Source organism: Streptomyces sp. G-G2, from assembly GCF_030063135.1.
Lineage (GTDB): Bacteria > Actinomycetota > Actinomycetes > Streptomycetales > Streptomycetaceae > Streptomyces.
This window is the reverse complement of sequence record NZ_JASISO010000003.1, coordinates 1-55663: the sequence shown is the minus strand read 5'-3', so window position 1 is coordinate 55663 and position 55663 is coordinate 1. Positions and strand designations below refer to the sequence as shown.

Sequence of the window (55663 nt, the reverse complement as noted above, 5' to 3'; positions counted from 1 at the left end):
ATGACGCGGGCGAGAGCGCCGCGGTACGGATCGAGCGCGACGGCCCGGTCTTCACCGTGATCCTCGCCCGGCCCGAGGTGCGCAACGCCGTGGACGGACCGACGGCCCGTCAGCTGGCCCGCGCCTTCCGCGAGTTCGAGGCGGACGTGGAGGCCTCGGTCGCGGTCCTGTGGGGCGAGGGCGGTACGTTCTGCGCGGGCGCGGACCTCAAGGCAGTCGCCGCCGGGCGCGGCAACCGGGTGGCGGCCGAGGGCGACGGCCCGATGGGCCCCACCCGGATGCGGCTGACCAAGCCCGCGATCGCGGCGGTCGCCGGGCACGCCGTCGCGGGCGGGCTGGAGCTGGCCCTCTGGTGCGATCTGCGGGTGGCCGAGGAGGACGCGGTCTTCGGGGTGTACTGCCGCCGCTGGGGCGTGCCGCTGATCGACGGCGGTACGGTCCGCCTCCCCCGGCTGATCGGCGAGAGCCGGGCCATGGACCTGATCCTCACCGGGCGGGCCGTCCCGGCGGCCGAGGCGCACGGCATCGGGCTGGTCAACCGACTGGTTCCGAAGGGCCGTTCGCGCGCGGCGGCCGAGGACCTCGCCCGGGAGATCGCGGGCTTCCCGCAGCTCTGCCTGCGCCACGACCGGCTGTCGGTGCTGGAACAGCACGGGCTGGGCAAGCCCGAGGCGCTGGCCGCCGAGTACCGGCACGGTCTGGTCCCGCTCGCGGCCGGGGAGACGGAGTCCGGGGCGGCCCGCTTCGCCTCGGGGGCGGGCCGCCACGGCTCCTTCACCGACTGAGCCCGCCCACGGGGGGGGGCGGGCCGGTGCTACGGCGCCCTGACGTGCGCCGAGGCCCAGGACGTGGTCGAAGGAGGAGTTGTCGTTGGCGTCCGCCACGACCAGCCGCAGGACGCGGACCCCGCGCACGTCCAGGTCGACCGCGACCGGCCCGGTCATGCACAGGGCATGAAGAACATGTGACAGGGCCCGGGCCGCTGTTCTCCCGGGGCCCGGAGCGGGTGACAGTGGGCGGGTCGGCCGGACCGCGACCAGGAAGGCAGCCCGCCATGTCCGCATCCTCCGAGGCACCCGGCCCCGCCGGTACGCCCCCCGGAACACCCCCCGGTACGTTCCACCTCGCCGTCGCGCTCGACGGCGCGGGCGCCCATCCGGCGGCCTGGCGCGAACCGGGCCCCGCGGCGGACCGGCTGACCACCGCCGGGTACTGGGTGGCGCTGGTCGCGGAGGCCGAGCGGGGGCTGCTGGACTTCGTCACCTTCGAGGAAGGCCCCGGCCCGTGGCCGCCCTCCCCCAGCGGCCCGGACGGCCGCACCGACCGGGTGCGCGGACGCCTGGACGCGGTACTCACGGCCGCCCGGGTGGCGCCGCTGACCCGGCACGTCGGGCTGGTGCCGACCGTGATCGCGACCCACACCGAGCCGTTCCACGTCTCGAAGGCGATCGCCACCCTGGACTACGTCAGCGAAGGTCGGGCGGGGCTGCGGATCACGGTGTCGGGGAGCCCCGAGGAGGCCCGGCACTTCGGCCGCCGCACCTTCCCCCCGGGGGCCCGCCGACAGCCCCGACGCTCTGGGCGCGGCGCTGCGCGCCGAGTTGCTGGAGGAGGCCGCGGACCATGTCGAGGTGGTGCGGCGGCTGTGGGACAGCTGGGAGGACGACGCGGAGATCCGCGATGTCGCGAGCGGCCGGTTCATCGACCGCGACAAGCTGCACCACATCGGCTTCGAGGGGCGCCACTTCAGCGTCAAGGGGCCGTCGATCACCCCGCGCCCGCCGCAGGGGCAGCCGCTGGTCACCGTGTCGGCGCCGGCGGGCGGGCCGCCTCGGCTGGTGGCCGACTCCGCGGACCTGGTCCACATCGCCCCGCGCGACGCGCGGGAGGCACGGGCGCTCACCCGGGCGGTCCTGGACGCCCGGTCGGCCGCCGGGCACCCGGAGGGGTCCGGGCGGGTCTTCGCCGACCTGGTGGTGTTCCTCGACGACGGCCCGGGTGCGGCCGCCGCGCGCCTCGGCAGGCTGGACGACCTCGCGGGGGAACCGCTCGCGGCCGGCGCGCACGTCTTCGCGGGGACGCCCGGAGAGCTGGCGGACCTGCTCGCGGACTGGCACCGGGCGGGCGGGCCGGGCGGGTTCCGGCTGCTGCCCGGCGTACTCGCCCACGACCTCCCCGCCCTCACCCGCGCACTGGTCCCCGCACTCCAGCGGCGCGGGCTGTTCCGGCGTGCGTACGGGCCCCCGGCCACCTTGCGCGGCCTGCTCGGGCTCCCCCGCCCGGCCGGCCGGTACGCCACCACCTGACCCGGAAGGAAGCCGACTCACATGACCAGTCCGAGCAGGGCGGGACGCAAGCGGATCCATCTCGCCGCGCACTTCCCCGGCGTCAACAACACCACCGTGTGGAGCGATCCGGCGGCGGGCAGCCACATCGAGTTCGGCTCGTTCGCGCACTTCGCGCGGACCGCCGAACGCGCGAAGTTCGACTTCATCTTCCTCGCCGAGGGACTCCGGCTGCGCGAACAGGGCGGCGAGATCTACGACTTGGACGTGGTGGGCCGACCCGACACCTTCACGGTGCTGGCCGCGCTGGCCGCCGTCACCGAGCGGATCGGGCTGACCGGGACCATCAACTCCACCTTCAACGAGCCCTATGAGGTGGCCCGCCAGTTCGCCTCCCTCGACCACCTGTCGGCGGGGCGGGCCGCGTGGAACGTGGTCACCTCCTGGGACGCCTTCACCGGAGAGAACTTCCGGCGCGGCGGCTTCCTGCCGCGCGAGGACCGCTACTCGCGGGCGCGGGAGTTCCTGGCGGCCGCGCACACCCTCTTCGACTCGTGGTCCGGGGACGAGATCCTCGCCGACCGGGAGTCCGGGGCGTTCCTGCGGGATCCGGGCGCGGGCGCGTTCGCGCACCGGGGCCGGCACTTCGACATCGCGGGGCACTTCGACGTGCCGCGCGGGCCACAGGGCCGTCCGGTGATCTTCCAGGCGGGTGATTCGGAGGAGGGCCGGGAGTTCGCCGCATCCGACGCGGACGCCATCTTCAGCAGGCACAGCACCCTGGCGGCGGGCCGGGAGTTCTATGCCGACGTCAAGGACCGTCTCGCCCGCTACGGGCGGACGCCGGAGCAGCTGCTGATCCTGCCCGCGGCGACCTTCGTCCTGGGCGACACCGACGCCGACGCCCGGGAGCTGGCGCACGAGGTGCGTCTCGCGCAGGTCAGCGGGCAGACCGCGATCAAGTACCTGGAACACGTGTGGAACCGCGACCTGTCGGGCTATGACCCGGACGGGCCGCTGCCGGACGTCGATCCGGAGCCCGGCGAGAACACCATCGCGCTCGGGCGGGCCAGCGTACGGATGCACCGTGATCCGCTCGCCGTCGCCAAGGAGTGGCGGGAGCGGGCGGCGGCGCGCGGGCTCTCGATCCGGGAGCTGGTCATCGAGACCACTGGGCGCCAGTCCTTCGTGGGCAGCGCCGCGACCGTCGCCGCGGAGATCGACTCGCTGGTCCAGCGGGACGCCGCGGACGGGTTCATCCTCGTGCCGCACCTGACACCGACCGGGCTGGACGCCTTCGCCGACACCGTCGTACCGCTGCTCCAGGAACGCGGGGTGTTCCGGACCGAGTATGAGGGCGCCACGCTGCGGGACCACCTCGGCCTGGCCACCCCGGCCCCGGCGCGTACGCCCGCCCGCCCCGCGCCCGGCCGCCCCACGGGCGCCGCCCCGGCTCCCGTCACCGTCAGCTAGCCGACCCGAGGAGAGAACGACCATGCCCGGTATCCCCCTCGGGGTCCTGGACCTCGTACCGGTCCCGTCCGGGGCCACGGCCGCCGGGGCCCTGCGCTCCAGCATCGACCTGGCCCGGCAGGCGGAGCGGTTCGGTTACGCCCGCCACTGGTTCGCCGAACACCACCTCAACCCGGGAGTGGCCGGGACCTCGCCCGCCGTGGTCCTGGCCCTCACCGCGGCCGCCACCTCCACCATCCGGCTCGGCTCCGGCGCGGTACAGCTGGGCCACCGCACCGCGCTGTCCACGGTCGAGGAGTTCGGGCTGATCGACGCCCTGCACCCCGGGCGCCTGGACCTGGGCCTGGGGCGTTCGGGCGGACGCCCGCCCGGCCCGCCCGGCACAGTGAGCCCGCCCGGCCCGCCCGCCGCCGGGTCCGCGGCGCGGACCCCGGCGCCGGTCACGGGCCACCGCACGGCGGGCGGGCTGCTGATCCCGCCGGGCTTCTCCTTCGCCGCGCTGGCCGGACACCCGCGCGTGGCCCTCGCGCAGAAGCTGCTGATGCTCCCCGGCGCGCGGCCCCAGGACTACGAGGAGCAGGTCGAGGACGTCCTCGCGCTGCTGCGGGGCGACTACCGCGCGCCCGACGGCACCGAGGCGCACGTGGTGCCGGGCGAGGGGGCCGACGTACAGGTGTGGATCCTGGGCAGCAGTGCCGGGCAGAGCGCGGAGGCGGCGGGCCGGAACGGGCTGCGCTTCACCTCGAACTACCACGTCAGCCCGGCCACCGTCCTGGAGGCCTCCGACGCCTACCGGGCAGCGTTCAAGCCCTCCGACGAGCTGGAGCGCCCGTACCTGAGCGTCTCCGCGGACGTGGTCGTCGCCGAGGACGACGCGAGCGCCCGGGAGCTGGCCACCGGGTACGCGCCCTGGGTGCGGAGCATCCGGACCGCCGAGGGTGCCATCCCCTACCCCACTCCCGACGAGGCCCGCGCGCTCACCGCCGACTGGACCGCGGCCGATCACGCGCTGGTCGCCGACCGGGTCGACACCCGCTTCGTCGGCTCCGCGCGGACCGTCGCGGACCAGCTGGAGCGGCTCCAGGAGGCCACCGGGGCCGACGAATTGCTCATCACCACCATCACCCACGGCCACGCCGACCGGGTGCGCTCCTACCGGCTGCTCGCCGAGGAGTGGCACCGCCGGGCACCGGCGCGGCCCGCAGCCCGAACGGGAACCACCACATGAGCCCCACCAGCGCCACCGCCCCCGCCACCGCCGGAGCCCTCACCGCCGAACAGGCCGCACCGCGCCTGGACGGGCTGACCGTCATCGACGTCCGCACCCCCGCCGAGTACGCCTCGGGGCACCTGCCCGGCGCGCACAACGTCCCCCTCGACCAGCTGCCCCGGGCCCTGCCCGCACTGTCCGCCGCGGCGGGCAGGCGGGAGCTGCTGGTGGTGTGCGCGAGCGGCGTACGGTCGGCGCAGGCCGTCCGGGACCTCGCCGGGCACGGCATCGCGGCGGCCACCCTCACGGGCGGCACGGCGGGCTGGCTGCGGGCCGGTCACGCCCTGGAGCGCTCGCCCGGCGAGCGGACCGCCTGGTCGATGGAGCGCCAGGTACGGTTCACCGCCGGGTCCCTGGTGCTCGCCGGGCTCGCGGCGGGGCAGCTGCGCCCGGCGGCCCGGCTGCTCTCGGCCGGTGTCGCGGGCGGACTGGTCCTCTCCGCCGTCACGGACACCTGCACGCTGGCGAAGCTGCTGGCCCGGCTCCCGCACAACCGGGCCCGGCCCGGCCGCCTGGCCGCCACCCTGGACACCCTGTCCCGGCACGCGGGCTGATCGCGGCCCCGGCCGGGGCCGCTCGCAGCCAGCCCTGGCGCCGGGCCGCCCGGACGGCCTCCATCCGGTTGCGCGTCCCGGTCTTGCCGATGGCCGCGGACAGGTAGTCGCGTACGGTCGGCTCGGAGAGGTGGAGCCGCGCCGCGATGTCGGAGACGGTCGCCCCGTCCACGGCCGCGTTCAGGACATCGCGTTCGCGGGTGGTCAGCGGTTCGGGCCCGCGCTCAGGGCGGCCGCCGCGAGCGCGGGGTCGATGGCGGTCTCCCCGGCCGGCACCCGCCGGATCGCGGCGGCCAGTTCCTCCACCGGCCCGTCCTTGACGAGGAACCCCGCGGCCCCGGCCTCCATGGCGCGGCGCAGATAGCCGGGCCGGCCGAAGGTGGTCAGGATCATCACCCGGGTGCCGGGACAGCGCACCCTCGGTTCGGAGGCGGCGTCGAGGCCGCTGCCGCCGGGCAGTTCGATGTCGAGGAGGGCCACGTCGGGCCGGGCCGCCAGGGGACCGGGTCCGGCCCCGCGGCAGAGCCGCGCGTACGGACCCGGACGGTACGAATGTCACGGGTCACCGCCGCCGGGCCGCTCCGGCGGGGTCACCGCTCAGCAGCGCCGGAGGTCCTGGGTCAGCGCGCCCTGGGCACTGGCGACCGTACGGTCGTAGCAGCCGTCGGAGCCGGTACGGCGGTAGCGCTCGGAGCTGGTGCCCACCGCGTGCCGCTGGTCGCGCGGCACGTTGGCCGTGTACGAGGCGTCGCCGGTGTAGTGGTCGTCCAGCCGCGACCAGGACGGCCGGGAACCGTTCTCGCGCAGGGAGACCGTGTCGGCGCGGTCGCCGAGGGAGATCACGGTGCGCAGCCGGCCGTCGGTGGCGAGGGTGGTCTCGCCGTTGATGGTGTAGGAGCGCTGGGTGCGGGTGGTGGTGCGTCCGCTGGTGACGCTCTCGTCGTCGGCCCAGTCCGCGGTCAACGCGTCCTGGTTCTCGCCCTCGGTCCAGCGGTGGACGGAGATGTTGGCCAGGGTGCGGGTCACGGTGGTCGCGACGCGGCCGTGGGAGGTGTCGAGGTATCCGGCGACGGTGAGCCGGTGGCCGCCCTTGGTGTCGACGCGGTTCTGCGCGCCGGGCGTGAAGACGGCGGAGTTGGCCGGTTCGCTCTGTTCGGCGCGGGTCAGGGCGCCGGTGACCACGGCGCGGCCCTGGTCCTGCCAGAGCAGCACGTTGGCGGGGGTGCTCCAGCCGTCCTGACCGGCGGGCACTCCGGCGACGGAGACCTCGACGCGGTGCGGGCGGCCGTCGTTGAGGAGCGCGGCGAAGGGGGTCAGGTCGTAGACGACGGGCTGGACGTCGAAGGCGCGGGGCGCCGGAGTGACGTACCAGAGGAAGGGGTTGGACCAGCCGCCGGTCCAGATCGTGGGGAACGGGGCCGCGATCCCGGCGAGTTGGCCGTCCACCGCGATCCGGACCTCGCGGTAGGGGCCATCGGCCGCCTTGCAGGAGTAGGGGGCGGCGTCCGGGGTGCTCAGGTACCAGAACTCCTCGCAGCCGCCGCCCGATCCGGTGGCGTACACCTCGGCGAGAATCCGCTCGGTGTTGCGCGGGGTGGTCAGCGTCGCAGAGGTGAGGGGGAGGACCTGGTCGGGGACCTCGGCGGGGCGGGTCCGACCGCGTTCGGCGGCGTAGAAGGTGAGGGTCACCTTGACGTCGATCACCCCGGTGTAGGTGTCGTCGACGACGTTGCCGATGAGCATCTCGACCGGCTGCGGGCCGCGCAGGGTCGGGGTGTAGCGCGTGACGTCCTTCTCGACGGACCAGGCGATGCCGTCGGGCGAGGGCTCGGGGGTGGAGGTGCGCAGCACCTCGACACCGCCGACGGAGAGGTGGCCCAGGCGGTCGTACTGGCGGCCCTTGACCTTGCCGTCGAGGCGGAGCACGACCTTGCTCCAGGAGCTGCCGCAGCCGGTGGGGGGCGTGTAGGTGCCCCGGTACGGGGTGAAGTCGCGGAACTGCGCCTCGGCGAGGGTGACGTCGCAGGAGCGGGTGGCGGGTCTGGCGACGGGTGGGGCCGCGGTGAGCGGGTCGTGCCAGTCGGTCCCGAACTCGGCGGGCGGAGCGGGGGCGGTGGGCGCGGGGAGCGGGGCGGGGGCCGTGGACGCGGCGGCGGCGGTCCGCGTGGCCGGGGTCGGCGCGGCGGTGGCCGGGCCCGCGCCGGTCAGGGCGGCCGCCGCGAGGGCGAGGGCGCCGAGCGCTGCCATGATCCTGTGTCGTCTCATGGCGCCGCAGTGAAGCGCGGGGCCGCCCGCTCGCGCCAGGGCCGGACGGACGCCCTGGCGCGTTTGCGCCCGTCAGCCCTCCTCGCCGCGGACGACCACCACCACGCCGTCGTCGTCGCAGTGGACGGTGTCGCCGGGCCGGAAGGTGGCGTCGCCGAAGGTGAGGGGCTCGTCCACGGTGCCCGCGCCGGTCTTGCCGCTCTTGCGCGGGACGGTGCCGAGCGCCTTGACCCCGAGGTCGAGGCCGCCGAGGGCCACGCTGTCGCGGATCGCGCCGCGGAGCACCAGTCCGGCCCAGCCGTTGCGGGCGGCCGCGCCCGCGATCAGGTCGCCGACCAGGGCCGTGCGCAGGGAGCCCGCGCCGTCGACGACGAGGACGGCGCCGTCGCCCGGGCTGTTCACCAGCTCGCGCAGCAGCGCGTTGTCCTCGCGGCAGGCCAGGGTGCGGACCGGTCCGGCGAAGGCCCGGCGGCCCCCGAACTGGCGGAAGGGGGCGCCGCAGATCTCCAGGCGCTCGCCGTGCTCGTCGTACAGGTCTGCGGTGGGCACGGGGGTGACGGTCATGGCGCTCGCTGCTCCTCGGTGTGGCCCGGCGTCGGTCATCGCCAGCCTAAGGCCGTCGTGGCAGGCCGCGTCCAAGGAGCCGCATTGCGAGGTGAATGACGTTCACCTACAGTGGTGAACGTCATTCACCTTCAAGAGGGTTTCGCAGTGCCCACTGATTCGCCGTCTCCGTCCCCGTCCCCGTCCCCGTCTCTGAACACCATGCCCGGCCCGAGCTCCGCCTCCCCCCGCAGCGGCCGCCCGCGAACGACGTCCAGGAACCCGCCGGCACCGGCGCCGCCGACGCCCGGCCCGGCACCGGACCGGGCGGCACGACCGCGTGACGCCGACGCGCGGCGCGCGGAGATCCTCGCCGCCGCCCGGCGTGCGTTCGCGCGCCATGCCTACGCCGACACGACCATCGCCGCCATCGCCGATGACGCGGGCGTCAGCCCGGCGCTCGTGATGAAGTACTACGGCTCCAAGGAGGACCTGTTCAACCAGGTCTTCACCTTCGACACCGACGCCACCGCCCTGTTCGACGCCCCTTTGGACGGCCTCGCCCGGCACATGGTCCTGCACCTGCTCGCCACCCAGCGCGGCCAGACCCGCGACCCGATCCTGCGCATCGCCTTCTCCCGTCACCACCTGGAACTCGGCGGACAGGCCCGGGCCAGCTTCCGCACGCAGGTCATCGACGCCCTCGCCGCCCGACTCCCCGGGCCGGACGCCGCGCTGCGAGCGGAACTGGCCATCGGCGTGCTGCTCGGCCTCGGGGCCCTGTACGCGACCGTCCAGGCCGACCAGCTGACGAGCCTGGCCCCCGACGAAGTCGCCGATCTGTACATCCCACTCCTGCAACCCCTGCTCGACGGCGAGGCTCCGGCGCGTCGCTGACCAGTACGTTCCCTGAACCACCCCGGTGATCTTCCGCCGGGTACGCTCGCTCACAGCAGTGAATCCACGTCAGAGGTGCACTTTCCGACGTGCATTCTCGGACGCGCACTTTCCGAACACTGGAGGTTCTCGTGGCCAAGGGCTACTGGGTCAGCGCCTACCGCACCATTTCCGACCCCGAGAAGCTGGCTGCCTACAACAAGCTGGCCGGTCCGGCCGTCGAGGCCGGAGGCGGACGGGTGCTCGCCCGCGGCGGGCGGGTCGTCGCCCACGACGACGGCGTCGCCGAGCGCGTCGTCTGATCGAGTTCGACAGCTTCGAACAGGCCGTCGCAGCTCACGCGAGTGAGGCCTACCAGCAGGCGCTGCTCGCCCTGTCCGACGGCGTCGAGCGCGACTTCCGCATCATCGAAGGCGTTTAGGACTCAGATCAAAAGTGAGGTCTTCAGTCGGCGCCGGCAGATGATGGCGCAGCCCAGGGTGAGGACCGCCTGGTGGATGTCGTCGCGGATCTCCCGGCGGATGCGCAGTCGGCGGAACCAGTACAGCAGGGCGAACGCGGCTTCGGCGACCTAGTGCCGCCGGTCGGCGTCGCGGCCAGCGGGATCCCGTGCGCCTCGACGATCACATGGTGCTTGCTGCCGGTCTTGCCTCGGTCCACCGGCGACGGTCCGGTCGCCGGCCCGCAACTCGGCCAGCAACACCTCATGCGGCCGCTGTCAGACCCCGGCCTCGTTCCAGTCGCGCAGCCGCCGCCAGCACGTCATGCCCGAGCCGAAGCCCAGCTCCTGCGGCAGGAACTCCCACCGGATCCCGGTGTACAGCACGAACAGGATGCCGTTCAGCGCCTTGCGGTCGTCCACACGCGGCCGGCCCGGATACCTCGGATTATGTTTCACCTGCGGCAACAGCGGCTCGATCCGCTCCCACAGGCCGTCATCGACCTCCCAGGGCCGACGTGTGCTCCTCTTCGTCTCGGCTGCCTCACCTCCGGCAGCATCAACGATGCCTGACACACACCACATTCCCGCAGGTCAGACAGCCCAATTTTGTTACGAGTCCTAAGTCCTGTCCGGGAGGTCTTCGCGGGTCGGTCCGCGGGCTCGGGTGCGGTGCGTCGCACGGCGGAGCACCGCTGCCCGTACTCGCCCGTGCTCGCGCGGTGCGACAACACGGCGAGGCGCCCTCCCGCGCCGCGCGGGCCCGCGAAGGCCGCCCGGACGGGGCCCGGTTGACGGACTCCGCCGGGCCGCGCCGGGCTACGGGTAGCGCACCACCGCGCGGCCCGAGCCGGTCGCGATGTCCAGAAGTCCGGGCCCGGCGGGGTCGCGCAGGGCGGGGTCCACGTCGAGGCGCCCCGCGCCCACCCGGGCCGTGACCCGGAAGCGGGTGGCGACGGGCACGGTGACCTCCACCTGGCCCGATTCCGCACGGGCGGTGAGCCTCGCGGGAGGGGCGACGAAGCGGGCGGTGGCCGAACCCGAGCCGGTACGGATGTCGGCCTCCGGGGACGTGAGGTCGGTGGCGCCGAGGGAGCCGGAGTCCACGGCGGCCCGCAGGGGTCCGCGCAGCGCGGTGAGGCGCAGCGGGCCCGAACCCATCCGTACGTCGACGGCTCCGCCGAGGCCGCTGAGGCCGACCTTCCCGGAGGCCGCGACGACCGTGACCGGGAGGTCGACGGGGACGCTGACCCCAAGGTCGATCATGCAACCGGGGCCCGCGTCGAGCCCGGGGCCGATCCCGGGGCAGCGGGGCGCCAGCCGCAGGGTTCCGCCGGCCCAGCTCTCCTCGATGACGGGCTTGTCGAGGGACCAGCGGACGTGGGCCCGGTAGACCACGTCGCGGTCGGCGCGCGGGGTGACCGTCACGGTCGCGTCACCCGCGTCGATCTCCAGGGCGGTGACCGGCCGGCCGCCGCTCCCCCCGTTCAGGGATCCGCTCCCGGTGGCCCGCTGGCTCCAGGCCTGCCAGCTCGCGGGCACCACGACGAGTACGGCGCTCAGGGCGGCGGCCACGGTCCACGCCGTCCGGTGGCTGGGGCGCGGGTGCGGACCGGGCTGCGGGTGCGGGTGCGGGCCAGGCTGCGGGTGCGGGCCGGGCTTCGGCTGTGCACCCGGCTGGGGGCGCTCCGCGTCGCTCACGAGGATCCGTCCAGGAAGCGCAGTACCGCCAGCACCCGCCGGTGGTCGCCGTCGGCCTGCGGGAGGTCGAGCTTGGCGAGGATGTTGTTGATGTGCTTGGCCACCGCGCTCTCGCTGACGACCAGTTGGGCCGCGATGCCCGCGTTGGAGCGGCCCTCGGCCATCAGCGCGAGCACCTCGCGCTCGCGCGGGGTCAGCCGCTCCAGCGGGTCGGGTCCGCCGCCCCGGCGCAGCAGCAGCTGGGCGACGACCTGCGGGTCGAGGGCCGTGCCACCGGCCGCCACCCGCTTGAGGGCGTCGACGAACTCCTCCACGTCGGCCACCCGTTGCTTGAGCAGGTAGCCGATGCCCGCGCCCTGACCGGCGAGCAGGTCCGCCGCGTAACGCTCCTCGACGTACTGCGACAGCAGCAGTACCGAGGTCCTCGGCCACTGACGGCGGATCACCAGGGCGGCCCGGACGCCCTCGTCGGTGAATCCGGGCGGCATGCGGACGTCGACGAGTGCGAGGTCGGGCTCGTGCTCCTCGACGGCCGCGAGCAGCCCTTCGGCGTCCCCGGTCTCGGCGGCCACCTCGAACCCGGCCATTTCGAGGACTTTGACCAGCCCTATTCGCAGCAGCACCGAGTCCTCGGCGATCACAGCGCGCACGGCAGCTCCACAGTCACTACGGTCGGTCCCCCGAGGGGGCTGTTGATCACGATGTTTCCGTCGACGGATCCCACGCGCTTGCGCAGGCCCACCAGTCCGGTGCCGCGCGCCGGGTCGGCGCCGCCCACCCCGTCGTCGGTGACGGTGATGCGCAGCCGGTCGGCGTGGCGCCGGGCCTCGACCCGGCAGCGGCCGGCCCGGGCGTGTTTGGCGACGTTGGCGAGGGCCTCGGAGACGACGAAGTAGGCGACGGCCTCGACGGTGGGACCGGGCCGCTCGGCGAGTTCCACCGTCAGCTCGACGGGCAGCGGGGCCCGGGCGGCGATCCCGGAGAGGGCCGCGTCGAGGCCGCGGTCCTCCAGGACCGCCGGATGCAGGCCGCGGACCAGGCCGTTGAGTTCCTCGATGGCTTCCTTGGCCTCGCGGTGCGCCTCGTCGATGACGGCCCTCGCCTCGGGCGGCAGACCGGTGAGGGTGGCGCGGGCGATGCCCAGGTTCATGGCGAGGGAGACCAGCCGCTGCTGGGCGCCGTCGTGCAAGTCCCGTTCGATGCGGCGGCGTTCGAGGTCGGCGGCGTCGAGGACGCCGGCCCGGCTCTCGGCGAGGTCCTCGACCCGGCGTTCCAGTTCCCGGGCCCGGTTGGGTCCGAGGAGCGTGCGGGCGAGGGAGGTGTCGAGGCGGGCGACGGCGGCCGCCACCCAGGGCGCGGTGAGCAGGAGCAGCCCGCCCAGGACGGTGAGCAGCACCTCGTCGCCGGTCCAGCCGGTGTCACGGGCGTCGAAGGGCAGCATCCAGGACCAGGCGAACACGCTGGCCCAGGCGGCTCCGGCGGCCCAGCCGAGGACGACGACTCCCCCGGCCAGGCCCGCCAGCGGGTTGACCAGGAGGTGGTACCCGTACTGCCGCCAGGTCGATTCGGCGCGCAGCCGTTCCAGCACGCCGCGCGGGGTCCACCAGGGCCGCGCGTGGCGGACCTCGGGCAGGTCCACCGCCAACACCGACCAGAGCCTGCTCCGTTGGAGCCGGGTGAGCGAGGGACCGAGGAGCAGCAGCAGGGCCAGGAGGGCCGGGGTCTGCCCGGGAGCCAGGATCATGCAGGTGACGGAGCCCGCGACGGGCAGGGCGGGCGGGACGGCGGCGATGGTGAAGACCGTGTTGCGCCGGGCCCAGGCCGACCACGGCGTGTGCCCGGCGATCCAGGTGCAGGTGCGCCGCAGCGCGCCGGGAGATGCCATGCCCCTACGGTAGGCGCACTGGTCAGGGACCTGACACCACCCTGGTACCCGGTCGGGGGTGTAGTCAGCACCACCCCCACTACGGACAGTGCCGCCAGTGACCCGGGGCGCCCCGGTCAGCAGAGTGGTCACCGTGCCCGGCGGACGGACCCCGGGCCGGAAGGAGTTCCCCCCTCATGACGCTCATCGCCCCCCGGTTCCCGGCCCGCCGCGCCCCTCGCGCGGCCACGGTGTGCACCGCGGCCGGGATGGCACTGGTGCCGTGGATCGTGGTGCTGTCGAGGACGCTGCCCCACACGGTGGAGGTCTCCCACTGGTCCACCGCGTGGATCGGGCTGGACGTCCTGCTGGCGGGCGGCCTGGCCGGTACGGGCCTGCTCCTGCGGCGCCGCGATCCGCGGGCCGGGGCGCTGGCCGCGGCGACGGCGGCCGTCCTGGTGCTGGACGCGTGGTTCGACGTCACGACGTCGGCGGCGGGCGACGCCCGGGTGACGGCGCTGGTCCTGGCGCTGTGCGCGGAACTGCCGCTGGCCGCGCTGTGCGCTTCGGTCGCGCTCCGCCGCCCGGACGCCGCGTGAGCGGAGCCCGGACCGACGGCCGACGGGCCGGCCCCGGGCGGGAGCCGGAGCGAACGCGGTGCGGCGAGGCGCGGTGCCGGGCATCGCGGGCCGGGCGGGGTTTTGAAGTATGCGCTAGACCGGGTGTCCGTAGACCGGGTGTCCGTAGACCGGGTGTCCGTCCGGGTCGGTCGCGTCCGCCTGGCTGGAGAAGCGGGACAGGAACACGTCGTACCGCCCGTCCTCGCGGCGGACGAGGGTCGCGCCGTCCTGCCAGACCCCGTTGTCCTCCCACCACTGGCTGTCCCGGGGATCGCCCTGGTTCTGGTGGATGTTGTGCATGCCGAGCCCCTCGTCGAAGGGCTCGCCGAAGATCAGCACCTGCCGCCCGGGCACGAGCAGCGGCTCCAGCGCCTGCGAGGCCTCCAGGTAGGAACCGGAGACCCACGGCCGCGGGGGGCTCAGCCGGTCCAGGAGCGCGCGCATCCAGCCCGGTGGACGGCGTACGAAGAGACAGCCGGTCCGGTCGGCCAGCGCCGGGTGCCGGAGGTAGTCGAGCGCGCCGGAGCCGGAGGCGCGGGCCAGGTCGTGGTAGCCCGGGGCCGGCGCGTCCACCGGTTCCAGGATCGAGGGGAAGAGCGTGAACACCTTCCACTGCACGCCCGTGGCCGAGTGCTTGCTGTCCACGTCGACGGCGCACGCGTAGCGCCCCGCGGGGGTGTCCACCTCCAGGTGGACGTGGAACCAGCGGCCCTGCGTGTCGGGCTCGTCGCGGAAGTGGCGGTGCAGGGTTCCGGACAGTACTCCGTAGTTCTCCAGCGGCATGGGCCCAGTCAATCACCGGGGCACCGGGAGATCCGCGAAAAGAATGCTCCGGCGCGTGTCGATCCCGCCGCCCGCCGTTCGACGTATGAGTGAGAGGCGGGGAGAATCCTCCGCCCCGCACGGAACCGCACCAAGGAGTACGCCATGCCCCGCTTCCTTTCGATGATCCGCCTCGACGAGGTCAACGCCCCGGCCGAGGGCCCCAGCGACGCCCTGATGGAGCGCATGGGGGTCCTCATCGAGGAGATGACGAAGGCCGGAGTCCTGCTCGACACGGCTGGTCTCACCCCCAGTACCCAGGGCGCCCGGGTGCTCTGGGAGGGCGGCCGGGCCTCGGTCGTCGACGGCCCCTTCACCGAGGCCAAGGAAGTCGTCGGCGGCTACGCGCTGATGCAGGCCAAGGACCTGCCCGAGGCGATCGAGTGGACCAAGCGGTTCCTCGCGGTCCACGAGGACTACTGGACGATCACCTGCGAGGTCCGCGAGATCGCCGAGGGCTGAGCCGCCCCGGCGCGCCCGCCCCGTGCGGCCCGGCCCGGCCGTGTTGCCGGGCCGGGCCGCGGGGTGCTCTGATGGGTGGCCGTGAGGACAGACAACACGGTGGAAACCGTCTTCCGGATCGAATCCGCGCGGATCATCGCCTCGGCCGCGCGGATCGTGCGGGACGTCGGACTGGCCGAGGAGATCGCGCAGGACGCCCTCGTCGAAGCGCTGGAGCAGTGGCCGCGCACCGGCGTGCCGGAGAATCCGGCGGCCTGGCTGACCACCACCGCCCGTCGCCGGGCCGTCGACCTGGTGCGCCGCCGCGAGACGTACGCCCGCAAACTCGCCGTGCTGGGCCGCGACCTGGACGAGGCGGCCTGCGATCCCGAACCGGCCGGCCCGGACGACATCGACGACGACCTGCTCCGGCTGATCTTCACCGCGTGCCATCCGGTGCTGCCCCCGGACGCCCGGATCGCGCTCACCCTGCGGCTGCTGGGCGGGCTGACCACGGACGAGATCGCCCGGGCCTTCCTCGCCCCGGAGGCCACCGTCGCCCAGCGCGTCGTCCGCGCGAAGCGGTCCCTGGCCAAGGCGGGCGTGCCGTTCGAGGTGCCGTACGGTCCCGAGCGGGCCAAGCGGCTCGCCGGGGTCCTGGAGGTCATCTACCTCATCTTCAACGAGGGTTACTCGGCGACCGTGGGCGACGATCTGATCCGCCCCGCGCTCTGCGAGGACGCGCTGCGGCTGGCCCGGCAGCTCGCCGCGCTGATGCCGAAGGAGGCGGAGGCGCACGCGCTGGCGGCGCTGCTGGAGATCCAGGCCTCGCGCACGGCGGCCCGCACCGACCCCGAGGGCCGTCCGGTCCTCCTCGCCGACCAGCGGCGTTCGCGCTGGGACCAGCTGCTGATCCGGCGCGGGTTCGCGGCGCTGACGGCGGCGGGCGCGCTGGGCGGCGCGCCCGGACCGTACGCGCTGCAGGCCGCCATCGCCGCCTGCCACGCGCGGGCCCGTACCTACGAGGAGACCGACTGGCGGGCGATCGCCGCCCTCTACGAGCGGCTCGCGGCGCTCGTGCCGTCCCCGGTGGTGGAGCTGAACCGGGCCGTGGCCGTGTCGATGGCCGAGGGCCCGGCGGCGGGCCTGGCCGTGGTGGACGCCGTGGCGGAGGCGCCCGTACTGCGGGCGTACCACCTGCTGCCCAGCGTCCGGGGCGATCTGCTGGCGCGGCTGGGCCGGACCGCCGAAGCCCGGGCGGAGTTCACCCGGGCCGCGGAGCTGACCCGCAACGCGCGGGAGCGGTCCCTGCTGCTGCGCCGGGCCGAGCAGACCGGGCAGACCGAGCAGGCCCGGCAGCCCGGGCAGACTCCGCGGGGGACGGTCTAGAGGGACGCGTCCAGGAACTCCTCGAGCCCGGCCCGGTCCAGCGACCCTTCCCGGGCGGCCAGCACCTCGCCGTCCCGGAGCAGGACGAACCAGGGCGCGCTGGTCACGCCGTAGCGGCTGGTGGGCCCCGGGCAGCGGGTCATGTCCGCCTTGACGGCGGTCAGCCGGCCCTCGTACGCGTCGGCGGCCTCCCGTACGAGCGCGTCCGTCTCCTTGCACACCGCGGCGACCTTGGGCCAGGTCCCGGTGAAGTACGCGAGGACCGGCCCGGGGACGTGTCCGAGGATGAAGTCGAACTCCTCGTTCTCCAGCGGTTGGTGGACCCGGCTCGCCATCGGTGCTCCTGGGGTGGTGGTCAGTGCGGCAGCACCATCATGCGAGGCCGGGCCCTACGGCCGCCAGCCGGGGCCCGGCGACCGGAGGGGCCCGGCCTCAGACGGGACGCACCACGATGGCCTGTACGGGACAGGCGCGGGCGGCCTCCCGGACCAGTGGGCTGCCGCTGCCGTCCTCCTTCCCCGGCAGCAGTTCGCTCAGGCCGTCGTCGTCCTGGGTGAAGACGGCGGGGGCGGTCAGGGCGCACTGTCCGGCGCCGATGCAGACGTCCTTGTCGATGGTGATGTCGAAGGCCATGGCGGCGCTCACCAGGCCACGGGGAGTTCGATCATCCCCTGGATGGTGTCTCCGGGTTTGAAGGGGATCCGCTCGGCGGGCGCCGCGAGGCGCAGCCCCGGCAGCCGTTCGAAGAGGGCGCCCAGGGCGATCTCCATCTCGGCGCGGGCCAGGTTCTGACCCAGGCACTGGTGGATCCCGAAGCCGAAGGCGACGTGGTGGCGGGCGGACCGGTGCCAGTCCAGGGCGTCGGGCGCCGGGTAGGCGGACTCGTCGCGGTTGATGACCGAGGTGGCGAAGACCACCCCGTCGTCCTTGCGGATGGTCACCCCGGCGATGTCGATGTCGACGGCGGCGACCCGCAGCATGCCGTCCGCGATCGACAGGAACCGCAGCAGTTCCTCGACGGCGGCGGGCATCAGTTCCGGCTCGGCCCGCAGTTCGGCCAGCTGCTCGGGATGGTTCAGCAGGGTGAAGGTGCCGAGCGAGATCATGTTGGCGGTGGTCTCGTGTCCGGCGATCAGCAGGATGGTGGCCAGGTCGACGAGTTCGCGCCGGTCCACCTGCCCCGTGGCCAGCCGCTCTTCGATCAGCTCGTCGAGCAGTCCGTCGCCGCCGGGTTCCGCCTGCTTCCGGTCGATCAGGTCGCCGAGGTACGTGTTGAGCGCGTCCCGGGCCGCCTCGATCTCGGTGGCGTCCCGGCCGCGCAGCAGTCGGCGCGACTGGGCCTCGAAGAAGTCGTGGTCGGCGTACGGGACCCCCAGCAGGGAGCAGATCACCATGGAGGGCACGGGCAGGGCGAAGGCGCTGACGAGTTCGGCGCTCGGGCCGTTCTCGACCATGGCGTCGATCAGCCGCTCCACGGTCTCCTGGATCTGCGGGCGCAGCGCGGCGGTCCGCCTGAGGGAGAAGCTGGGGATCAGCATCCGGCGCTGGGTGTTGTGCTCGGGGTCGTCGACGCCGAGCAGCGCGACCCGGCGGCTCTGCAGGCCCTTCAGCCGCGCCACGGCGGTGGGAAAGGACTCGTTCTCGCGGTCGGAGGAGAGCCGGGAATCGGTCAGGAGGGTGCGCGCCTCGGCGTGGCCGGTGACCACCCAGACGGAGCGGCCGTCGAAGAGGGTGACCCGGGAGAGGGGCCGTCCTTCGCGCAGCGGCTGGTAGGCGGTGGGCGGGTGGTAGGGACAGGTGCGGTCCTGGGGAAAGGCGACGGCGGGTTCTGTCATCAGCTGACCTCACAAGCGATCGGTCGGGCGTCCAGTCCATTAGATGCCTAAGGCACCTATAGGTGCTATGTGAAGTTCGGCCAAATCACCCGTGCGGCCGCACGGCCACGTCACCCGCTCCCGGGCCCGCACCCGTCGTCGCCCGCGCCGTCCTGCGGACCGTCGCCCCAGTCGGAGGGCCGCCAGCTGCCCGACGACCCTCCGGGCACGAGCCGGTCCACCAGTTCGGCCATCTCCAGGCAGGCCTGTTCGATCCGTGCCCGGACGGTCTGCTGCTCGGTGACCAGCGCCGAGAGCAGCAGCCCGGTCAGCGCCACGGAACCGTTGAGGGCCTGGAGGTTGACCATGATCTCGAAGAGGGTGCGCCCGGCGAAGGGCCCGACCCGGTCCGTGGCCGCCGAGATGGCCAGTACGGACACCAGCAGCACGCACGGCGCGGCCCCGGCCAGCTGGAACCGCAGCGCGGCCCAGATCAGCAGCGGGAACACGAGGAAGAGCAGGTCCAGCGAACTCCTCGTCACCAGCAGCGAGACCATCACCACGCTGGCCATCAGCAGCGCCGCCTCCAGCCACCACAGCGGATCCCGGGGCAGCCGCGCCGACCGGCGCAGGAGCAGGAGCAGCGGGGTCACCACCAGGACCCCCATGGCGTCCCCGGCCCACCACGCCGCCCAGAACGACCAGAACCCGCTGAACGTGTGCCCGCTGGCCGCCATCACCACCAGGGCGCCGACGGTCGAGCTGATCAGCATCGGCACCATGCCGCCGAGGAAGACCAGGGCCAGCCCGTCCCCCAGCCGGTCCAGCGCGAAGTGGAAGCCCACCCGGCGCAGCAGCAGCGCGGCGCAGACCGGGGCGAGGGTGTTCCCCGCGACGATCAGCAGACCGCCGGGATCGACGGAGCCGAGCGTCTCGATGACGAGGAAACTACCCAGGGCGATTCCCGGCCAGACCCGCAGTCCGAGCCGCAGCAGGCAGCTCAGCGCGATCCCCGTGGGCAGGAAGAGGGGGGTGACGATCGCGCCGTCGACCTCCACCCGCTGGAGCAGGCCGATCCGCCCCGTCACGTAGTAGGCGACGGCCACGGCGAGGATCCGGAGCACCGCTCCGGGCAGACGTCGCCACTCCGCGTTGCGCACCGACCCATGAGACCACCGTGCCCGCGCGACGGCGGAACGTGACACGCCCCCGGCCGCTCCCGCGCTCGGTGGCGGTCCGCGCTGTCGGCGCGGAGGTGGTCGACTTCTTCACCCGGAGCGAACAGCCGTCATGAGCCCTCCACCGCGTCCGCCGCGTCGTGGCAGAGCACGAGCACCGCCGCGTCGTCGGCGTGCCCGGTGGAGTCCGCCACCTTCATCACCTCGGCGGCCAGGTCCCCGGGATCGGCGGCCGCGCCGTCCCGGACCACCTCCGCCACCCGGGCCAGCCCCTCCTCTATCGGGAAGGTCGGACCCTCCACCACCCCGTCGGTGACCAGGACGAACGCCCCCGCCCGGGCCAGCCTGCGCCGGGTCACCGGATACACCGACCCCGCCAGCATCCCCAGGGGCAGGCCGCCCTCGTCCAGATCGATGCCGTACTCCCCGTCCACGGTCGCCCAGATCGCGGGCACGTGGCCCGCCCGGGCGCTTTCCAGCTCCCAGGTCAGCGGATCGAAACGGAGGAAACTGCAGGTCGCGAAGAGGTCGGTGTCCACCGACAGCAGCAGGTCATTGGCCCGGCTCAGTACTTCGCCGGGATCCGCGGCGGACGCGGCCACCGCGCGCAGGCCGATCCGGACCTGCCCCATGAAAGCGGCGGCCTCGACGTCATGGCCCTGTACGTCGCCCAGCGAGAAGCCCAGCGCGCCGCCGCGCAGCGGAAACCCGTCGTACCAGTCCCCGCCGATGTCCAGGCCGTGCCGGGCGGGCGCGTAGCGCGCGGCGGTGCGCAGTCCGGGTACGGCCGGCAGCGAGTCCGGAAGCATCCGGCGCTGCAGTGCCTCGGCCAGCTCCACCCTGGCCTGCTGGAACTCGGCGTGCTCGCGTGCTTGCGCGGTCAGCCGCCCGAGCCTGGTCAGCAGGTCTTCGGCGCTCGTCTGCCGCGGGGGACGAGGCGGGGTCATGGACCGCTCCCAGGTATGCCTGTTTCCCTCCCGCGCACATCCTATGGGCGCCCGGTCCGCCCCGCGCGGCGGACGGGGATCAGCGGACGCGACCCCGCGGCTTGAGCGGGACCGGCGGGAGTTCCGGAGCCGGGATCGGCGGCCCGTCGTACCCCTTGACCTCGCCGTAGCGGCTGCCGGTCATCCACTCGGAACGGGCCTGCTGGATCTCCTCGTCGCTGCGCGCCACGAAGTTCCACCACATGAGGATCTCCTCCTCGAACGGCTCTCCGCCCAGCAGCATCAGACTCGCGTCCGAAGCCGCCCGCAGCGGGAGTTCGGTCCGGCCGCAGCCCAGGTAGAGCATCGAGCCGGGCAGAACCGGTACGCCGTCCACCGTCGCCTCGCCGCCCATCGACAGGACCGCGTACTCGAAGTCCGGCACCAGTGGCAGCCGCGCCCCGGCCCCCGCGGCGAGGCTGATGTCGGCGCCGACGAGGGGGCTGTACGTCGTTCCGGGCGAGGTCGCGGTGTCGAGGGTGCCCAGGATGACCGTGGCGGACAGGCCGGGAGCCGTCACGTGCGGCAGCTCGCCGTGGTGCTCGAAGTGCGGGGCCACCTGGCGGTGCGCGTCCGGGAGCGCCACCCACAGCTGGGCGCCGTGCAGGAAACGGGCGTGCGGGCGGGGGCTCTCCTCGGAGTGGCTGATCCCGTGCCCGGAGGTCATCAGGCCCAGCTCGCGGACCCCGACGGTCTGCAGGCTCCCGACGCTGTCGCGGTGCAGGACCTCGCCCTGGTGCAGCCAGCTGACCGTCTGGAGGCCCTGGTGCGGGTGGGGGGCCACCTGCATGCCCGGCTCGTCGGCGATGTCGTCGGGACCGTAGTGGTCGACGAAGCACCAGGCGCCGACCATCCGGCGGCCGAGGTTGGGCAGCAGCCTGCGGACCTCGGTGCCCGCGCCGAGGGTGACCCGGCGGGGGCTGAGGAGTTCACGGACGGGTTCGGCCACGACGAAGCCGCGCCCGCCACATGCGGACAGCGCGGGCTGGCGCTCCAGATTGCTCATGGGCACAACCTAGCCGGGCGGTGGGCACGGCGGTCCGCGCATTTCCGTGGAATGTTCAACGATAGGGGCGTGTTGGAGCGGTCGACAGCGAAGACCGGACGGACCGGCTGAGCCGAGAGGACCCGATGAACACGCCGACGAACTACTACGAGCAGGGCACGGCAGCCGAGCGCTGGACCCGCGCCGGGCTGTTCTTCGACGCCAAGGAGTACGTGCCGGCCGCCCGCGTGCTGGACACGCTGGCCACCGAGGCCCCCGAGCAGCTCGCTCCCCGGCTGCTGCTGGCCCGCGCCTACTACCACTCCGCCCAGCTCTCCCGCGCCGAGCGCGAGCTGCGCGCCATCCTGGAGCGCTGGCCGGTGGAGGACTACGCGCAGCTGCTGCTCGGCCGGACCCTGGAGCGTCAGGGCCGGGCGGCCGAGGCGGCCCCGCACCTGCGGATCGCCGCAGCGATGGCCGGTGATTTCCCGGAGTCCGAGGACCGGAACACCACCCGGTAGGACAGGTTCCGCACCCGCCCCGCGCACCCGGCGGGCTCCCCGGCCCCGCCGGGTGCGAGGCAGGGGCCCGCACTCGGCTAGCCTGGGACCCATATGAACCGCCTCACCACGCCTTTCGGCTCCCACGAGCTCACCCGCTTCCCCGAGGACTCCCGCGACCGGCTCCGGGCCTGGGACGCCGCGGACGAGTACCTGCTGCGGCACCTCGCCTCCGGTACCGGCGACCGCCCGCCGGTGGACCTGGACGGGGAGATCACCGTGTTCGGGGACCGCTGGGGGGCGCTGGTGACGGCGATCGCCGCGCACCGTCCCGTACAGATCACGGACTCCTCCCTCACGCGCGAGGCGACCACCGCCAACCTGGCCCGCGCCGGGGCGGCGGACGCCGGGGTGCGGCTGCTGACCACCCAGGACGCCCCGCCGGAGAAGATCGACGTCCTGCTCGTACGGGTCCCCAAGAGCCTCGCGCTGCTGGAGGACCAGTTGCACCGGCTGGCCCCGCACCTGCACGCGGACACCGTGGTCGTGGGCACCGGCATGGTCAAGGACATCCACACCTCCACGCTGCGGCTCTTCGAGCGGATCATCGGCCCGACCCGGACCTCCCTCGCGGAGAAGAAGGCCCGGCTGATCTTCTGCACCCCCGGGCCGAAGGCGAGCCGCGAGGCCGCCTCGCCCGGACCATGGCCGCTGACGTACACCCTGGACGAGGACTCGGGGGTGGGCTCCGGGCTGACCGTGGTCAACCACGCCGGGGTCTTCTGCGCGGACCGCCTCGACGTCGGCACCCGCTTCCTGCTCCAGCACTTCCCCACCCGCACCGGCGCCGCCCGGATCGCCGACCTGGGCTGCGGCAACGGCGTGGTGGGCACGGCGGCCGCGCTGACCGAACCCGACGCCGAAGTGATCTTCACCGACGAGTCGTACCAGGCGGTGGCCTCGGCGGAGGCGACGTACCGGGCGAACGTCCCGGACGACGGCCGCGCGGCCGAGTTCCTGGTCGGCGACGGGCTCGCCGGGGTCCCGGCCGGGTCGGTGGACCTGGTCCTGAACAACCCGCCCTTCCACTCCCACCAGGCGACGACGGAGGCCACCGCGATGCGGATGTTCTCCCAGGCACGCCAGGCGCTGCGCCCCGGCGGCGAGCTGTGGGTGGTCGGCAACCGTCACCTCGGCTACCACGTCCGGCTGCGGCGGATCTTCGGCAACAGCCAACTCGTCGCCAGCGACCCGAAGTTCGTGGTGCTGCGCGCGGTCAAGCAGGGTCCGGCGGAAGCGGAGCACGACACCGGGGAGTGACCCGCGGGTACGCCGGGCGGGCGTCCCGCGGCGACCTAGACTCGGCCGCGTGAGCAGCCAGGTACAGGCAGGTGAGGGCACGGGCGGGCACGGGAACGCGACCCGCTACCGCCGCGAGGAAGTCGCCCTCGCGGCGGGCGTGAAGGTGCGCAATCTGCGCTACTACCAGGAGCGCGGCCTGCTCCCGCCGCCCCGTCGCGAGGGCCGGATCGCGTGGTACTCCGACGACCACCTCGCCCGGCTGCGACTGATCAGCGACCTGCTGGGCCGCGGCTACACGGTCAAGGGGATCGCCGAGCTGCTGCGCGCCTGGGAAGAGGGCGGCGGGATCGGCCGGCTCCTGGGCCTGGAGCGGGAGATGACCCGGGGCTGGGTGCACGAGGACCCGGTCACGATGACCCTGGCCGAGCTCCGCGCCCTGTTCGGCCCGGCGGCCACCCCGCAGGACACCCGGCGCGCGGCGCAGCTGCGGTACGTCACGATCGACGGTGACACGGTGACGTTCCCGAGCCGCGGGCTGCTGGAGGCGACCGTGGCGTTGGTGCGCCAGGGGGTGCCGCTGGCCGAGATCCTGGACGCGGGGGACTTCGTACAGACTCAGGCGGCCGCACTCGCGGACCGGTTCGTGGGAATGTTCCGATTGCATGTGATCGGTGCGGAGGGTCTGGAGCACCTTTCGGCCACCCGGGTTCAGCACATCACCGAGGCGGTGGCGGCGCTGCGTCCGGTGGCCGGCGAGGTCGTGGCGTCGGAGTTCGCCCGCGCGATGGCCCGGCGGGTGGAGGCGGAAGTCGCCGAACTGCTGCGTACGGAGCGGTAGGAGTAGGCCGAAACCGGGCGTTCCCGCAACCTTGCCAACCACCATTGGCACTCTTACATTCAACTCGTCGGTAACAACGGTGCACAGCCGATATACAGGGGACATCCAGTGGAAGATTCCCAGAACTTACCCGACGGGGACCACGGCGGCGGCCGGGTCAGATGGCGCCGCTTCGCCGTCCTGACCCTCCCGGCCGTGGCCGTCACCGCGGGCCTCGGCATCGCCCTCGCGCAGGGCGCGCTCGCCGCCTCCTTCGCGGTGTCGGGACAGCAGTTCAAGGTCTCGGCGAAGAGCCTGGAGGGCGAGGGCTTCGCCCAGTACGGCAGCGTCGACGTCAACGCGCGAGAAGAACTGATACCGGTGGCGATCACCGCCATCAAGGAGGCCAAGCTCCACAGCCTCTGCCAGTCGGTCGTCACCACCCTCCCGCTGATCGGCGACATCTCGCTCAACCTCACGGCGGGCGAGAAGAATCCGGTCGAGGCCAGCAACCTCTTCGTGGACGCCACCCAGCTCTCGGGCGACGCGGTCTTCAGCAACATCGAGATCGGCCGGGACGCCTCCACGCTGGACAAGGGTCCGGCGGAGGCCGTGGGCATGCAGGACCTCTTCGCCCAGCAGGCCGACAGCGTCACCATCGGCGATCTGCGCCAGACGGCGTGGGCGACCAACGCCGGCACCTTCAAGCTCTCCGGGCTGAACATGAGCATCAGCAAGGGCAAGAAGGAATGCTTCTGACCCGTGGCGGCGGCGCCGGGCGGACCGGGAGCCCGGCCCCCCGCGCGCGGCGGGCGGGACGGTTCCGCCGCTGGCGGCGGAGCAGGCCCTTCTGGGGCGGGTTCTTCGCCCTCCTCGCCGGCGCCGAGATCTGCGCACTGCCCCTCGCACCGCTGAAGGTCATGCTCTCGCAGGGCGTGGCGGGCATCCCGTCCGTCCTGATGGGAGTCGTCATGATCGTGATGGGGCTCTCCGCCTGGTTCTCCCCTCAGCACCGCACCCTGGCGGGGATCCTCACGACGCTCATCGCCACCGCCGCACTGGTCCTGTCGAACCTCGGCGGGTTCCTCATCGGCACCCTGCTCGGCATCCTCGGCGGCGGACTCATGTTCGCCTGGCAGCCGTCCGCCACGACGCGCCGCGCGAGCACCACCGCCGCGGACAACAACGACCACTCCGGTCCCCCCACCCCGCCTGCGCCCCCGACGCAGGACACCGATCCCCAAGGAGCGCTCTGATGACCCGTACGCCCACCCGCACCGCATTAGCCATGGTCACCGGAATCGCGGCGGCCGGGGCCCTGGCCCTCGGCGCCGTCCCGGCGACCGCGAGCCCCTCCGTACTGGCGGGTTCGACCACCGTCACTCCCGCAGGTCACGCCTTCAAGGCCACCCTCAGCGGCAAGGCCACCCTCAAGGCCGGATCGGTCACGGTGACCTGCTCGGTCTCCGTCTCCACCGGTGCGGTCCCGGCCGCGCCCGGCAACTACAACGCGGCCGGACCCGTCGCCTCGCCCATCTCCCCGCCCACGTACAGCTCGTGTACGTCGAGCATCCCGGGCGTGACACCGACCGTCACCACCAGCGGGGCCTGGAAGGTCTCGATGCAGAACGGTTCGCCCATCACGGCCACCATGACCGTGCCCACCGGCGGCCTGGTCGTGCACACCACCGGTCTCGCGGTCTGCACCGTCACCGCGGCGCCGAGCGGCCCGGCGGCGGTCGCGGGCACCTGGACGAACGGGGCGCCCCCGAGCCTGGCCTTCTCGGCCGCGAGCGTCCCGGTCACCGTCACCGGCGGCTTCGGCTGCCCGACGAGCGCCACCAGCTCCGCCTTCACCGCCGTCTACCTGGTGTCGGACACCACGAACCCGGCGCAGCAGATCACCGTCGGTCCCTGACCGGCCCCGCGTGACAGCGGCCCCGCCGCTCCCGGTGCGCACCGGGAGCGGCGGGGCCGTCGTGCGGGGACGAGCGCTCAGCGGTGCGCCGGGAACTCCACCACCTGCTGGTAGGTCGGGCGGTTCTGCCAGGTGATCATCGGGTGGGCGAGCCCGCCCACCGGGCGCTGGACGATGGCGTCCGCACACCACTGGTTGCCCGCCGCGCAGGTGCCGTCGGCCGGGTAGACCGCGGCCGGGGTGGCCGCGGCCGCCTGCTTCAGCGTGGTGAGCAGGACGTCACGGCAGCCGCTCAGGCTGCCCCCGCCGCAGTAGGCACGGGCGAGCGGACCGGCCACCGGGCGGCCGAGTACCCTGCGCAGGTCCTTGTCGGCGTAGCTCCACCAGCCGTACTGGAACGCCGACCCGGCGTGCGAACCGGTGGGCCCGTGACCCGCGTTGGGGGCCTCGTCGACGGTCAGCGAGGCCCGCAGGGCGTCGTACAGCGGTGCCCCCAGGCCCGGCTTGAACTCGGCCTCGATCAGCAGCGGCCACCACGCGTCCATGATCCGGACCGCGTCGGCGTTCGCGTACGCCTTGGAGCCCGGGCTGGTCTCCTTGCGCTCGCTCCCGCCGTCGCGCCAGGCGGTCAGCTTCTGGATGGCGGCGGCCGCCGCCGGATCGGTAACGGCCGAACTCCCCAGAACGGCCAGGAGTTCGGGCAGCAGGTCCTCTCCGCGCAGGTCGGTGACGGCCGCGTCCGCCATGGCCCCGGTGAGCGAGGCGCGGGTCACCCCGCCCGCCGCGACGAGGGGTGCGACCCGGTCGTCGAGCAGGCTCGCGCGGTGCACCGGGCCCATGCCGAACCCGGCCGCCCCGTACCCCTTGGCCTGCTTGTTGTTCCAGCTGATGTAGTAGTCCTGCCCGACGGACGCCGGGTGCTCGGCGGGCGGTGTGTAGGCGGCCGTGTTGGCGGCCGGGTCGAAGCCCTGCCACTCGTAGGCGGCCTGGCCGAGGACCGGGAGCGCGGGATCGACCCCGGCGGCCCGGACGGGGTTCAGCCCGCTGTTGTAGTACGCCGCCTCGCGGGAGTCGGCGTAGAACCAGTTGAAGGCGTAGCCGATGTGCTGCGCCGCCGACTGGAAGGCCCGCGCGTCCGTCACGTACGCCGGGTCGTTGAGCATCTGGAAGCCGATCATCGAGTCGGCCTCGTGGCGGTAGGTCGAGCGCAGCGCGGTGTAGGCGACGGGTTTGCCCCCGACGGTCGCGCGGTGCGTGACGATGCCGTAGCCGGTGCGCCACACCCGCATCCGGTAGGAGCCCGCCGCGGTGCCGTCGGCGACGGTCGGGGTCCAGGCGTTGCTGTGCTCCAGCTTCTCCATGGGCGTGCAGCTGCCGCGGAAGAGGTAGGAGGTGGAGGCGGTGGTCGCCGGGCCGCCGCCCGGCTCGCACAGCTCGACGGCGAAGGTGTCGGTGATGTCCTGCCCGGCGGAGGTCGCGCTCCAGGCGTAGTCCTGGCCGCGCCCGAGCTGTACGTACATGCTCACGCCCGCGAAGGAGGCGCCCCGGGCGCTCAGCCCCGGGCCCTGGAGCTCCTGCAGCATCAGCAGTTGGGGGGCCAGATAGCCGGTCTGCGGGCCGAAGACGGCGACGGGGTGGCCGCTCGCGGTCTTCGCGCCGGAGACCACGAGCGCGTTGGACATGCTGGGCTTGACCGGCTTGGGCGGGCTCGCGGCGTCCTTCGCTGCCGCCGAGCCCGTACGGTCGTGCACAAGCGGCTCGGCGACCACCGAGCCCGCGTCCGGGAGGGCGGTGCCCCGCGGGTTCGCGGGCTTCTGCGCGTAGGGGAAGCTCGTCCCGTCGTGCACGGTCAGCACGGCCTCGGGATCCTCGCGCTCGCGGAAGGACTCCCAGACCCGGGTGCCCTCCTCCAGCCCGTACTGCCGCTGCGCGGCCAGCAGCGAGAGCGCGGCCTGCACCTCGCCGCCGCCACCGCCGCCGAACAGGCCGCCGACGACGGAGGCGAGGGCGATCAGGTCGGTGAGCTCGAAGGGCCGGATCTCCCCCGCGTTGGTGAGGGAGTCGATGTGTCCGGTGAGCACGTACTCGCCGGGGAAGTAGCGGCCGTTCTTGGACTCCGTGCGGTAGGCGTTGACGCCGTCCACATAGGCCTGCGCGTCGTCCATCGCCTGCCGGCCGCGCTCGCCCCCGGTGGTGCGGATCCGGTCCACCTGCGCCTGGAGGTCGGCTTCGGTGTACGGGGCCTGTGGCCAGAACTCCTGCTCCAGGCCCTGGTTGGCCAGGGCGCCGCCCGCGAAGGGGGTCAGATCGCCCCGGCCGACGTGCCGGAAGAGGTCCATCTGCCACAGCCGGTCCTGGGCGGCGGCGTAGCCCGCGCCGTATTCGGTGCCGTAGCGGGTGGTGCCCTTGATGTGCGGGACGCCGGACTTCTTGTCCCGGGTGATGGTGACGTCCGGGCGGGGGCTGACGGTCGACTCGACCTGGTTCGCCGGCACCCCGAAGGAGGCGTCGTTGAAGAAGTCGTTGATCGTGGCGTCGGTGAGGCCCTGGTACCCGCCCGCCAGCGACCCGTAGCGCGCGAGCTGGTCGGAGGTGTGGGCGGGCAGGGTGCCGAGGGCCTTGTGGAGCAGGATCTGGGCCAGGGTGGCGTTACCGCTCTGGCCCGGCGGGAGGATGTCCGAGCACTGGCCGCCGCAGTAGTCGGCTATGGGGAGCGGGGCCGGGGCGGCGGCCGAGGCCGTGCCCGGGGCGAGCGGGGAGAGCAGGGCTGCGCCGAGGGCTACCAGTCCTGTGACAACAGCGGTTCTGAGCCGTGCGGTTGGGCGTCGCATACGTGCTCCTCCGTGAGGGCCGGGAACGGTGCACGGAGGGTACTGGCGGGGACTACCGCTCAGTAAGGTGAAGGCGCGCCTCATTTCGGCGGCGCGAGCCGCGCTCCGGCGCGGGGGCCGCCGAGCCGGAAAAGCGGTTGCCGGAAACCGGGACCCCGGGTGAGGCTGACGCCCATGTCCCAGAACGCAGCACAACGGCAGACCTCCCCGGAACACCACGGCGTGGCCGACCTGTTCTCCTCCTCCGGACGCCTCAAGGCCGTCCCGCGCAAGCCCGTGCGGCGCGCGCAGCTGCTGGGGTACCTCTCGGAGGCCCTGTTCACCCCGGACCGGGAGTACTCCGAGTCCGAGGTGAACGAGGCGTTGCGGACCGTGCACGACGACAGCGCGGCGCTACGGCGCTACCTGGTCATCGCGGGCCTGCTGACCCGGACCCGCGACGGCGGCAGCTACCGGCGGGCCACCGAGGCCGCCGAGGCCCGGTAGCGGGTCAGCAGCCGCCCGCCGCCCGCCGGCAGGGCCGACGCGGCGGCCGCCTCGTTCAGCCCCGGGTCGGCGCCTCAGCTCCTCAGCCCCGGTACGTCTCCAGCAGGCGCAGCCAGATCTCGCTCAGCGTCGGGAACGCGGGAACCGCGTGCCACAGCCGCGCGATCGGCACCTCTCCGGCCACCGCGATCGTCGCCGCGTGCAGCAGCTCGGCCGTCCCGGGTCCCACGAAGGTCGCCCCCAGGAGGACCTCCCGGTCCAGGTCCACGACCATCCGGGCCCGCCCCCGGTACCCCTCGGCGTACAGGCCCGCGCCGGACACCTGCCCGAGGTCGTAGTCGACGGCCCGGACCCGGTGACCCGCCCGCTCGGCCGCCGCGGCGGTCAGCCCGACCGCCGCCGCCTCCGGATCGGTGAACACCACCTGCGGGAGGGCCGCCGTGTCCGCGGTCGCCGCGTACGGACCCCAGCGCCCCTCGTCGGCCTCGGTGACGGCGCCCGCCGCGCGCGCCGCGATCACGGCGCCCGCGATCCGCGCCTGGTACTTGCCCTGATGCGTCAGCAGCGCACGGTGGTTGACGTCCCCGACGGCGTACAGCCAGTCGGTCCCGGGTACGCGGCAGCTCTCGTCGACCCCGATCCACCCGCCGGGCTCCAGCCCGACCGTGTCGAGGCCGATGTCCTCGGTGCGCGGGACCCGGCCCGTCGCCATCAGCAGTTCGTCGCCCTCGACCGTCTCACCGCCGGTCAGCACCACCGTGACCGGGCCGGTGGACCCGTCCCGGACGACCGCCTCCACCTCGACGCCCGTACGCACCACCGCGCCCGCCTCCCGCAACGCCTCGGCGACCAGTTCGCCCGCGAACGGCTCCATCCGGGGCAGCAGCCGCTCCCCGCGCACCAGTACCGTGACCCGGGACCCGAGGGCCTGCCAGGCGGTGGCCATCTCGGCGGCCACCACGGAACCGCCGACGATCACCAGCCGCTCCGGGACCCCCTGGGCCGAGGTGGCCTCACGGCTGGTCCACGGCCGGGCGGCGGCCAGCCCGGGCAACTCGGGGAGCAGCGCCCGGGTACCGGTGGCCACGACCACGGCCTGACGGGCGGAGAGCACGTGGTGCTCCCCCTCGGGGCTGGTCACGGCGACCTTGCGGATCCCGTACAGGCGGCCGTGGCCCCGGTAGAGGTCGACGCCGATCGACCGCAGCCAGTCGACCCCGCCGTCGTCCTTCCAGTGACTCGTCCAGTAGTCGCGGTGCTCGAACACCGCCGCCGCCTCCAGCGGCCCCCGCACCGCCGCCGCCAGCCCGGGCACCCTGCGGGCGTCGGCCCGCGCCAGGGCCGGGCGCAGCAGCGCCTTGCTGGGCACGCAGGCCCAGTACGAACACTCGCCGCCGACGAGTTCGCTCTCCACCAGCGCCGCGGTGAGCCCCGCGGCCCGGACCCGGTCGACGAGATTCTCGCTGGCCGGTCCCGCGCCGAGCACCACGACGTCGTACTCCACCGCTTCAGTCATGCGGTCCAGTGTCCCGCAGGACCCGCGCGGTGGAACCGAGGGGCGGTCCCGGCGTGCCGGAACCGCCCTCCCCCGCTACGCCTCTTCGGCGGGCTTCGCCTTCTCCTCCGCGATCTTCGCCCGGACCTCGTCCATGTCCAGGGCGCGGGCCTGCCCGATGACGTCCTCCAGCATGGCCTCGGGCAGCGCGCCCGGCTGCGCGAAGATGGCCACCTGGTCCCGGATGATCATCAGGGTCGGGATCGACTGGATGTCGAAGGCCGCGGCCAGCTCCTGCTGCGCCTCCGTGTCCACCTTCGCGAAGACCACGTCGGAGTGGACCTCCGACGCCTTCTCGTAGACCGGGGCGAACTGGCGGCACGGACCGCACCACGACGCCCAGAAGTCGATCAGCACGAACTCGTTCTCGCTGACCGTCCGGTCGAAGTTCTCCTTGGTGAGTTCGACTGTAGCCACGGTTTCCAGACCTCCGTTTTTCGCGCTTCCTGTCCGTGGAACGAACGGACCGCCCCGAGCATTCCGGACCCGCGCGCGAGGAAGGGGCGGCGCAGGTCAGAACGGATGACCGGCCGGGGAGCTGCGCACCGTGGTCCAGCGCAGTTCGGTGAAGGCGTCGAGGTTCGCCTCGCCGCCGAACCGGGCGCCGTTGCCCGAGGCGCCGACCCCGCCGAAGGGGGCCACCGCCTCGTCGTTGACGGTCTGGTCGTTGACGTGCGCGATCCCGGTGGGGATCCGCCCTGCCAGCTCCAGCCCGCGCGCCGCGTCCCGCGTGACGATCCCGAGCGAGAGGCCGTAGGGACCGGCCGAGGCCAGGGCGACCGCCTCCTCCTCCGAGGCGAAGGACCGTACGGGCGCCACCGGGCCGAAGACCTCCTCCGCGTAGGCCGGGGTGTCGTCGCCGACGCCCGCGAGCACGGTCGGCCGGTAGAACAGGTCACGGTGGGTGCCGCCCGCGACCAGCTTGGCGCCCCGCTCGGTACTGGCCTCGACCAGGCGGTGCACCCGCTCCAACTGGGCGCGGTCGATGAGCGGACCCAGGTGCACCTGTTCGCGGTACGGGTCCCCCACGGCCAGCGCCTCGGCCCTGACGGCGAGCCGCTCGACGTACTCGTCGTACAGCGAGGCGTGCACGAGATGGCGGCCCGCGGTCATGCATATCTGGCCCTGGTGGAAGAAGGATCCCCAGGAGGCCTGGGCCACCGCGGCCTCCACATCGGCGTCGGCGAGCACGACCAGGGCGGAGTTGCCGCCCAACTCCAGGTGCGTGCGCTTGAGCTGACGGCCCGCCACCTCGCCGACGCTGCGGCCCACCGCCGTCGATCCGGTGAACGACAGGACACGCACCAGGGGTTCGGCCACCAACGCCTCCCCGACCTCGGCGCCGCCGGGCAGCACGTGGAGCAGCCCGGCGGGCAGACCGGCGGCGGCGAAGACGGCGGCGAGCGAGAGGCCGCCGCACACCGCGGTACGCCGGTCCGGCTTGAGCAGCACCGCGTTGCCGAGGGCGAGCGCGGGCGCGACCGAGCGGATGGCCAGGATCAGCGGGGCGTTGAAGGGGGCGATCACCCCGACGAGCCCGGCCGGGACCCGGGTCGTGTACGAGAGCCGGGGCGCCTCGGTCGGTAGCACCTGCCCGGTCGGGCGCGAGGCCAGCGCGGCCGCCTCGTAGCACTCCTGCGCGGCGACGTGCAGCTCGAAGTCGGCCTTGCCCGCTATGCAGCCGGACTCGCGGATCAGCCATGCGCGGAGCTCTTCGGCGTGGGCCGCGAACAGGTCCCCGGCGCGGCGGAGCACCGTGGCGCGCTCCAGGTGGGTGGTGCGCGCCCAGTCCCGCTGCGCGGCCCGGGCCCGTACGGCTGCTTCGGCGACATCGGGGGCCGCGGCGAGGTCGAGGGTGGCGAGGGTACGGCCGGTGGCGGGCTCGATGACCGGCGCCGTACCTCCCGTCAGAGTGGGTCCGTCCTGCCAGAACTGCGGATCGAGGAGCGGCATGGCGCGAGGCCTCCGGTGGGTGGGGACGGTGCAGTGCCGGGCTGGGGGGCGGCACGCGTCATCGTGCCAGAACGGACCAGTCAATTCTGTTCACTTATTGGGCAGTTGACAGCGTCATGTGTCCGGAATCGATCGAACGACCGGGCGTCTGGGCGCCTGGGAGGGCGGGCAGGCGGACAGGCGGGGAGGGACATGAGTCCGGCACCCGACGCGCCCGCCCAACACGTCCGCCCGCCGCCCCGCCCCGTCAGCGCTCCAGCACGAGGGCGATGCCCTGCCCCACCCCGATGCAGAGCGCGGCCATCCCGGTGCCCGAGCCCGCGGCCGCCAGCTGGTGGGCCACCGATCCCGCGAGGCGGGCGCCGGACGCGCCGAGCGGGTGCCCGATCGCGATCGCCCCGCCGCGCGGGTTGACCACGGCCCGGTCCAGCTCCGGCCAGGACTCCAGACAGCCCAACGCCTGTGCGGCGAAAGCCTCGTTCAACTCCAGGGTGGTGAGGTCGGCGAAGCCCCGGCCCGCCTTCGCCAGCGCCTGCCGGACGGCCTCCACCGGCCCCAGACCGAAGAGCTGCGGCTCGATCCCGGTGACCGCCGATGACCGGATCCGGGCCAGCGGTTCGCGCCCGGTGGCCGCGAGGCCCGCCTCGTCGGTGAGCAGCAGGGCGGCGGCCCCGTCATTGAGCGGGGAGGAGTTGGCGGCGGTGACGGTGCCCCGGCCGTCCGTACGGAAGACGGGCTTGAGGCGCGCGAGGGCCTCCGGCGTGGACCCCTCCCGGACGCACTCGTCACGCGGGAGTTCCACACCCGGGTACGGGACCACCTCGGCGTCGTACTCCCCCGCCGCCCACGCGGCCGCGGCCTTGCGGTGGCTCTCCAGGGCGAAGGCGTCCTGGGCCTCGCGGGTGATCGCGAACTTGTCCGCGACCAGCTCCGCGCCCTCCCCGAGCGAACCGGTCCACTCCGCGGGCATGCCCGGGTTGGTCATCCGCCAGCCCAGCGTGGTCGACCAGAGTTGCTGGTGGGCGGCGGGGAAGGCGCGTTCGGGCTTCTGCATCACCCAGGGCGCGCGGGTCATCGACTCGACCCCGCCCGCGATCGCCACCGAGGCGTCCCCGACCGCGATGGCCCGGGCCGCCTGGATCACGGCCTCCAGGCCGGAGCCGCAGAGCCGGTTGACGGTGACTCCGGGGACCGTGACCGGCAGCCCGGCGAGCAGCACCGCCATGCGGGCGACGTCCCGGTTGTCCTCGCCGGCGCCGTTGGCGTCACCGAAGACGACGTCGTCGATCCGTGCGGGATCGAGCGCGGGCGTACGGTCGACCAGCGCGCGGACCACGTGCGCGGCCAGGTCGTCCGGGCGGACCCCGGCGTAGGCACCGCCGAACTTGCCGATCGGGGTACGGACGGCGTCGACGATGTAAACGTCGCGGATGCGCATGCGGGGTCTCCTGGGCAGATCCGTGCGGGCGCGCCGGTGGGCGCGCCCGCAGTTTCCGTCCCGGCCTCGCGCCCTGTCAACGGTCGCCCGGTCGGCGCGCGGCAGCTCCGACCTGGTCCGGCCGTACGGACCGGGCCGTCCGGGCCGCGCGGCCGGCGCCCTCAGGTGGACTCGCGGGGCAGGGCCCGCGCGGCCATCAGGCCGTGGCGGGCCAGGGGCTCGGAGGGCTCCCGCACCATCCGGTCCACCAGGGAGGCCAGATGGTCACCGGTCGGCATCTCCAGTTGCACCGTGCTCAGGCGCGGCCGCAGCAGGCGGCCGATCAGCAGGTCGTCGGCGCCGATGACCGCCACGTCCTGCGGCACCCGCAGGCCCTCGTCCTGGAGGGCGCGCATGAGCAGCATCGCGTACTCGTCGTTGTAGGCGAAGACCGCGCCCGGCCCGCTCCCGCGCCAGCCCCGCGCGAGGGCCTGCGCCGACTCCTCGGTGTAGCTCATGGGCAGCACCTCGACCGAGGCCGCGGAACCGGCCGCCGCCCGCGCGCCCTCCAGGCGCGGCGCGGAGAACAGCTCCAGGCCCGCCTCCTGCGGCACGATCACGCCGATCCGGCGGTGGCCGCGTTCGACGAGATGGGCGGCGGCCCTGGCCCCGACCTCCGCCTGGTCCATGACCAGGGCGTGCGCCCCGGCCACGCCGACCGGCCCGAGGGTGATCACGGCGCGGGCCCCGGCCCGCTTGAGGGTCTCGACGTCGTGGGCGTTCAGGGCGATCTCGCCGAGCGAGATCACCGCGACGGGCCGCAGCTCGGCCCAGGCGCGGGCAGCCTGGTCACCGGTGAGGCCGAGGCTGCCGTACTGGACCACGGTGTAGTCGAGCCTGCGCAGGGCCCACTGGAGCCCGTTGAGGAACGCGCTGTACAGCGGGCCCACCGGGACGTGCGAGGTGGGCAGCAGCACGATGCGGGTGTGCCCGGCGCGCAGACTGCGGGCGGCGGCATGGGGGACGTACCCCAGCTCCTCGGCGGCGTCGCGGACCTTGCGACGGGTCGGCTCGCTGATCCGCACGGCTTCCGCGTTGTTCAGGACGTACGAGACCGTGGCGCGCGAGACACCCGCGAGGCGGGCCACATCGGCGCTGGTGGGCACGGGCGCGGACAGCTGCGCGGCGGGGGTGGCGGGCGGCGCGGACACCGGGGTCGGCGTGGGCGCTCCGGGCGACTTCGGTGACTGAGACATTGCCGTGGCATCTTTCCAGACTGGTCGCGCCGAGGGTCTAGCGGATGGCCTGAATCGAATGCTACACAGTGGTTACACGATTCATTGACACGTGTAACCACCTGTCGCACCGCCCTCACCGGAGGTGTCGCACCACGTGTCGCCCCGTGCCGTCGCCCTGCCGTGTTCCGACGCGCCCCCGCCGTCACGACAGGGCGGCACGCACCCCGTCATCCACTCGTCACCCCTGCCCAGGAGGGCACCGTGGCCCTTTCCTCCCCCGGCACCGGCACCGCCGACGCCACCTCCCCCGCCCCCTGCGCCGCGCCCAGCGGATCCGCGCCCCCGCGCGGCCTGCTGGCCCTGCTGCTCGTGGGCAACACCGCGATGTACTCGCTCTACATCGGCGTCGCCGGAATCCTGCTCGCGCTCCAGGTCGAGCACATCGACCCGGCGAACAAGGTTTCCAACTTCGGCCTGATCGCGGGGGTTTCCGCGATCTTCGCCACCGTCTTCAACCCGGTCGCCGGCGCCCTCTCCGACCGCAGCGGCCGCCGCAACCCCTGGATCCTGGGCGGCGGTCTGGCCGCGATACCCGCGATGTTCCTGCTCGGGTTCGCCGACACCATCCTGTTGATCACCATCGCGTGGTGCCTCGGGCAGGCCGTGATGAACGTCTACCAGGCCGCCATCACCTCCGTGGTCCCCGACCGGATCCCGGTGACCGCACGGGGCAAGGCCTCGGCGGCCGTCGGCCTCGGCCTGCCCTTCGGCTCCACCCTGGGCGCCCTGCTCGGCGCGGCCTTCTCCGACGACTACCGCACCGGCTACCTCCTCTTCGGCGCGATCGTGGCGGGCGCGGCCGTGCTCTTCACCGCCTGCGGCCGTGAGGAACGCCTCCCCGTCCGCGCCGCGTTGCCGGTGCGCTCCCAACTGGCCGCCTTCACGGGCGCGCTCAAGGACCACGACTTCCGCTGGGCGTTCATCGGGCGCGCGCTCCTCGTCCTCGGGTACTTCGCGGTGAGCGGCTACCAGCTGTACATCCTCCAGGACCACACCCGGCTGCCCGACGGCATGGAGCCGGAGGACGCCGTGGCCCTGCTGATGCCGCTGACCAGCGTGGCGATGGTGGTCTCGACCGTGCTGGGCGGCTACCTGTCCGACCGGTTCGACCGCCGCAAGCTCTTCGTCGGAGCCTCGGCGCTGCTGTCGGCGGTGGCCCTGCTCATCCCGGCCCTGTCGACGAGCTGGTCGGCGATGCTCGCCTTCTCCGTGGTCAACGGCCTCGCCTTCGGCAGTTACATGGCCGTGGACACGGCCCTGGTCACGATGGTCCTGCCGAAGGCCGAGGACGCGGCGCGCGACATGGGCGTCCTGAACATCGCCAACGCCGGTCCGCAGATCGTCGCCCCCTTCATCGCCTCCGTGATCGTTTCCGTCAGCGGCGGCTACACGGCGCTGTTCGTCATCGCGGCGGCGCTGTCCATCGCGGGCGCGCTGGCCGTGAAGCCGATCCGCGGCGTCCGCTGAACCCCTCTCCCGACCGACGAAAGGCACCCCCGTGCGACTTCACACCCACACCTGGGGCGAGGGCGACCGCATCGCCCTGCTCGTCCACGGCGTCATGGCCGACCACCGCACCTGGCGCCGGGTCGGCCCGGCCCTCGCCTCCCTCGGCTACCGCGTGATCGCCGTGGACCTGCGCGGGCACGGCGCCAGCGGCCGGGGCGAGTACGGCGCCGCGGTCTTCGCCGACGACCTGGCCGAGACCCTTCCGGCCGGGGCGGAACTCGCCATCGGCCACTCGCTCGGCGGGCTGGCCCTCTCCCTCGCCGTGGACCGGCTGCTGCCGCGCCGCGCGGTGTACTCCGACCCGGCCTGGCACCTGGGCAGCCTCGGCGAGGGCTTCGGGCCGGAGCTGTTCGCCGGGTTCAAGGCAGCGCCCAAGGAGCAGATCCAGGCGATGAACCCGCGTTGGGAGGAGGCCGACGTGGACGTCGAACTCCTGACCCTGGCGGCCTGGGACGAGGCGACCGCGCTGAGCCTGGGCCCGCTGACCGGTACCGACCTGCTCCCCGCAGCGCCCGTGGTGCCCTCCCTCGTGCAGCTCGCCGACCCGAGCTTCCTGATCGACGGGGACCGGGCGGCGGTCCTCGCGTCCCGCGGTTTCGAGGTCCGTTCGGTCGCGGGGGCCGGTCACACCATCCACCGGGACGACTTCGAGGGCTTCATGACCTCGCTTGAAGGATGGATATAGCAAGCTTCCAGAACGCCCCGTTACCGTCTGTATACCGATGAGTAACGGGGAGGTCCGGTTTCGATGACCACAGTTCCTGGCATAGCTCCTGGCACGTCGTACGACGTGGCGCACCGCCCGTCCCACGACTGGGGCCGCAGCGCGGCGCCCGCCTCGCCTCCGGGCCTCGCGGACATGGCGGCGGCGCTCGCCGAGGGCAGCGTGTCCTCGCGCTGGCTGACCGAACAGTGCCTGGAGCGGATCGCCGCCTCGCAGCCGGAGTTGAACGCGTTCCGGATCGTGCACGCCGAGTCCGCCCTCGCGGAGGCGGACGCCGCCGACCGGCGGCTCGCCGCCGGTGAGCGGCTCCCGCTGCTGGGCGTACCGCTCGCGGTCAAGGACGACATGGACGTGGCCGGGCTGCCGACCGCCTTCGGCTGCGCGGGCGACTTCCCGCCCAAGGCCGACGACAGCGAGGCGGTACGCCGCCTGCGCGCGGCGGGCGCGGTCATCGTCGGCAAGACCCAGACCCCCGAGCTGGGCCAGTGGCCGCTCACCGAGGGGGCCGCCTTCGGTGCGACCCGCAATCCGTGGAACCCGGACTTCACCCCGGGCGGCTCCTCCGGCGGCTCGGCGGCGGCCGTGGCGGCCGGACTGATCCCGGCGGCGCTGGGCTCGGACGGCGCGGGATCGATCCGCATCCCGGCGGCCTGGACCCACCTGGTGGGCATCAAACCGCAGCGCGGCCGCATCTCCACCTGGCCCGAACCGGAAGCCTTCCGGGGGCTGACGGTCAACGGTGTGCTGGCGCGTACGGTCGCCGACGCGGCCCTGCTCCTCGACGCGGCCAGCGGTTCGCACCGGGGCGACCTGCACCGCCCCGCGCCGATCTCCGCCGTACGGGCCGCCCGGAGGGCGCCCGGGCGGCTGCGGATCGCGCTGTCCTTCGGTATGCCGTTCACCGGCACCTCCAAGGCCCTCGACCCTTCGGTCCGTTCAGCCGTGGAACGGCTCGCGGGACGCCTGGAGGCGCTGGGGCACGAGGTGGCCCTGGAGGACCCCCGGTACGGAAAGATCGGCCTGAGCTTCATCCCCCGCGCGACCGGTGGCGTACAGGAGTGGGCGGCCCGGGTACCGGACCCCTCGCTGCTGGACCCCCGCACGAGCGAGGCCACCCTCATGGGGCGCATCCTGAGCGGCCTGCCCCTGCGGGCGGCGCGCCGCGCCGAGGCCCTGCACCAATACCGGATCGGCGAGATCTTCCACCGCTACGACGTGGTCCTGACGCCTACGACGGCCACCGCGCCCCTGCGCGTGGGCGCCCTCGTCGGGCGCGGCTCCCTGGACACGGAGCGGGCGATCATCGCGGCCTGCCCGTACGCCTGGCCGTGGAACGTCCTCGGCTGGCCGGGCGTGAACGTCCCGGCGGGCTTCACCCCCCAGGGCCTCCCGGTGGGTGCCCAACTCCTGGGCCCGGAAGCCTCGGAGCCCCTCCTGATCTCCTTGGCGGCCCAACTGGAGGCAGCCGAGAACTGGCAGTCCCACTGGCCCCGCTGGTCGGCCCCCGTGGGGGCGGCGGCCGAGCGGGTGCTTGCGTGAGGGATGGGGGGCTTCCGCGGGGGGCGGGGTTTCCGCGGCTTCGCCGCGGGGGCTTTGGCTTCGAGCGTCCGGGGTCGGGGCAGTGCCCGGGGGCTGCCCCGACCCCGAACACGAGAAAACCCGCTCCCCCGACCCCCGGGCACCCGCCCGACCCCGCACGCGAGACATCAGGCCCCACCCGACCCCCCGGCGAGGGGGGTGCCGCGCCCATGTGCTCCGTCCCGCTAACCTCTCCCGGATGACGGCACTTTCCCAGCACAGCACCGGCAACGTCCCCCAGCCCGGCCGCGATGGCCCCCAGGCCACCACCGAGGCCGATCCGCACGCCATCGGGGCCGTGCAGACCTCTTACGCCCCCGATCACGACGGGGACCCCGATCCCGGGGAGATCGTCTGGACCTGGGTTCCGTTCGAGGAAAATGACGGCCGGGGCAAGGACCGGCCCGTGCTGGTCGTGGCCCGCGAGGCCGACGGCGGGACGTTGCTCGCCGTACAGCTGTCCAGCAAGCGGCACGACCGCGACCGGGAGTGGGTGCCCATCGGCACCGGGCCCTGGGACGCCGCCGGGCGCGAGTCCTGGGTGGACGTGGACCGGGTGCTGCGCCTGCACGAGACCGGCATGCGGCGCGAGGCCTGCGCGCTCGACCGGGGACGGTTCCAGCTGGTCGTGGACCGGCTGCGCGCGCGGTACGGCTGGCGCTGACCCCGCCCGAGCCCGGACCGCTCCCCCCCGAACCCCGGAGCGCCCCGATCGGCCCCCTCAGCCGGGGAAGGCCGCCTCGAACGCCCTCCTCGGCCCCGGGGCGCGGTCCAGGATGCCGAACACCACCCGGTCGAAGACTCCCGCGAACCGGCCGGTCAGCAGGGCCCGGAAGGCCTCCGCCACCTCGGCCGGGTCGTTCATGAACACCCCGCACCCCCACGCCCCCAGCACCAGGCGCCGGTACGCGTGGAGCGCCGCCACCTCCAGGACGCGCTCCGCGCGCCGGGCCAGGGCCTGCGGGATCTCGGCCGCGCGCTCCGGTTCCTGGCGCCGGATGGTGCCCGCGTTCGGGGCCGGGGAGGTGAGAAAGCCCGCTCGGAAGGGCGTGTCCAGGAGTTCGCCCCGGTCGTCGCGGAACACGGGGACCCCGGGCGAGTGAATCACCCGGTCGGTGTAGAAGGTGCTGCTCCCGGCGCGGTGGACTTCGTAGTACTCCCTGGCCTCCAGCAGGGTCTCGTACAGGGCCGAAGCCCGGCACAGCGCCTCCTCCTGCGCCTTGGCCCCCCGTACGTAACCGCCCCCGGGATTGCGGGCCGAGGCGAAGCTGAGGACCGCGACCGGGCCGTCGGCGGCGAGCCTGCGGGCGGCGACCGTACTGCTCTCCCCCGTCACCTCGAAGGCGGTCGTCCGCGCCCCCGCCCCGGCCGGTTCGCCTGGAATGACTGGATTAGGTCCATATATTCTGGTTCCTGCCTTGGCCTCCGCCACGGCGGCGGCGAGGGAGACCTCCCGCCCCGCCCGCGACCGGTATCCCCCGGCCGCCACGATCCGCGTGTTCTCCAGGGCGATGGCCCGCAGTCTGCTGCTCATCCCTCGATCTTCGCCAACGGGTACAGCGAGCGGCAACGCAATTACATAGCGCGATCCGGCACCGGATTGCGTGATGTCGGCGCGATTCGAACGATTCACGTCCCGACCCGAGCGGGTAGGCACCGGTGATGTCACGGCTCACGACAGGAAATGAGGATCCGGTCATGCCACAGGACTCGTCCGCGACGCCCACCCGCGCACACCTCCTCCCACCCGAAGACCTCCTCCCACCCGCGCCCCTTCCGCACCCTCCGCCCCTCACCGAGACCGCCGCCGAGGACCTCGTGCGCGGCATCTGTTTCAAAACGGGTCCGCCCCGGCTGGTCGGTGCCGAGCTGGAGTGGCTGCTGCTGGACGCCGAGGACCCCGGCCGTCCGCTGCCGCCCGACCGGCTCACCGCCGCGCACGAGGCGGCGCGCGCGCTGCCCCTGCGCTCCCGGTTCACCGTGGAGCCCGGCGGGCAGCTGGAGCTCAGCTCGCCCCCCGCCGCCTCGCTCATGGAGTGCGTCGGCGACCTCCAGTCCGATCTGGCGGCCGTACGCGCCGCCCTCGGCGCGCGGGGCGTCGTACTCGACGGGTGCGGCCACGACCTGCGCCGCCCGCTGCACCGGCTGCTGGACAGCCCCCGGTACTCCGCCATGGAGACGTACTTCGACCGCACCGGACCGGCCGGGCGCGCCATGATGCGCGCCTCCGCCTCCGTGCAGGTCTGTGTGGACGCGGGCCACGAGGAGCCGGGGCCGCTGGGTCACGGCAGGCGCTGGCGGTTCGCGCACCTGCTGGGCGCGGTCCTGGTGTCGGCCTTCGCGAACTCCCCTGCGTACAGCGGTCCGTACATGGGCTGGCGGTGTTCGCGCCAGGGCGTGTGGAGCGACATCGACACGTCCCGCGCGCTCGCCCCGCCGCTCGACTCCGAGCCCCGTGAGGCCTGGACGCGGCAGGCGCTCGACACGGCGGTGATGTGCGTGCGGCCCGACGCCGCGCGATCCGATGGCGCGCCGTCCGACGGGGCCGACGGTCCCGGGGGCGACGCCTGGGAGGTGCCCCGGGGGCTGACCTTCCGCGGCTGGCTGCGCGGCGGCGGTCCGCGGCCCCCCACCACCGCGGATCTCGAGTACCACCTGACCACGCTGTTCCCGCCGGTCCGCCCCCGCGGCCATCTGGAGCTGCGGATGATCGACGCGCAGCCCGGTGAGGACGGCTGGGTGGTCCCGGTGGCCGTGGTGCACGCGCTGTTCGACGACCCGGAGGCCGCGGAGACGGCGTACCGCGTGGCGAAGGGTCTCGCGGACGCCTACGGGTCCCGGCCCGCGCCCCGCAATCCGCTCTGGCGGTCCGCCGCCCGGTACGGACCGGGCGACCCGGAGCTGCGTACGGCCGCCCTCAGCTGCTTCCGGGCGGCCGCCGAGGCGCTGCCCCGGCTGGGGGCGGACACCCGGGTGCGGGACGCCGTAGGGGAGTTCAACGAGCGCTTCGTGCTGCGCGGCCGCTGTCCCGCCGACGAGACGGACGAGGCCCGGGCCCGTACGGGAGCCCGCACCGGCGGCGCCCGGCCCGCCTCCGCGATACCCCTCCGGAAGGAGACCCGCTCGTGAGTACCGGAGCCGAACCGGCCCCCTCCCGTCCCGCGCCGCCCACCCGCCCCGCGCCTGCCGTGGACCTGCGCGAGCGGGCCGCCGCCGCGCTGAGCGCCGCGCGGGTGCGGACCGCCGGGCTGACCGACGCGGTGACCGACGGGGAACTGGCCGCGCAGCACTCCCCGTTGATGTCCCCACTGGTCTGGGACCTCGCGCACATCGGGAACATGGAAGAGCTGTGGCTGCTGCGCGAGGTCGCCGGGCGCGCGCCGATGCGGCCCGAGATCGACCCGTTGTACGACGCGTTCGAGCATCCCCGTTCGGAGCGGCCCAAGCTGCCGCTGCTCGCACCCGCCGAGGCGCGCGACTACGGCGCGGAGGTGCGCGGGCGGGTCTTCGAGCTGCTGGAGCGGACGCCGTTCGAGGGCACGGCCCTGCTCGACGACGGGTTCGTGTTCGGGATGATCGCCCAGCACGAACAGCAGCACGACGAAACGATGCTGATCACCCATCAGCTGCGGCCGGGGGGCCCGGTGCTGACCGCCCCGGAGCCGGGGCCGGCCGCCGGTCCGCCGCCGGAGGCCGCCGAGGTGCTGGTGCCAGGCGGCCCGTTCACCATGGGCACGTCCACCGAGCCGTGGTCGCTGGACAATGAACGCCCCGCGCACACCCGGGACACCGGGTCCTTCTGGATCGACACCGCTCCGGTGACGAACGCCGCCTACCGGGCCTTCATCGAGGACGGCGGGTACACCGAGCCCCGCTGGTGGGCGTCGGAGGGCTGGGACCAGATCCGCGCCCACGGGATCGAGGCCCCGCTGTTCTGGTACCGGGAGGCGGGCCAGTGGCTGCGCCGCCGGTTCGGGGTGGTGGAGCCGGTGCCGGGTGACGAGCCGGTGCTGCACGTCAGCTGGTACGAAGCGGACGCCTACGCCCGCTGGGCGCGACGGCGGCTGCCCACGGAGGCCGAGTGGGAGAAGGCGGCCCGCCACGATCCGGTGACGGGCCGCTCGACCCGCTACCCGTGGGGCGACACCGACCCCACCCCGGTCCAGGCCAATCTGGGCCAGCGCCATCTGCGCCCGGCCCCCGCGGGCAGCTATCCGGCCGGGGCCTCCGCCCTCGGGGTGCGCCAGCTGATCGGCGACGTGTGGGAGTGGACGGCGAGCGACTTCCTGCCCTATCCGGGGTTCAGGGCGTTTCCGTACCGCGAGTACTCGGAGGTGTTCTTCGGTCCCGCGCACAAGGTGCTGCGCGGCGGGTCGTTCGCGGTGGACCCGGTCGCCTGCCGGGGCACCTTCCGCAATTGGGACCTGCCGGTACGCCGTCAGATCTTCTCCGGCTTCCGCACCGCGAGGGATGCCTGATGTGCCGTCACATCGCTTACCTGGGACCGCTGGTACCGCTCGGGCGACTGCTGTCCGAGCCGGAGTACTCGCTGGTGCGCCAGGCCTGGGCCCCGCGCCGCCAGCGGCAGGGCACCGTCAACGCCGATGGTTTCGGGGTGGGCTGGTACGCGGAGGGCGATCCGGTGCCGGCCCGCTACCGCAGGTCCGGTCCGGTCTGGGGCGACGCCACCTTCGGCGATCTCGCCCGGGTGGTGCGCAGCGGGGCCCTGCTGGCCGCCGTGCGCGACGCGACCCGGGCGGACGCGGACGGGGAGGCGGCCGCCGCCCCCTTCTCGGCCGGGCCCTGGCTGTTCAGCCACAACGGTTCGGTGCGGGACTGGCCGGACGCGGCGGCCGGGCCCGCCGCCTCGCTGCCGCCGCTGGAGCTGCTCCAGTTGGCGGCCCGCTCCGATTCCGCGCTGGTGTGGGCGCTGGTACTGAACCGGCTGCGGGCGGGCGCGGACCTGGGGGCGGCGCTGGCCGGCCCGGTGCGGGAGCTGGCGGCGGCCTCGCCGGGTTCCCGGCTGAACCTGCTGCTCACCGACGGGCGGGCGATCGCCGCGACGGCCTGGGGCGACTCGCTGTGGTACCTGGCCGACCCGCGCGCCGGGCGCACGGTCGTCGCGTCCGAGCCCTACGACGACGATCCGCGCTGGTGCGAGGTCCCGGAGAAGACCCTGCTGACCGCGTCCCGCACGCAGGTCGAGCTGACCCCGCTCAAAACGACCCCCGCGAACGAGAAGAAGGAGTACCAGACCAGTGAGTGACATCCCCCGTGGTGACTTCCGGTTGACCCGGACCCTCGACGTGAACGCGGCGGACACGGCGCTGCGCGCGGATGTGCGCGCGGGCCTGACCGGTTCGCCCAAGTCGCTGCCGCCCAAGTGGTTCTACGACAGCAGGGGAAGTGAACTCTTCGAGGAGATCACCCGGTTGCCCGAGTACTACCCGACGCGCGCCGAGCGGGAGATCCTGCTGGAGCAGGCCCAGGAGATCGCGGCGGTCAGTGGTGCCCGGACGCTCGTCGAGCTGGGTTCCGGTTCCTCGGAGAAGACCCGGCACCTGATCGAGGCGCTGCCCGCACTGGACACGTACATCCCGGTGGACGTCAGCGAGAGCGCGCTGCGGGGCGCGGCCGCGGCGCTGCTGGCGGACCATCCGGGGCTGCGGGTGCACGCACTGGTGGCGGACTTCACACGGGCGCTGGAGCTGCCGCAAGCGCCGGGGCCGCGGCTGGTGGTGTTCCTGGGCGGGACGATCGGGAACCTGCTGCCCGCCGAGCGGGCCGCCTTCCTGGGGTCCGTACGGGCGATGCTCTCGCCCGGGGACGCGCTGCTGATGGGGACCGACCTGGTGAAGGAGGAGTCGGTGCTGGTGGCGGCGTACGACGACGCCCAGGGGGTGACGGCCGAGTTCAACAGGAACGTACTGGCTGTCGTCGACCGGGAGTTGGGCGCCGATTTCCACACCGCCGATTTCGCGCACGTGGCGGTGTGGAACAAGGAGCACGAGTGGATGGAGATGCGGCTGCGGGCCCGGTCTGAGGCTCTGGTGAAGATCCGGGCGCTGGACCTGGTGGTGCCGTTCGCGGCGGGCGAGGAGATCCTGACGGAGATCTCCGCGAAGTTCCGTCAGGACGGTGTACGAAAGGAACTCGCTTCAGCGGGGCTTGAGTTGACCCACTGGTGGACGGACCGCGAGGGCCGCTTCGCCGTGTCGCTGTCGGTGGCCGACGGCCTCGGGATCGGGGACGTCCGGGACTCCGGGGACGTCCGGGACTCCGGGGAGGTGCGGGGCGCCGGGACGCCGGACAGCCCGGGCGCCGGTTCGACGGCGCGCTGAGCGGTCGCTCCGACAGCCCGCTGAGCGGCTGCCGCGAGATCCCGCCGGTCCGGGTGACGGCCCGGCGGGATCCGGGGCAGCAGGGTGAGTTCGGCCCGTACGCCCCGGGCCCGGGCGATCCGCCACAGCGAGGCGGTCAGCGGATCGTCCCCGACGAAGGCGGGCGCCCCGGCGAGGCCGCCACTCTCCAGCCGGTAGCCGATGCGCACGGGCTGTACGGCGACCCGCGCGTCCAGCGCCGCCTGGAAGGCCGCCCGGCGGAAGGGACCCTGGGCGCGCCCGCACCACGTACTGCCCTCGGGGAAGACGGTCACCCGGTCCCCGGACAGCAGCGCGGCGGTGAGCGCCCCCACAGTGGCGGGCAGCGCCCTGATCCGGTCGCGTTCGATGAAGAGGGTGCCCGCTCCGGTGGCGAGGCGCCCCAGTACGGGCCAGCCGCGGATCTCGCTCTTGGCCAGCATCCGGGAGGGTGCCACGGCGGCGACGAGGGGGATGTCGAGCCAGGAGATGTGGTTGGCCACGATCAGTCGGCCCCCGTCGGGGCCGGGGCTGCCGAGGACGGTGATCCGGATCCCGAGGGACCGGACGAGGGCGTTCGCCCAGGCGCGCACCCCGGCTTCGCGCAGCCGGGGCGGGAGCGGCCGCAGCGCGGGCGCCCCGAGGATGCCGAGGACCAGCACCACAGCGGCGGTGAGGAGCCGCAGCACCGCCCGCGGCACCGAGGCGACGGGGCCGGGGTGGGCGGCGCAGTCCCCGGGGGTGCAGGGGCCGCCGGGCAGCCAGACGCTCATGCGCCCGGGGCGAGCGAGAGGAAGTGCCGGAGGTAGCGCGGGTGGGTGCGGCGCAGGGAGAGCAGGACGTACAGGTCGGCGACGCCGAAGGCGGCGTCGAGCGCGGGTTCGCCGCACACCCACGCCCCCAGCCGGAGGTAGCCGCGCAGCAGCGGGGGCAGCTCGACTCGGTCGGGGAAGCTGATGCCCTCGGGGCTCCAGGGGTGGTGCGGGGTGACCCGGTACTCCGGCGGGGCGAGGCTGCGGGTGAGGACGTTCTCGCGGGTGGCGGCGGCGAGGACCCCGCCGTCGGCGAGCGGGACGGAGCAGCAGCCCGCCAGCCAGTTGTGCCCGGAGCGGTCCATGTACCGGGCCAGACCGGCCCAGATCAGGGCGATGACGGCGCCGTTGCGGTGGGCGGGGTGGACGCAGGAACGGCCGACCTCGACCAGGTCGGGGCGGATGGGGGCGAGCGCGGAGAGGTCGAACTCGCCCTCGGAGTAGAGCCGTCCGGCGATGGCGGCGCGCTCGGGGGGCAGCAGCCGGTAGGTGCCGACGACCTGTTCGCCCTCTTCGTCGACGACGAGGAGGTGATCGCAGTACGCGTCGAAGGCATCGGCGTCGAGCCCGGGGTCGGGACCGTCGAGGCGGGCGCCGAGTTCGCCCGCGAAGACCTGGTGGCGCAGCCGCTGGGCGGCGCGGACCTCGTCCTCGTCGCGGGCCAGGCGGACGGCGTAGCGCGGCGCGGTGGCGGGCGCCGCCGGGTCGGTGGGGAGGAGGAGGGGGGAAAGCGGGGCGATGGTCATGACGGCTCCTGATCCGGAAGCGGGAGCCGGGCCGTGGCGTATCGGCCCGACTCCTTACTTCTTCCGTGACCGGCTGGATTCGACATGACCGCGCGGCGGCACCTGGATGTGCGAACGCTGAACTCGGTGGCGGCGGTGGATCAGGTACCCGTCTGAGGGGCCGGAGCCGCGGGGATCATCGGTCGGAGCTGAGCACCTTGCTGAGCTCGTCGGAGGCGGCCCTGGCGGCTTCCTTGGGGTCCCGGCCGGACAGGACGGCCGTCATGTACGGCTTGATCGGGTTCTTGGCCTCGACCTCGGCCCAGCGCGCGGACTTCGGGGTGGCCCGGCCCTGCGCCGCGCCCGGAGCCATCGCGGTGGCGCCGTCGTTGCCCTCGACGACGTGCGCGAGCGTGGTCTTGTTCGGTACGTAGCTCATCTCGCGGGCCAGTTCGGTCTGCCACTTCTCGCTGACCAGTGCCGTGATCACGTCCACGGCGGCCTGCCGGTCGGCGGTGCGGTCCGGGATGATCAGGTCGGACCCGCCGGTGAGGACGGCGCCGGGCTTGTCGCTGGCCTTGCCGGGGATCGAGAAGAAGCCGAGCTTGCCCTTGAGGGCCGGGTTCAGGTCCTCGATCTGCGCGGCCTGGCCGGGCGGGGCGATGATCTGGGCCACCTGGCCGCGCGCGAAGACCTCGGCCTGCGGGGGCGTCTCCTCGTCGGCGCTCTTGGGGCCGTCGCCGAGGGCCTGGATCTGCTTGTAGAACTCCATGGCCGCCAGGGACTCACCGGAGTCGAGGGTGCCGAGCCACTGCCCGCCGGTCTCCACGGCCAGGTCGCCGCCCTCGTCCCAGATGAATCCGGAGAGGACGTACCAGTTCTGGCCCGGCAGGTAGATGCCCTGCTGGCCGCCCTTGTCGAGCTTCTGGGTGGCGGAGATCCAGTCGGCGCGGTTCTTGGGAGGCGTCTTGATCCCGGCGTTCGCGAAGAGGTCCTTGTTGTAGATCACCACCCGATTGGCGGCGTACCAGGGGACGCCGTACTGGGCGCCGTTCACGCTGCCGGGGTCGGCGAGGCCCTTCAGCCAGTCCTTGCTGCCCCATTCGCGCAGGCCCTCGAGGGTGACTTCGGAGAGGCCGCCGGTCTCGATGTACTGGGCGACCTGGGTGTTGCCGACCTCGATGACGTCGGCCTTGTCCTTGCTCTTGCCCTTCAGTACGGCGTTGACCTTGTCGCCGATGCCGGTCCACTCCTGGATCTTGACCTCCAGGTCGACCCCGGGGTGGTCCTTCTCGTAGGCGTCGGAGAACTTCTTGATGAAGCCGTCCGAAGCGCTGCCCTTCATGAGCCAGAGGGTGACTTTTTGAGGGCCGCCGTCCGAGCCGCCGAGCACACTGCAACCGGTCAGAGCGGTGGCGGCCACGAGGGCGGTGCACACGGCGAGGAAGCGCAATTTCACGAAGGTCACCTTCTGGTGTGGAACTCAGATGGCTTGAAATTGGCATGGACCAATGAGCGGGTCAAGGGGCTTCGGCGTTGGATTATCTACGCAAATCCAGCAAACCGGTACGTCTCCTGCACGCGGTGTACACACGGGATACACAGAAACACCGCACACACGCCGCATCCCGGACGGGCGGGGGCCCGCCGGGGCCCGCCTCGCGGACCGGCACGTACTGGGGCACGGTGGAACAAGGCACCAGCCCCCACCCTCGGGAGAGCCCCATGTCCAACCACACCTACCGCGTGACCGAGATCGTCGGAACCTCCACCGAGAGCATCGACCATGCCATCCGCAACGGAATCGCCCGGGCGGGCCAGACCGTGCGGAACCTGGACTGGTTCGAGGTCGCGCAGGTGCGCGGGCACATCGAGAACGGCGAGGTCGCCCACTTCCAGGTGGGGCTGAAGCTCGGCTTCCGCCTCGACGGCGAGGACTGACCACCGGCCCGCTCCACACCGTCCCACCCCACCCGGACGGCCGACCCTCACGGGATCAGGTACGCCCCTCCCCCTCCTGGGCGTCCCGCATCTCCGGCGCGTCCGCCGCCCAGTCGGCGCGTACGACGCGGAAACCGGCAGCCCGTACGGCGTCACAGACCAGCTCGTCATCGTCCACGAGCATCCGCACCTCCCGGCCCCGGGCGAGCCTGCGGAGCATGTCGACCTTGGTCGTCCGGGCCGGGCGCCGGTCCTGGTCGCCGCGCATCCACACCCGGCCCTCGGGCAGCCCGTGCCGCGCCAGCCAGTCCAGGGTGTCCGCGCGGCAGCGCTCCGGGCGTCCGGTGAGGTACACCACCTCGCAGTCCGCACCGCTCTCGACGGCAAGGGCCACGCCCCGCGCGAGGGGCCGATCGGCCGGAGCGGCGCCGAAGAAGCCGTTCCAGTCCCGGGGCCGCCTCTCCAGGAAGTACTGCCGGTGCGCGGTGTCCGCGAGGGTCCCGTCGATGTCGAAGACGGCCAGCGGGCGGCTGGTCCTGTGCTCACTCATACCGGCCAGCCTAGGGGCCGCCCCGCAATCCCCGGCGGGCCCTCAGGGGCTGCCCCTTCCGCGCCCCCTCATACCTTCACGTAAGCGAATCCAGACCTTCTCCGGCTTTCTGTGCCCAGCGCCTCTTGACACTCCGGGCCGCCGGGCCAGGCCCTGTACGCCGCATTGAGAGAGGCGGACCGATCACAGGCAAATGTGATGTCCCATCAGGACCCCGCTGCCAGTATCCGGCGGGCCGTTCGGCGCTGCCCGCTCCACGGACCTGATCGCGTGGGGCGGTGTCGGGCGGACGGGGCGAGTCAGACCCCGGCCGGCTTCGCCCGCAGCGGGTCCGACTCCGAGGCCCTGCGCTCGTACTCCTCGATCCGCTCGTCGAGGAACTCGACGCTCTCCCGCCCCGGCAGGGCGCGCTCCATCAGCTCGTCCATGACCTCGCGGTAGCGCCTGACCCGGGCGGGGGCCGTCACGTAGTCCGCACTCTCCAGCTGCTCGACGTACACCAGCTCGGCCGGGCCGCCGTCCGCGAACTGGAGGTGGGTGACCGGGAATCCGGGGGCCGTCCCGACCTCGGCGTGATCGAAGCGCAGGATCCGGATGTGGGCGTCGGACGCATTGCCGCAGGCGAGGCTCCGCAAGTGCCGTATCTGATCGCGCATGACCTGGGGGCCGCCGACCGGCCGGTGCAGGACGCTCTCGTCGAGGATCACGATGAGTTCGGGGCGGTTCGGCCGGTACAGCAGCCGCTGGCGTTCCTCGCGCACCCGGACGTGGCGGCTGATGTCCACCGGGTCCCCGGCGCCGGTGGCGAGGGCCACCAGCACCCGGGCGTACTCCTTGGTCTGCAACAGGCCGGGCACCACGTGGGTTTCGTAGGCGCGGATCCGTCTCGCCTGGCCCTCCAGCGTGATGAGCCTGCGCAGGAAGTCCGGGGTCAGGTCCTCGTACTTGCGGGCGCGGCCCTCCAGCCGCATCTGGCCGAGGAGTTCGTGGATCTCGTCGTACCCCGACGCGGGCAGCCCGTAGTGGCGGACCAGGTCCCAGACGTCGTTCGTCTTGGGCGGGCTCTCCCCCCGCTCCAGTCTGCTGAGCTTCGACGCGGACCCCCGGATCAGGGCCGCCGCGTCCACGAGGGACATCTGCTCGTCTTCCCGGAGCCTGCGCAGCCGTTCGCCCAGCAGCCGTGCGGCCGGACCCCGTTCGGCCGGTGCGGCGCAGGGGGGCGGGCTGGGGGGCGGAGGGGCCTTGGCCCCGCGCGCCGCGCGCGGACGACCGGACATGCGAGCTCCTTGCTGACCGGGCTGATGGTGCTCACTGCGCCGACCGCGCTGACTGCGCCGACTGGAAATCGCCGTCAGCGGCACAGTCTGGGTCTCGCATGCCCGTTTCATCAAGCATTGGGCAGGAATTGACCCTACGCACTCGCCTCGCGCAGCTGGTCGAACTCCCCGGCGCTCGCTCCGGCGACGAACGCCGTCATTCCGTCCCGGGTGAAGACCAGCGCGGGACCACTCGGAAAGCGGGAATCGCGCACCGCGAACTCGCCTCCCGGCAGCGCCGCCACCTCCACACAGTTCCCGATTCCACTGCTCGCGCTGCTCTTCACCCAGCGCACCGAGGGGATGCCGTCCGCCGCCATGCCGTTCTCGAAGTCCATGGGCCACCTGTTTCCCGATCCCATTTCCGACACTCTCTCCATCCCATATGCAATTGCATGCGGGTGGATTCAGGCACGAGCGTAGTCAGCGGCGGCGACGACGTATGTCCCCCTAACGGGTGCCCTGACGCGGGGACCGCTGACCTGGAGCACGTAAAATGTGACGAATGCGCCACTCGACCGACCCCTCCGCCCGCGAGTCGCCCGACCACGACCCGTCCGCCCACGACTCCTTGGTCCACGACTCCTTCGTCCGCGTGCGTGGCGCCCGCGAGCACAATCTGCGCGGGGCCGACGTGGACATCCCCCGCGACGCCCTCACGGTGTTCACCGGAGTGTCCGGCTCCGGGAAGAGTTCGCTCGCCTTCGGGACCCTGTACGCGGAGGCCCAGCGGCGCTACTTCGAGTCCGTGGCCCCGTACGCCCGGCGGCTCATCCACCAGATCGGCGCCCCGAAGGTGGACTCGATCACCGGTCTGCCGCCCGCCGTCTCACTGGAGCAGCGGCGCTCCACACCCGGATCGCGCTCGTCGGTCGGAACGGTGACCCTGCTGTCCAACTCGCTGCGGATGCTGTACTCCCGGGCCGGGACCTACCCCCCGGGCGCGGAACGGCTCGACTCCGACTCCTTCTCCCCCAATACGGCCGTCGGCGCCTGCCCCTCCTGTCAGGGGATCGGCCGCGTCCACCGCACCAGCGAGGAACTCCTCGTGCCCGATCCGGACCTGTCGATCCGTGAAGGCGCGATCGCCGCCTGGCCCGGCGCCTGGCAGGGCAAGAACCTGCGCGACATCCTGGACGCCCTGGACCACGACGTGGACCGGCCGTGGCGGGAGCTGCCCGCGGAGGAGCGCGAGTGGATCCTGTTCACCGGGGAGCAGCCGGTGGTCACCGTGCACCCTGTGCGGGACGCGGACCGGATCCAACGCCCTTACCAGGGTACGTACATGAGCGCCGAGCGCTATGTGATGAAGACCTTCGGCTCCACCAAGAGCGCGGCGCTGCGGGCCCGTGCCGAACGGTTCCTCACCGATGCGCCGTGTCCCGTGTGCGCGGGGGCCAGGCTGCGGGCGGAGGCGCTCGCGGTGACCTTCGCGGGCCGTACGATCGCGGAGCTGGCCGCGCTGGCGCTGACCGACCTGGACGGCGTACTCGCCTCCGCTCCCCCGTCGGGCGAGGCGGCCCGGGTGCTCGCCGCGGACCTGCGCGCGCGGATCGCGCCGGTGACCGAGCTGGGCCTCGGGTACCTGAGCCTGGACCGTACGGCGCCCACCCTGTCGGCGGGCGAGCTGCAGCGGCTGCGGCTGGCGACGCAGCTGCGGTCCGGCCTGTTCGGGGTGGTGTACGTGCTGGACGAGCCCTCGGCGGGGCTGCACCCGGCCGACACCGAGGCGCTGCTCGGCGTGCTGGACCGGCTGAAGGCGGCCGGGAACACGGTGTTCGTCGTGGAGCACGACCTGGACGTGGTGCGGCACGCCGACTGGCTGGTGGAGGTCGGGCCGCGGGCCGGGGAGCACGGCGGGCGGGTGCTGTACAGCGGCCGGCCGCAAGGGCTGGCCGACGTACCCGATTCGGCAACGGCGCGGTTCCTCAGCGAGCCGCCCCGGAGGCCGGAACGGGCGCTCCGGACGGCGACGGGCGAGCTGCTGCTCTCCGGGGTCACCCGGCACAACCTGCGCGGGGTGACGGCCCGGTTCCCGCTGGGGGTGTTCACCGCGGTCACCGGCGTCTCCGGCTCGGGGAAGTCCACGCTGGTCGGCCAGGCGCTGGCGGAGAGCGTGCGGGACCGGATCGCCGCGGCGGAAGCCGGGTTTCCCGTCCGACGGCTGGTGGAGGTGGACCAGAAGCCGATCGGCCGGACCCCGCGCTCCAACCTGGCCACCTACACGGGGCTCTTCGACGCGGTCCGCGCGCTGTTCACGGCCACCCCGCAGGCCCGGGCGCGCGGCTGGAAGGCGGGCCGGTTCTCCTTCAACGTGGCGGGCGGGCGCTGCGAGACCTGCCAGGGCGAGGGCTTCGTCTCGGTGGAGCTGCTGTTCCTGCCCAGTACGTACGCGCCGTGCCCGCGGTGCGCGGGCGCCCGGTACAACGAGGAGACCCTCCAGGTGCGGCACGCGGGCCTGAACATCGCCGAGGTCCTGGAGCTGACGGTGGAGGCGGCGGCCGGCTTCTTCGCGGAGGTGCCCGCCGCGTACCGCGGTCTGCGAGCGCTGGACGGCATCGGTCTCGGGTACCTGCGGCTGGGGCAGCCCGCGACGGAGCTGTCGGGCGGCGAGGCGCAGCGGATCAAGCTGGCCACCGAGCTGCAGCGGGTGCGCGGCGAACACACGCTGTACCTGCTGGACGAGCCGACCACCGGGCTGCATCCGGCCGATGTGGAGGTGCTGCTGGGGCGGCTGCACGGGCTGGTGGACGCGGGGCACTCGGTGGTGGTCGTGGAGCACGACATGGCGGTGGTGGCGGGGGCGGACTGGGTGATCGACCTGGGGCCGGGCGGCGGCGCGGAGGGCGGCCGGGTGGTGGCGGTCGGCCCGCCGGACGAGGTGGCGCGGGCCGGGCGGGGGCGCACGGCCGCGCACCTCGCGCGGGCTATGCGTCTCCGGTGAGCAGGTGCTGCGGGAGCTCGCGGAAGTTCCACTGGCCCTGGCGGCGGATGAAGAGCCATACGAGGTCGTAGCGGTCGGGCCAGCCCGCGGGGACCCCGGGCACCCGGTCGGCGCCGAGGGCGCGCACCAGCCGGGGGATGCCGGTGTGCTCCCAGCAGACGAGCGCGGGGGCCGGGGCGGCGAGCGCGGCGCGGACGACGTCGGCTTCCCGGCCGACGGCGAGGTCGGCGCGTACGGGCAGGCTCAGCGCCCCGGCCAGCGGGGCGACGGTCTGACGGGACCGGGCGGCTCCGGCGGCGCCGCCCGCGAAGATCACGGAGGGGCGGGGCAGTACGGCGCCCTGGGTGGGCGGGAAGAGCGTGGGCAGGGCCTCGGCGCGGCGGCGGCCGCGGGCGGCGAGGGAACCGGCGTCGTCGTTGCCCTCGTCGTCCTCGCCCGTGTCCCCGGCGTACGGCTTCTCGGCGTGCCGCATCACCATGATCAGCGCGTCCTTCGCGGGCGGCTGGGGGCCGTGGGCGGGTGCGGCGGGCCGCGTGTCGGACATACAGCCCGCCAGGGTGAGGGCCAGCGGGGCGAGCGGGGTCAGCGCCGCGAGCACGGTCCGGCGCCGCGGGCCGTTCCCGGCGGGTACTGGTGCTTCTGCCATGCCGGACACCTTCGCCCATGACCGGGCGCGGTCAGGGGCGCGGCACGGCGTACGCCGCCCAGGTCAGCCGATCGGCGCAGGGGCGGGGCCCCGCTCCGGCGGGGCGGCGGGCACGGCGGACCGCTTCTCGTACGGGGAGGCGACGGGGAAGTACGCCTCCAGGAACGCGTTGAGCGCGCGGCGCTGCTCCTCGGGGGAGAGTTCCGTGCCGGAGTCGTCGGCGAGGCAGAAGGCGTCGATGCGGCGGTCGTGGACCAGTTCCGGCAGTCGTTCGATCTCCTCGGTGCGGTCGGTGGAGACGTAGGCGAAGGCCAGCTCGCCCTCGACCGCGCGGCCCTCGGCGAGCGCGAGGTGCACCGCGAGGGTGACGGGGGCGAGGTCGGTGGCGCTGCGGAAGGCGGACCGGCTGGTGGCGGCGAGCCGTCCGGGCAGCCGTTCCTCGGCCCGGACGAAGAGGGAGCGACTCAGGGGGTGCGGCGTGTGCGCGAGGATGCGGGGGTAGGTGCGGCGGGCGGCCTCCTCGACGGCGCGGCGGGTGGCCCGCTGGGAGGCGGTGAACACGTCGTCCTGGGTCTCCGGCGAGCTGGGCGGGACGGCGCGGGTGTCGTGGAACACCTTGGGGAGGCCGGAGGGCAGGAAGTAGTTCTGCGGCTGCTGGGGGCGGCCGAGGAAGATGTCGTCGTTGAAGTAGAGGTAGTGCTCGGCCAGGCCCGGTATGCGGTGCAGCTGGGTCTCGATGGCGTGCGAGTTGAAGACCGGGAGGGCGCCGGGGTCGGCGAACAGTTCCTGGTGGGAGACGACGGTGAGCTGCGGATGGTCGGTGGCCATCCAGGCCGGGACCTGGTCGTCGGTGACGAGGAAGATCCGCCGGATCCAGGGGGCGTGCGCGGCGATGGAGCGCAGGCAGTAGCGCAGTTCGCCGCGGTCGCGGTAGCGGTGGTCGGCGTCGTCGATGG

The 55663-nt window shown here is 73.6% G+C and carries 51 protein-coding genes and 5 pseudogenes (1 of these 56 cut by a window edge); 27 read left to right on the top strand and 29 right to left on the bottom strand.

What is annotated here, in order from left to right; genetic code table 11:
- From QMF80_RS03315 to QMF80_RS03295, 5 genes and pseudogenes are all read left to right on the top strand, one after another.
- Positions 1–785, top strand: partial view of a crotonase/enoyl-CoA hydratase family protein gene (locus QMF80_RS03315; RefSeq protein ID WP_283449305.1) — the 3' portion only. 25 nt of this gene lie to the left of the window's left edge; only the last 785 of its 810 coding nucleotides appear in the window; its start codon lies beyond the left edge, outside the window; it ends in the stop codon at positions 783–785.
- 269 nt (positions 786–1054) lie between these two features.
- A pseudogene (locus QMF80_RS03310) lies at positions 1055–2306 on the top strand (LLM class flavin-dependent oxidoreductase).
- A 21-nt stretch (positions 2307–2327) separates the two neighbouring features.
- Positions 2328–3758, top strand: a complete 1431-nt coding sequence (locus QMF80_RS03305; protein WP_283449303.1) for an NtaA/DmoA family FMN-dependent monooxygenase — start codon at positions 2328–2330, stop codon at positions 3756–3758.
- Positions 3759–3780: 22 nt separating this feature from the next.
- Positions 3781–4986, top strand: a complete 1206-nt coding sequence (locus QMF80_RS03300) for an LLM class flavin-dependent oxidoreductase (RefSeq protein ID WP_283449301.1) — start codon at positions 3781–3783, stop codon at positions 4984–4986.
- Positions 4983–5582 (top strand): rhodanese-like domain-containing protein, encoded by a 600-nt coding sequence (locus tag QMF80_RS03295; RefSeq protein ID WP_283449299.1) that lies wholly within the window; start codon positions 4983–4985, stop codon positions 5580–5582. The genes QMF80_RS03300 and QMF80_RS03295 overlap by 4 nt, the downstream gene beginning before the upstream one ends.
- A gap of 25 nt (positions 5583–5607) precedes the next feature.
- On the opposite strand, the pseudogene QMF80_RS03290 reads toward QMF80_RS03295, so the two are convergent.
- The 3 genes and pseudogenes from QMF80_RS03290 to rraA form a co-directional block, all read right to left on the bottom strand.
- A pseudogene (locus tag QMF80_RS03290) lies at positions 5608–6080 on the bottom strand (LuxR C-terminal-related transcriptional regulator); the annotation flags it as partial.
- Positions 6081–6179: 99 nt separating this feature from the next.
- Complete coding sequence (locus QMF80_RS03285) at positions 6180–7847, bottom strand: peptide-N4-asparagine amidase (protein WP_349372167.1); 1668 nt, start codon at positions 7845–7847, stop codon at positions 6180–6182.
- Between the two features lie 72 nt (positions 7848–7919).
- Entirely contained in the window at positions 7920–8411 is a 492-nt protein-coding gene (gene rraA / locus QMF80_RS03280) for a ribonuclease E activity regulator RraA (RefSeq protein ID WP_283449297.1), read from the bottom strand.
- Between the two features lie 201 nt (positions 8412–8612).
- Here rraA and QMF80_RS03275 point away from each other — a divergent pair, with 201 nt between their 5' ends.
- Together QMF80_RS03275 and QMF80_RS03270 are read left to right on the top strand one after the other, a co-directional pair.
- Positions 8613–9287, top strand: coding sequence for a TetR/AcrR family transcriptional regulator (locus QMF80_RS03275; protein WP_283449296.1), 675 nt, complete (start codon positions 8613–8615; stop codon positions 9285–9287).
- Between the two features lie 131 nt (positions 9288–9418).
- Positions 9419–9708 (top strand): annotated as a pseudogene (locus QMF80_RS03270) (DUF1330 domain-containing protein).
- Between the two features lie 158 nt (positions 9709–9866).
- On the opposite strand, the pseudogene QMF80_RS03265 reads toward QMF80_RS03270, so the two are convergent.
- The 4 genes and pseudogenes from QMF80_RS03265 to QMF80_RS03250 all read right to left on the bottom strand — a co-directional run.
- A pseudogene (locus QMF80_RS03265) lies at positions 9867–10218 on the bottom strand (transposase); the annotation flags it as partial.
- Positions 10219–10545: 327 nt separating this feature from the next.
- Positions 10546–11427, bottom strand: coding sequence for a DUF4097 family beta strand repeat-containing protein (locus QMF80_RS03260; protein WP_283449294.1), 882 nt, complete (start codon positions 11425–11427; stop codon positions 10546–10548).
- Entirely contained in the window at positions 11424–12077 is a 654-nt protein-coding gene (locus tag QMF80_RS03255) for a response regulator (protein ID WP_283449293.1), read from the bottom strand. Before QMF80_RS03255 ends, QMF80_RS03260 begins: the two co-directional genes overlap by 4 nt.
- Positions 12065–13312 carry a sensor histidine kinase gene (locus QMF80_RS03250; protein WP_283449291.1) on the bottom strand — a complete coding sequence of 416 codons (1248 nt, stop codon included), beginning with the start codon at positions 13310–13312 and terminating at the stop codon, positions 12065–12067. Before QMF80_RS03250 ends, QMF80_RS03255 begins: the two co-directional genes overlap by 13 nt.
- A 176-nt stretch (positions 13313–13488) precedes the next feature.
- Between QMF80_RS03250 and QMF80_RS03245 the strand changes: the two genes are divergently transcribed.
- Positions 13489–13890: a hypothetical protein gene (locus QMF80_RS03245; protein ID WP_283449289.1), complete on the top strand. Its 402-nt coding sequence runs from the start codon at positions 13489–13491 to the stop codon at positions 13888–13890.
- A gap of 114 nt (positions 13891–14004) precedes the next feature.
- Here QMF80_RS03245 and QMF80_RS03240 read toward each other — a convergent pair whose 3' ends face one another.
- Complete coding sequence (locus tag QMF80_RS03240) at positions 14005–14694, bottom strand: DUF2278 family protein (RefSeq protein WP_283449287.1); 690 nt, start codon at positions 14692–14694, stop codon at positions 14005–14007.
- Positions 14695–14838: 144 nt separating this feature from the next.
- On the opposite strand from QMF80_RS03240, the gene QMF80_RS03235 reads away from it, so the two are divergent.
- Entirely contained in the window at positions 14839–15195 is a 357-nt protein-coding gene (locus tag QMF80_RS03235; protein WP_283449285.1) for a YciI family protein, read from the top strand.
- 81 nt (positions 15196–15276) lie between these two features.
- A complete protein-coding gene (locus tag QMF80_RS03230; protein ID WP_283449283.1) occupies positions 15277–16563 on the top strand; it encodes an RNA polymerase sigma factor in 1287 nt (428 codons plus the stop codon).
- Here QMF80_RS03230 and QMF80_RS03225 read toward each other — a convergent pair.
- The 6 genes from QMF80_RS03225 to QMF80_RS03200 all read right to left on the bottom strand — a co-directional run bounded on the left by QMF80_RS03225 (position 16560) and on the right by QMF80_RS03200 (position 21547).
- Positions 16560–16898, bottom strand: coding sequence for a thioredoxin family protein (locus QMF80_RS03225; protein WP_283449281.1), 339 nt, complete (start codon positions 16896–16898; stop codon positions 16560–16562). The two genes, QMF80_RS03230 and QMF80_RS03225, sit on opposite strands and share 4 nt — an antisense overlap.
- 97 nt (positions 16899–16995) lie before the next feature.
- Positions 16996–17196, bottom strand: a complete 201-nt coding sequence (locus tag QMF80_RS03220) for a ferredoxin (protein WP_283449583.1) — start codon at positions 17194–17196, stop codon at positions 16996–16998.
- Positions 17197–17204: 8 nt separating this feature from the next.
- Positions 17205–18398 (bottom strand): cytochrome P450, encoded by a 1194-nt coding sequence (locus tag QMF80_RS03215; RefSeq protein ID WP_283449279.1) that lies wholly within the window; start codon positions 18396–18398, stop codon positions 17205–17207.
- A gap of 110 nt (positions 18399–18508) precedes the next feature.
- Positions 18509–19537: an MASE1 domain-containing protein gene (locus QMF80_RS03210; RefSeq protein ID WP_283449277.1), complete on the bottom strand. Its 1029-nt coding sequence runs from the start codon at positions 19535–19537 to the stop codon at positions 18509–18511.
- A 128-nt stretch (positions 19538–19665) separates the two neighbouring features.
- The gene (locus QMF80_RS03205) at positions 19666–20502 is read right to left on the bottom strand and encodes a PP2C family protein-serine/threonine phosphatase (RefSeq protein ID WP_283449276.1); all 837 of its coding nucleotides are present in this window, start codon (positions 20500–20502) and stop codon (positions 19666–19668) included.
- A 79-nt stretch (positions 20503–20581) separates the two neighbouring features.
- Positions 20582–21547: a pirin family protein gene (locus QMF80_RS03200; protein WP_283449274.1), complete on the bottom strand. Its 966-nt coding sequence runs from the start codon at positions 21545–21547 to the stop codon at positions 20582–20584.
- 125 nt (positions 21548–21672) lie between these two features.
- Here QMF80_RS03200 and QMF80_RS03195 point away from each other — a divergent pair, with 125 nt between their 5' ends.
- The 6 genes from QMF80_RS03195 (at position 21673) to QMF80_RS03170 (ending at position 26063) form a co-directional block, all read left to right on the top strand.
- A complete protein-coding gene (locus tag QMF80_RS03195; protein ID WP_283449272.1) occupies positions 21673–22047 on the top strand; it encodes a tetratricopeptide repeat protein in 375 nt (124 codons plus the stop codon).
- Between the two features lie 93 nt (positions 22048–22140).
- Positions 22141–23346, top strand: coding sequence for a methyltransferase (locus QMF80_RS03190; RefSeq protein ID WP_283449270.1), 1206 nt, complete (start codon positions 22141–22143; stop codon positions 23344–23346).
- A 49-nt stretch (positions 23347–23395) separates the two neighbouring features.
- The gene (locus tag QMF80_RS03185) at positions 23396–24166 is read left to right on the top strand and encodes a MerR family transcriptional regulator (RefSeq protein ID WP_283449268.1); all 771 of its coding nucleotides are present in this window, start codon (positions 23396–23398) and stop codon (positions 24164–24166) included.
- Between the two features lie 108 nt (positions 24167–24274).
- A complete protein-coding gene (locus QMF80_RS03180) occupies positions 24275–24904 on the top strand; it encodes a DUF6230 family protein (protein ID WP_283449266.1) in 630 nt (209 codons plus the stop codon).
- A complete protein-coding gene (locus tag QMF80_RS03175) occupies positions 24895–25401 on the top strand; it encodes a DUF6114 domain-containing protein (protein WP_283449265.1) in 507 nt (168 codons plus the stop codon). The genes QMF80_RS03180 and QMF80_RS03175 overlap by 10 nt, the downstream gene beginning before the upstream one ends.
- A complete protein-coding gene (locus QMF80_RS03170) occupies positions 25401–26063 on the top strand; it encodes a hypothetical protein (protein WP_283449263.1) in 663 nt (220 codons plus the stop codon). Before QMF80_RS03175 ends, QMF80_RS03170 begins: the two co-directional genes overlap by 1 nt.
- A gap of 77 nt (positions 26064–26140) precedes the next feature.
- On the opposite strand, the gene QMF80_RS03165 is transcribed toward QMF80_RS03170, so the two are convergent.
- On the bottom strand, positions 26141–28894 hold the full coding sequence (locus QMF80_RS03165) for a penicillin acylase family protein (protein WP_283449262.1): 2754 nt from the start codon (positions 28892–28894) through the stop codon (positions 26141–26143).
- Between the two features lie 174 nt (positions 28895–29068).
- On the opposite strand from QMF80_RS03165, the gene QMF80_RS03160 reads away from it, so the two are divergent.
- On the top strand, positions 29069–29380 hold the full coding sequence (locus QMF80_RS03160; protein WP_283449260.1) for a DUF2087 domain-containing protein: 312 nt from the start codon (positions 29069–29071) through the stop codon (positions 29378–29380).
- Between the two features lie 82 nt (positions 29381–29462).
- On the opposite strand, the gene QMF80_RS03155 is transcribed toward QMF80_RS03160, so the two are convergent.
- From QMF80_RS03155 to QMF80_RS03135, 5 genes are all read right to left on the bottom strand, one after another.
- On the bottom strand, positions 29463–30896 hold the full coding sequence (locus tag QMF80_RS03155) for a dihydrolipoyl dehydrogenase family protein (protein ID WP_283449257.1): 1434 nt from the start codon (positions 30894–30896) through the stop codon (positions 29463–29465).
- A 75-nt stretch (positions 30897–30971) separates the two neighbouring features.
- Positions 30972–31352: a thioredoxin gene (gene trxA, locus QMF80_RS03150; RefSeq protein WP_283449255.1), complete on the bottom strand. Its 381-nt coding sequence runs from the start codon at positions 31350–31352 to the stop codon at positions 30972–30974.
- A 96-nt stretch (positions 31353–31448) separates the two neighbouring features.
- Entirely contained in the window at positions 31449–32888 is a 1440-nt protein-coding gene (locus QMF80_RS03145; RefSeq protein ID WP_283449253.1) for an aldehyde dehydrogenase family protein, read from the bottom strand.
- Between the two features lie 247 nt (positions 32889–33135).
- A complete protein-coding gene (locus QMF80_RS03140) occupies positions 33136–34326 on the bottom strand; it encodes a thiolase family protein (protein WP_283449251.1) in 1191 nt (396 codons plus the stop codon).
- A 161-nt stretch (positions 34327–34487) separates the two neighbouring features.
- Positions 34488–35561, bottom strand: coding sequence for a LacI family DNA-binding transcriptional regulator (locus tag QMF80_RS03135; RefSeq protein WP_283449249.1), 1074 nt, complete (start codon positions 35559–35561; stop codon positions 34488–34490).
- 243 nt (positions 35562–35804) lie between these two features.
- Between QMF80_RS03135 and QMF80_RS03130 the strand changes: the two genes are divergently transcribed.
- The 4 genes from QMF80_RS03130 (at position 35805) to QMF80_RS03115 (ending at position 40078) form a co-directional block, all read left to right on the top strand.
- A complete protein-coding gene (locus QMF80_RS03130; protein WP_283449248.1) occupies positions 35805–37070 on the top strand; it encodes an MFS transporter in 1266 nt (421 codons plus the stop codon).
- Positions 37071–37101: 31 nt separating this feature from the next.
- Positions 37102–37797 carry an alpha/beta fold hydrolase gene (locus QMF80_RS03125; protein WP_283449246.1) on the top strand — a complete coding sequence of 232 codons (696 nt, stop codon included), beginning with the start codon at positions 37102–37104 and terminating at the stop codon, positions 37795–37797.
- 63 nt (positions 37798–37860) lie between these two features.
- A complete protein-coding gene (locus QMF80_RS03120) occupies positions 37861–39375 on the top strand; it encodes an amidase (protein ID WP_283449244.1) in 1515 nt (504 codons plus the stop codon).
- A gap of 238 nt (positions 39376–39613) precedes the next feature.
- Positions 39614–40078, top strand: a complete 465-nt coding sequence (locus QMF80_RS03115; RefSeq protein ID WP_283449242.1) for a type II toxin-antitoxin system PemK/MazF family toxin — start codon at positions 39614–39616, stop codon at positions 40076–40078.
- A 57-nt stretch (positions 40079–40135) separates the two neighbouring features.
- Here the strand turns inward: QMF80_RS03115 and QMF80_RS03110 are convergent, their stop codons facing one another.
- A complete protein-coding gene (locus QMF80_RS03110; RefSeq protein ID WP_283449240.1) occupies positions 40136–40948 on the bottom strand; it encodes a TIGR02452 family protein in 813 nt (270 codons plus the stop codon).
- A gap of 164 nt (positions 40949–41112) precedes the next feature.
- Between QMF80_RS03110 and egtA the strand changes: the two genes are divergently transcribed.
- From egtA to egtD, 4 genes are read left to right on the top strand one after another with little or no spacing between them, the layout of a single operon-like run.
- Positions 41113–42543 (top strand): ergothioneine biosynthesis glutamate--cysteine ligase EgtA, encoded by a 1431-nt coding sequence (egtA, locus tag QMF80_RS03105; RefSeq protein WP_283449238.1) that lies wholly within the window; start codon positions 41113–41115, stop codon positions 42541–42543.
- Positions 42540–43892: an ergothioneine biosynthesis protein EgtB gene (egtB, locus tag QMF80_RS03100; RefSeq protein WP_502962755.1), complete on the top strand. Its 1353-nt coding sequence runs from the start codon at positions 42540–42542 to the stop codon at positions 43890–43892. Before egtA ends, egtB begins: the two co-directional genes overlap by 4 nt.
- Positions 43892–44680 (top strand): ergothioneine biosynthesis protein EgtC, encoded by a 789-nt coding sequence (gene egtC / locus QMF80_RS03095; RefSeq protein ID WP_283449236.1) that lies wholly within the window; start codon positions 43892–43894, stop codon positions 44678–44680. Before egtB ends, egtC begins: the two co-directional genes overlap by 1 nt.
- Positions 44673–45755 carry an L-histidine N(alpha)-methyltransferase gene (gene egtD, locus QMF80_RS03090; protein WP_283449235.1) on the top strand — a complete coding sequence of 361 codons (1083 nt, stop codon included), beginning with the start codon at positions 44673–44675 and terminating at the stop codon, positions 45753–45755. Before egtC ends, egtD begins: the two co-directional genes overlap by 8 nt.
- A gap of 260 nt (positions 45756–46015) precedes the next feature.
- On the opposite strand, the pseudogene QMF80_RS03085 reads toward egtD, so the two are convergent.
- The 3 genes and pseudogenes from QMF80_RS03085 to QMF80_RS03075 all read right to left on the bottom strand — a co-directional run.
- Positions 46016–46546: pseudogene (locus QMF80_RS03085) on the bottom strand (lysophospholipid acyltransferase family protein); the annotation flags it as partial.
- The gene (locus QMF80_RS03080) at positions 46543–47331 is read right to left on the bottom strand and encodes a GNAT family N-acetyltransferase (RefSeq protein ID WP_283449233.1); all 789 of its coding nucleotides are present in this window, start codon (positions 47329–47331) and stop codon (positions 46543–46545) included. The pseudogene QMF80_RS03085 and the gene QMF80_RS03080, both read right to left, overlap by 4 nt.
- 175 nt (positions 47332–47506) lie before the next feature.
- Entirely contained in the window at positions 47507–48769 is a 1263-nt protein-coding gene (locus QMF80_RS03075) for an extracellular solute-binding protein (protein WP_283449231.1), read from the bottom strand.
- Between the two features lie 266 nt (positions 48770–49035).
- Here QMF80_RS03075 and QMF80_RS03070 point away from each other — a divergent pair, with 266 nt between their 5' ends.
- Positions 49036–49251 carry a dodecin gene (locus QMF80_RS03070; protein WP_283449229.1) on the top strand — a complete coding sequence of 72 codons (216 nt, stop codon included), beginning with the start codon at positions 49036–49038 and terminating at the stop codon, positions 49249–49251.
- A 55-nt stretch (positions 49252–49306) separates the two neighbouring features.
- Here QMF80_RS03070 and QMF80_RS03065 read toward each other — a convergent pair whose 3' ends face one another.
- The 3 genes from QMF80_RS03065 to QMF80_RS03055 all read right to left on the bottom strand — a co-directional run bounded on the left by QMF80_RS03065 (position 49307) and on the right by QMF80_RS03055 (position 51455).
- Entirely contained in the window at positions 49307–49801 is a 495-nt protein-coding gene (locus QMF80_RS03065; RefSeq protein WP_283449227.1) for a phosphatase domain-containing protein, read from the bottom strand.
- Positions 49802–50100: 299 nt separating this feature from the next.
- The gene (locus QMF80_RS03060; RefSeq protein ID WP_283449225.1) at positions 50101–51078 is read right to left on the bottom strand and encodes a DUF5753 domain-containing protein; all 978 of its coding nucleotides are present in this window, start codon (positions 51076–51078) and stop codon (positions 50101–50103) included.
- Positions 51079–51212: 134 nt separating this feature from the next.
- Entirely contained in the window at positions 51213–51455 is a 243-nt protein-coding gene (locus tag QMF80_RS03055) for a DUF397 domain-containing protein (protein WP_283449223.1), read from the bottom strand.
- A gap of 167 nt (positions 51456–51622) precedes the next feature.
- Between QMF80_RS03055 and QMF80_RS03050 the strand changes: the two genes are divergently transcribed.
- A complete protein-coding gene (locus tag QMF80_RS03050; RefSeq protein ID WP_283449219.1) occupies positions 51623–54061 on the top strand; it encodes an excinuclease ABC subunit UvrA in 2439 nt (812 codons plus the stop codon).
- Here QMF80_RS03050 and QMF80_RS03045 read toward each other — a convergent pair.
- Together QMF80_RS03045 and QMF80_RS03040 are read right to left on the bottom strand one after the other, a co-directional pair.
- Entirely contained in the window at positions 54045–54707 is a 663-nt protein-coding gene (locus tag QMF80_RS03045) for a hypothetical protein (RefSeq protein WP_283449217.1), read from the bottom strand. The genes QMF80_RS03050 and QMF80_RS03045 overlap by 17 nt on opposite strands.
- A gap of 63 nt (positions 54708–54770) precedes the next feature.
- Positions 54771–55663, bottom strand: an 893-nt coding sequence (locus QMF80_RS03040; protein WP_283449215.1) for a stealth family protein, incomplete at its 5' end; no start/stop codon positions are given.

Coding starts and splice junctions, on each gene's coding strand:
- QMF80_RS03305 (WP_283449303.1), top strand. CDS start 2,328: ATGACCAGTCCGAGCAGGGCGGGACGCAAGCGGATCCATCTCGCCGCG.
- QMF80_RS03300 (WP_283449301.1), top strand. CDS start 3,781: ATGCCCGGTATCCCCCTCGGGGTCCTGGACCTCGTACCGGTCCCGTCC.
- QMF80_RS03295 (WP_283449299.1), top strand. CDS start 4,983: ATGAGCCCCACCAGCGCCACCGCCCCCGCCACCGCCGGAGCCCTCACC.
- QMF80_RS03285 (WP_349372167.1), bottom strand. CDS start 7,847: ATGAGACGACACAGGATCATGGCAGCGCTCGGCGCCCTCGCCCTCGCG.
- rraA (WP_283449297.1), bottom strand. CDS start 8,411: ATGACCGTCACCCCCGTGCCCACCGCAGACCTGTACGACGAGCACGGC.
- QMF80_RS03275 (WP_283449296.1), top strand. CDS start 8,613: ATGCCCGGCCCGAGCTCCGCCTCCCCCCGCAGCGGCCGCCCGCGAACG.
- QMF80_RS03250 (WP_283449291.1), bottom strand. CDS start 13,312: ATGGCATCTCCCGGCGCGCTGCGGCGCACCTGCACCTGGATCGCCGGG.
- QMF80_RS03245 (WP_283449289.1), top strand. CDS start 13,489: ATGACGCTCATCGCCCCCCGGTTCCCGGCCCGCCGCGCCCCTCGCGCG.
- QMF80_RS03240 (WP_283449287.1), bottom strand. CDS start 14,694: ATGCCGCTGGAGAACTACGGAGTACTGTCCGGAACCCTGCACCGCCAC.
- QMF80_RS03235 (WP_283449285.1), top strand. CDS start 14,839: ATGCCCCGCTTCCTTTCGATGATCCGCCTCGACGAGGTCAACGCCCCG.
- QMF80_RS03225 (WP_283449281.1), bottom strand. CDS start 16,898: ATGGCGAGCCGGGTCCACCAACCGCTGGAGAACGAGGAGTTCGACTTC.
- QMF80_RS03220 (WP_283449583.1), bottom strand. CDS start 17,196: ATGGCCTTCGACATCACCATCGACAAGGACGTCTGCATCGGCGCCGGA.
- QMF80_RS03215 (WP_283449279.1), bottom strand. CDS start 18,398: ATGACAGAACCCGCCGTCGCCTTTCCCCAGGACCGCACCTGTCCCTAC.
- QMF80_RS03205 (WP_283449276.1), bottom strand. CDS start 20,502: ATGACCCCGCCTCGTCCCCCGCGGCAGACGAGCGCCGAAGACCTGCTG.
- QMF80_RS03200 (WP_283449274.1), bottom strand. CDS start 21,547: ATGAGCAATCTGGAGCGCCAGCCCGCGCTGTCCGCATGTGGCGGGCGC.
- QMF80_RS03195 (WP_283449272.1), top strand. CDS start 21,673: ATGAACACGCCGACGAACTACTACGAGCAGGGCACGGCAGCCGAGCGC.
- QMF80_RS03190 (WP_283449270.1), top strand. CDS start 22,141: ATGAACCGCCTCACCACGCCTTTCGGCTCCCACGAGCTCACCCGCTTC.
- QMF80_RS03175 (WP_283449265.1), top strand. CDS start 24,895: ATGCTTCTGACCCGTGGCGGCGGCGCCGGGCGGACCGGGAGCCCGGCC.
- QMF80_RS03170 (WP_283449263.1), top strand. CDS start 25,401: ATGACCCGTACGCCCACCCGCACCGCATTAGCCATGGTCACCGGAATC.
- QMF80_RS03165 (WP_283449262.1), bottom strand. CDS start 28,894: ATGCGACGCCCAACCGCACGGCTCAGAACCGCTGTTGTCACAGGACTG.
- QMF80_RS03160 (WP_283449260.1), top strand. CDS start 29,069: ATGTCCCAGAACGCAGCACAACGGCAGACCTCCCCGGAACACCACGGC.
- QMF80_RS03155 (WP_283449257.1), bottom strand. CDS start 30,896: ATGACTGAAGCGGTGGAGTACGACGTCGTGGTGCTCGGCGCGGGACCG.
- QMF80_RS03145 (WP_283449253.1), bottom strand. CDS start 32,888: ATGCCGCTCCTCGATCCGCAGTTCTGGCAGGACGGACCCACTCTGACG.
- QMF80_RS03140 (WP_283449251.1), bottom strand. CDS start 34,326: ATGCGCATCCGCGACGTTTACATCGTCGACGCCGTCCGTACCCCGATC.
- QMF80_RS03135 (WP_283449249.1), bottom strand. CDS start 35,561: ATGTCTCAGTCACCGAAGTCGCCCGGAGCGCCCACGCCGACCCCGGTG.
- QMF80_RS03120 (WP_283449244.1), top strand. CDS start 37,861: ATGACCACAGTTCCTGGCATAGCTCCTGGCACGTCGTACGACGTGGCG.
- QMF80_RS03115 (WP_283449242.1), top strand. CDS start 39,614: ATGACGGCACTTTCCCAGCACAGCACCGGCAACGTCCCCCAGCCCGGC.
- QMF80_RS03110 (WP_283449240.1), bottom strand. CDS start 40,948: ATGAGCAGCAGACTGCGGGCCATCGCCCTGGAGAACACGCGGATCGTG.
- egtA (WP_283449238.1), top strand. CDS start 41,113: ATGCCACAGGACTCGTCCGCGACGCCCACCCGCGCACACCTCCTCCCA.
- egtC (WP_283449236.1), top strand. CDS start 43,892: ATGTGCCGTCACATCGCTTACCTGGGACCGCTGGTACCGCTCGGGCGA.
- QMF80_RS03080 (WP_283449233.1), bottom strand. CDS start 47,331: ATGACCATCGCCCCGCTTTCCCCCCTCCTCCTCCCCACCGACCCGGCG.
- QMF80_RS03070 (WP_283449229.1), top strand. CDS start 49,036: ATGTCCAACCACACCTACCGCGTGACCGAGATCGTCGGAACCTCCACC.
- QMF80_RS03065 (WP_283449227.1), bottom strand. CDS start 49,801: ATGAGTGAGCACAGGACCAGCCGCCCGCTGGCCGTCTTCGACATCGAC.
- QMF80_RS03060 (WP_283449225.1), bottom strand. CDS start 51,078: ATGTCCGGTCGTCCGCGCGCGGCGCGCGGGGCCAAGGCCCCTCCGCCC.
- QMF80_RS03055 (WP_283449223.1), bottom strand. CDS start 51,455: ATGGACTTCGAGAACGGCATGGCGGCGGACGGCATCCCCTCGGTGCGC.
- QMF80_RS03050 (WP_283449219.1), top strand. CDS start 51,623: ATGCGCCACTCGACCGACCCCTCCGCCCGCGAGTCGCCCGACCACGAC.
- QMF80_RS03045 (WP_283449217.1), bottom strand. CDS start 54,707: ATGGCAGAAGCACCAGTACCCGCCGGGAACGGCCCGCGGCGCCGGACC.